Genomic DNA, 57,671 nt, shown 5'->3' with positions numbered 1-57,671 from the left:
GCGGCCGGACCGTTCGAAGGCGACGGCGGTGTTCTCGAACGTCGCCGGTGCCGGATTGGCCGCGATCGCCTCGATTTCCGCCAGTTGCTCGCGGAACCCGGCCTCGAACGCTTCCGGATAGTGTTCAAGGCGGATCGCGGCGAAATCGGGCAGCTCATAGGGGAGGACACTGGGTTCCAGGAAGGGGTTGGCCATGCCACCACTTTGCCATGGGTACCCGGCGTCCCCGCCGTACCTGCCGGGGGCACGCCGCCGCGCCGCCGTGGTGCACGGCACAGCCGGACTTACACTTGCGGCATGAACAGGCAGCCGCCCGAGGGACCGGCCGGTTCCCCGGTGCGGGAACCGGGCCGATGCATTCACCGGGCAGCGGTGTCGCGGACTCCCGCACCGGCGGCGGCGTTGGCCATCGCGGCCCTGCTGCTGGCCGGCTGCGGCCCGGGGCGGGAGGCCGCCGGACCGCCCGGCACAGGGCCGGCCGACACCAAGCCGGTGGCGGTGCCCTCCGGATCCGGCCCACCGGGGAGCGGCGGCGCGGGGGAGACACCGCCGTCGACCTCCGCACCGGAGCCCGCCCCGGAGCCGGCGGCGACGGCCGGCGCGGGCCCGGCGTGCCCGGGAATCCGCTGCGCCACCGTGGCCCTCACCGGCGACCTGCTGCTGCACGAGCCGCTCTGGGAGCAGGCGGCCGCCGACGCCCGGCGGACCGGGAAAGGAACCTTGGACTTCGAGCCGATGTTGGCGGCCCAGGAGCAATACCTGGACACCGCCGACCTCGCCGTCTGCCAGCTGGAAACCCCGTTGGCCGGTGACGACGGACCGTACTCCGGCTACCCGGCGTTTAACGCGCCGCCGCAGATCCTCGACGCCGCCGCCGCCCTGGGCTACGACGCCTGCACCACCGCCAGCAACCACGCGTTCGACCACGGCACCGCCGGCCTGGAACGGACCCTGCAGGCGCTGGACGCGCGCGGCCTGGAACACACGGGCACCTACGCCAGCGCGGCCGAGGCCGAGGAGGTACTGGTCCTGGACACCCCGGCCGCGCGGATCGCGGTCATCACCGGCACCTTCTCGCTGAACGGGCTGGAGCCGGACCGGCCCTGGCAGGTGGACGTGCTGGATCCCCGGGCGATGATCGCCAAGGCCAGGAAGGCCCGGGCGCAGGGCGCGGACATCGTCTTGGGAGCGGTGCATGCCGGGGACGAATACACCGCCTACGCCAGCCCGCAACAGCAGGAGGTTGCCCACGCGTTGGCCGACAGCGGCGAGTTCTCCTTGGTGTACGGGCACCACAGCCACTCCGTCCAGCCGATTGAGCGCTACGACGGCACCTGGATCGTCTACGGGCTGGGCAACACCCTCGCCGCGCATGCAACCCCGAACATCCTCAACACCGAGGGGTTGATGGTTCGGGCCAGGTTCAGCCAGGCCGGCGACGACGGCGCCTGGGAGGTGGCGGGGCTGGACTGGCTGCCGGCCACGTTCGACGGACCCGGGCACCGCTGGTGCCCGGTGGCAGCGGATGCGCTGGCGGCAGCCGCGAAGTCCGGGGACTGGTGCGTGTCCGAACAGGCGGACGCGGCCAGCCGGCTACGGACCAAGGCGACCGTCGAGTCCATGGGAGCCCCGACGGACGTCGCCCGCGAGTGGCTGCTCAGCGGCGATTGACGCCGCGGGCCGTCGCCCGGACTGGCTTAGCGACGGCCTGGCGTCAGTGGCTGCCAAGCGTCAGCGTCCGCCGGCGTCAGCGCGGACGGGCGGCCGCGTCGGCGCGGGCTTCGGCCTCATGCGGAATGTCCAGCGGCACGTCGTTGAAGCTGCCGTAGCGCCGCTCGACGGCGTGGCGGATCAGGTAGTCGGCCACGGCCGGGTTCTTGGGCAGCAGGGAACCGTGCAGGTAGGTGGCAATGACGTTCCGGTAGCGGGCTCCCTCGGTGCCGTCGGTGCCGTTGTTGCCCTGGCCCTTGGTGACCCGTCCCAACGGCCGGACATCGCTGCCGAGGGTGGTCAGTCCGCTGTGGTTCTCGTACCCGATAACCGTGCCGAACTCGCCGCTTTCGAGCACGGTGTTGCCGATCAACCGGGTGGGCCCGCCCACGGTTTCGGCATCGAGCAGCCCGATGCCGGTGATGACCTCGCCGGTGTGGGTGGTGAACCGGTGGCCGAACAGCTGGTAGAGGCCGCAGACCGCCAGCATCGGCAGGCCGTCCTCGGCCAGCTCCCGCAGCCGGCCGCCCTGGGCCAGCAGGTCGGCCTGGATCTTGTTCTGGCCGGAGTCCTGGCCGCCGCCGCCCACGATCAGGTCCACCTGCTCGGGGAACGCGTCGCCGGGGTTGTACTCGTGCAGCCGGACGTCGTATCCGCGCAGCTCCAGGCGCTTGCGCAGCACCAGGACATTCCCCCAGTCGCCGTAGATGTTCATGTCCCGCGGGTAGAGCTGGAGCAGGTCGATAACAGGAGCGTCCATCAGGAGACCACTTCCACTTCGGTCAGTTTGCCGAGCTCGCGGCGCAGCGCCAGCATGGCGGTGTAGGTGCAGTAGATGCGCTTCGGCGTCTCCGGACCGCCCGCAATGAACCGCTGCAGCGAGGCATTGAGGTCGGTGTCCACCCGGTCCACCGGAACGTCCTCGTAGAAGAGGCGCAGCCCCATGTCGCGTGCCCGGACCCCGGAGACCTCGGCCACGCCGGTGTCCCGCAGCGAATCGAAGTCGACGTCCCACAGCCAGGACATGTCCCGCCCGTCCGCGTAGTTGTCGTTAATGGCGATCATGGTCCGGTAGCCGGCGGCGGGGAAGGACTTCAGTGCCAGCCGGAAGCCGGCTGGGTTCTTCACCAGCACCAGGTCCAGCGGCTGGCCGTTGACGGTCAGCGATTCGCCGCGGCCGAAGGCCGGCGTCACGTTCTCCAGCGACGCCAGCAGTTCCGGCTCGTCCACCGCGGGGCCCAACACGGTCCGCGCCAGCACCAACGCCGCGGCGGCGTTGAACACGTTGTAGACGCCGGTCAGCTTCAGCTCGACCTCGAGCTCGCGGCCGTCCAGCTGGAAGGTTGCGGCGGCCCCTTCGCAGGCCGAGAGCACGACGTCGGCGCTCGGCCGGCCGGCGTCGGCGGCGGTGGCGCCGGATGGGCCGGCGGAGGCGGCGGACCGCATTTCGTCGTCGTGCGGAAACATGTGGCGCAGCTGCGGCGCCAGGCCGAAGTATTCGACCCGCGGCGCGGCCACGGCGCCCGCCAGCGCCGCGATGCGCGGGTCTTCCCGGTTCAGTACCACTGCCTCGGTCGTCGCCGCGGCGATCTGCCGGAGGAAACCCGCGGTCGTTTCGATTTCGCCAAAGCGGTCCAGCTGGTCGCGCATGACGTTGAGCAGCAGGCTGTAGCGCGGGGCCACCAGTTTGACGAAGTGAACCGCGTGAGCCTCGTCCAGCTCCAACACGGCAATGTCCGCGTCAAGCCGGCCCCGGGCGTCGGAGTCGCCCAGCACGGCAGCGACCACGCCGCGGGTGAAGTTGCTGCCCGTCCGGTTCGTGAACACCTTCAGGCCCTGCCCCTGCAACAGCTCCACCACCATCTTGGTGGTAGTGGTTTTGCCGTTCGTCCCGCTGATCACCACGACGCCGCGCGGCAGCTCGCCGAGCGTGCGCGGCAGGAACTGCGGATCGATTTTTTCGGCCACCAGGCCGGGCAGTGCGGAACCGCCGCCGCGGAGCCTGGCTACCGCCTTTACGGCCTTTCCGGCAACGGTCGCAAGGAGGTGTCGCATGAGTAGAGACTATACAAGCCGCCGTGCCCCGGCGCCGTCGGCCCGGGCCGAACAGTGACGGTCACCACAGGGGAGGGGGCACCGTTTAACACCGCTGGACCGGTTGGCACTACTGTTTTTCCGTACGGCCGCCACTGAGGCGGCCCCGATGCGAACTCCGAGGAACCGTCACCGTGGTCACGATTGGTGTGCTTGCCCTGCAGGGCGATGTCCGCGAACATCTATCCGTCCTGGAGCACAGCGGCGCCGCGGCGGTGCCGGTGCGCCGGCCTGCGGAACTGGCGGCCGTGGACGGCCTGGTCATCCCCGGCGGTGAATCCACGACGATCGACAAGCTCACCCGCATCTTTGAGCTGGCCGACCCGCTGAAGGGGCGGATCGAGGCGGGCATGCCGGTCTACGGTTCGTGCGCGGGCATGATCATGCTGGCCCGGGAGATTGCAGACCCGGCCACCGACCTGAAGGGCGAACCGCAGCAGACGCTGGGCGGCTTGGACATTACGGTGCGTCGGAACGCCTTCGGCCGGCAGCGCGAATCGTTCGAGTCCGATCTGGACTTCCGGGGCCTGGAGTTCAGCGCGGCGTCTCCCGGCCAGGACCCGGCGCCGGTCCACGCCGTGTTCATCCGTGCGCCCTGGGTGGAACGCGTGGGCAAGGGCGTGGAGGTCCTGGCTGCCGTCCAGCCGGAGGAGGCCTCCCACACCGACACTTTGCACGGGACAGCTAGAATAGTGGCAGTGCGTTCGCGGCATCTGCTGGCGACATCCTTCCACCCGGAGATTACGGGGGAGCGCCGCATCCACGAACTTTTCATCCGCATCGTCAGAGGAGAGGCGTAAGCATGGCCGGACACTCCAAGTGGGCAACCACCAAGCACAAGAAGGCCGTGATCGACGCCAGGCGTGCCAAGTCGTTCGCGAAGCTGATCAAGAACATTGAGGTAGCGGCGCGCAACGGGGGAGCGGACATGTCCGGCAACCCCGCGCTGGAACTGGCCGTCCAAAAGGCCAAGAAGACCTCGGTTCCCAACGACAACATCGACCGCGCGGTCAAGCGCGGTGCCGGCCTGACCGGCGAAACGGTGGACTACAGCGAAATCATCTACGAGGCCCGCGGGCCGCAGGGCTCCGCTGTGCTAATCGAGTGCCTCACCGACAACAAGAACCGGGCCGCCTCGGAGGTTCGCCTGGCCATCACCCGCAACGGCGGCACCATTGCCGACCCGGGGTCGGTGTCCTACATGTTCTCCCGCAAGGGCGTGGTGGCCCTGCCCAGGAACGAACTCACGGAAGACGACCTTCTGATGGCGGTGCTCGAAGCCGGCGCGGAGGAAGTCAAGGAGCAGGGCGACAACTTCGAGGTCCACGCCGATCCCACGGACCTGCGCGCCGTCGTGGCCGCACTGGAAGAAGCCGGCATCGAATACGAAACCGACGAGATCGAGTTCGTGTCCTCGATGGCCGTGGAGCTCGACGCGGACGCGGCCCGGAAGTTCATGAAGCTGGTGGATGCCCTCGAGGACCTGGACGACGTCCAGAACGTCTACTCCAACGCCGACATCAGCGCGGACGTCCTCGCCGAAATCGAGAACGACTGACACCGGTCCGGCCGTCGGCGCCCGTCATGCGCGTGCTGGGAGTGGACCCGGGCCTGACCCGCTGCGGCCTGGGCGTGGTCGATGTTGAACCGAACCGGCGCTCCTCCCTTGTGGACGTCGGTGTGGTGGGGACCACCCCGGACATGGCGCTGGAGCTGCGCCTGCTGAAGATTGCCGACGCGATCGACGAATGGCTCGACGCGCACACCCCGGACGTGCTCGCCGTCGAACGCGTCTTCAGCCAGACCAATGTCAGTACCGTGATGGGCACCGCGCAGGCATCCGGGGTGGTCATCGCGGCGGCAGCACGCCGCGGGATCGCCGTCGCGCTGCACACGCCCACCGAGGTGAAAGCGGCGGTCACCGGCAACGGGCAGGCGGACAAAGCCGCCGTGACCAAGATGGTGACCCGGATCCTTCGGCTGGACACCCCGCCGCGCCCGGCCGATGCCGCGGACGCCCTGGCGCTGGCCATCACCCATGCCTGGCGCGGCGGAGCTGCGAGACCGGCTGCAGGCGGCGGGATGACGACGGCGCAGCGGCTCTGGGCGGAGGCCGAAGCGAAGGCCAAGCGCACCCGCCGCTGACGTGGGGCCGGCGGCGGCCGCCGGAACCGGTGCCACGGTGTGGCGGTGGCCGGCAATGTCCGTGCTGCCCCGTAAGCTATTCGTAGATATGTTCGGACAATCCGCCGCCGTGCTGCCCGCGGGGCGGACTCCGGGCCGCAGTGCCGGAATTGGGAGTTGAGTTCATGATTAGCTCGTTGCGCGGCGTCGTCGCCCACGTGGGATTGCAATCGGCCGTGATCGACGTCAACGGATTCGGCATGCTCGTCCAGGCGACGCCGCAGACCTTGGGCACGCTGTTCGTGGGGCGGGAGGCCGAACTGGCCACCACCATGATTGTGCGCGAAGACTCCATGACGCTGTTCGGCTTCGAGGACGCAGCGCAACGGGAAGTTTTTGAAACCCTCATCTCGGTCAGCGGGGTCGGCCCGAGGCTGGGCCTGGCGGCGCTGTCGGTGCACTCGCCCGAGGCGCTGAGGGTTGCCGCCGCGGAGGGGGACAGCAAGGCGTTCACCAAGGTTCCGGGCATCGGGCCGAAGCTCGCCGGCCGGATCGTGCTCGAGCTGGCCGGGAAGCTGATCCCCACCGGCGAGCAGGCCCCCCAGCAGAAGGGCGGCTGGAAGGGACAGGTGCAGGAGGCCCTGGCCGGCCTGGGCTGGTCCGAGAAGGACGCCGCCGCGGCGGTGGACACCACCGCCGAGGAAAATCCGGAGGCGGCAGCGGCAGGCAACGTGGGCGACTTGCTGCGGCTGACCCTGCGCAGGCTCGGCCAGGACGGCGCCCGGACCGGCGCGTCCCGGCGGACCGCGGGAGTGAACTAGCGTGGCGGAGGATTCCGAGAACAACCGGCTGGTCGCCAACACGTCGGAAACCGAAGAACGGGCGATCGAATCGGCGCTGCGCCCCAAGAACCTGGACGATTTCGTGGGCCAGACCCGGGTCCGCCAGCAGCTGTCGCTGGTGCTGGAGGCGTCCCGGATCCGCGAACGGACAGCCGACCATGTCCTGCTGTCCGGCCCGCCCGGACTGGGCAAGACCACGCTGGCCATGATCATCGCCGCGGAAATGAACGCGCCGCTGCGCATCAGCTCCGGACCGGCGATCCAGCACGCGGGCGACCTGGCGGCGATCCTGTCGTCGCTGACCGAAGGGGAGATCTTCTTCCTGGATGAGATCCACCGGATGTCGCGGCCGGCAGAGGAAATGCTCTACATGGCGATGGAGGACTTCCGGGTGGACATCGTGGTGGGCAAGGGAGCCGGCGCCACCGCCATCCCGCTCGACCTGCCGCCGTTCACCCTCGTCGGGGCCACGACGAGGGCCGGGCTGCTGCCGGGGCCGCTGCGCGATCGGTTCGGCTTCACCGGGCACTTGGGGTTCTACGCCGTCGCGGAGCTTGAGCTGGTGCTCCGCCGCTCGGCCATGCTGCTGGACCTCAAGGTCAGTTCGGCTGGTTTCGCCGAGATCGCCGGGCGCTCCCGCGGCACGCCCCGCATCGCCAACCGTCTGCTGCGCCGGGTGCGGGACTGGGCCCTTGTGCACAAGATCGAGGAGATCGATGCGCGTGCGGCAGCGGCGGCGCTCGATATGTACGAAGTCGACGAACGGGGACTGGACCGGCTGGACCGGGCGGTGCTGACCGCCCTGATCACCAAGTTCGGCGGCGGGCCCGTCGGTTTGTCCACCCTGGCCATAGCCGTCGGCGAGGAAACCGAGACGGTGGAGACGGTGGCCGAGCCCTACTTGGTCCGCGAAGGGCTGCTCGGCCGGACGCCGCGCGGACGGATCGCCACCGCCGCGGCCTGGCAACACCTGGGGCTGGCGGTGCCGGATCACCTGGCCGCGGGACAGACCGAAGACCTGCTCTCGGAACTGCTGGAGCCGGACACGGATTTCGCCGAAAACTGAAGCTTGACCGCGTCAGGGCGGTCACCGCGTAGAATGGTAGGAACGTGCGGAGTGCGCCGTCCCCCACGGGACGCGGCAGGCTGCGTACACGGTCCGGATTTTCCTACCGGTCCGCTCCAGACTTCTAGGACGGAACTTCCCTGTGTTCGTAAATCTCTTCACCGGCACCACTCCCCAGCAGCAGTCGGGCGGCATCGACGTGATGACCATCGCCCTGTTCGCCGTTTTCGCGCTGATGATCTTCTTCATGTTCCGCAAGCAGAAGAAGGTCCAGGCGCAGATGCGCGAAAAGGCCGAGCGCATCAAGGAGCAGATGGTGCCGGGCACGGAGGTGATGACTCAGTTCGGCCTCTTCGGCACCGTCGTTTCCCTCGACCCCGACAACAACAAGGTGGTCCTTGAACTGTCGCCGGGCAACACCGCCACCGTGCACACCCAGGCGGTGAACGAAGTCGTGACGCCGGAGGCCCCCGAGGTTCCCGACGACGCCTCGTCCCTCACCGCGGAAAGCGCTACGCGCCCGGAGGAATCCGCCGAGGACACCCTTAAGCGGCTCAACGAAGAGCAGAACAAAGACACCAAGTAGGCCAGCGACGGCTTAGCCGTATAGGCGTGCAGTGGCGGGGCATGCCCCGCCACTTCGCCATGTACCGGCCGGTTCCTCCGGCCGACTGAGCCGATGAGAGAAAGATCTTCCATGGCACGATCCGGTTCCACCAGCATTGCGCGGCGGACACTTATCTGGCTTGGTGTGCTCCTGGCCGCCGGCACCGTCATCCTGGGCAGCGGTGTATTCACCGGCCAGGCAAGCTGGGCGCCCAAGCTGGCGCTCGACCTTGAGGGCGGCACCCAGATGATCCTGGCTCCGCAGGTCCAGGGCGGCGGAGGCGAGATCACCGCCGAGCAGCTCAACCAGGCCGTGGAGATCATCCGCCAGCGCGTCGACGGATCCGGCGTGGCCGAGGCCGAGATCACCACGCAGTCCGGCCGCAACGTGGTGGTCAGCCTGCCCGGTGTCCCGGACCAGCGGACCCGCGAACTGATCCAGGCTTCGGCCGCCATGGAATTCCGCCCGGTGCTCACCGTTGCACCGGGTTCCGCCGTTCCGGAGGAGGAGCGGACGCCCGAAGCGGACCTTCCGAAACCGGCGGCCGAACCGAAGAACGCCAGCGACCTGAACTGGATCACCCCGGAGCTCTACCAGGAGTTCGAGGCGTTGGAGTGCCTTGACCCGGCCGCGGCCGCAGAGGAGACCGAGCCGGCCGACCCGGCCAAGCCGACGGTCGCCTGTGAACCGGATACCGGCATGAAGTACATCCTGGGCCCGGTGGAGGTGCCCGGCACCGACATCGCCGACTCCAGCTTTGGCCAGGTGCGCGGCACCCAGGGACAGACGCTGAACCAGTGGGCGGTGAACATCGAGTTCAACAGCGAGGGAACCGCAACCTTCAAGGAAGTGACCGAACGGTTGTTCGGGCTCTCCGGCGCCCAGAACCAGTTCGCCATCGTGCTGGACGGCGAGGTGATTTCCGCTCCCACGACCAACGCGGTCATCCCGGACGGCAAGCCGCAGATCACCGGCAACTTCACGGAAGAATCGGCCCGTGTCCTCTCCGAGCAGCTGAAGTACGGCGCACTGCCGATCAGCTTCGAGATCCAGAGCGAGCAGCAGATTTCCGCCACGCTGGGCGCCGACCAGTTGCGGATGGGCCTGATCGCCGGGCTTATCGGCCTGGTGCTGGTCGCCGCCTACTCGATCTTCCAGTACCGCATGCTCGGCCTGGTGACCATCGCGTCGCTGGTGGTGGCCGGCATTTTGACCTATCTGGCGATTGCCATCCTGGGCTGGACCGAAAACTACCGGCTGTCGTTGGCCGGGGTCGCCGGCCTGATCGTGGCGATCGGCCAGACCGCCGACTCCTTCATCGTCTACTTCGAACGCATCCGCGACGAACTGCGCGAGGGCCGGGGCCTGGTCTCGGCCGTGGACAACGGCTGGAAGCGCGCACGGCAAACCGTGCTGGCTTCCAAGGCGGTCAACCTGCTGGCCGCCGTCGTGCTCTACTTCGTGGCGGTGGGCAACGTGCGCGGTTTTGCGTTCACGCTGGGCCTGACCGCGGTGGCCGACCTCCTGGTGGTCTTCATGTTCACGCACCCGACCATGCAGCTGCTGGCACGCACCAAGTTCTTCGGCGAGGGCCACCGCTTCTCCGGCCTGGATCCGCGCCTGCTGGACGCGGTGCCGCTGTACCGCGGGGCGGGCCGGATCCGCCAGCCCGGCGAACGCAAGGTGCCGGTGCGGGCCAAGAACGCCGCGGCGGCTGCCGAAGCCGACCGCCGCCAGACCATCGCCGAACGCCGGGCGGCCGAGAAGCAGCGCGCCACCAGCGGCGCGGGCCGCGGGTCCGACAAGGAGAGCAACTAAATGGCCAACTTTGCTAAGTGGGGCAACGATCTCTACACCGGCAAGCGCTCCTACGACTTTGTCTCCAAGTACAGGCTCTGGTTCGGCATTGCCGCCGCCGCGATCCTCCTGTCCATCGTGGTGCCGTTCGTCAAGGGCGGGTTCAACCTGGGCATCGACTTCCGCGGCGGCTCCGAGTTCACCGTGTCCAACGTGGAAAACACCGACGTCGGTCCCGGCGAGGCGGCCGTGGCCCAAGTCGCGGCGGATGCCGATCCCCGCGTGACGAACATCGCCCCGGGGACCATGCGGATCCAGACCGAGCGCCTGGACGACGACCAGACCCTGGAACTGCGCGACGCCCTCGTCGAAGCCTACGACGTCGAGTCAGACGAGGTGACGTCCTCGTACGTCGGTCCCACCTGGGGTGCCGACGTGACCCGGCAGGCGATCTGGGGCCTGGTGGTGTTCGTTGTCCTGGCGGCGATCATGATGGCGCTGTACTTCCGGACCTGGAAGATGTCCGTCGCCGCGCTCAGCGGCCTGGTGGTGGTGCTCATCGTGACCGCCGGCATCTATTCGCTGAGCGACTTCGAGGTGACGCCCTCGGCGATCATCGGCTTCCTGACCATTTTGGGGTACTCGCTGTACGACACCGTGGTGGTCTTCGACAAGATCCGCGAGAACACGGAAGACCTGGACAAGTCCACCAGGAGGACCTTCGCGGAGGAGGTCAACCTCGCCGTGAACCAGACCCTGGTCCGGTCCATCAACACCTCCGTGGTCGCCGTCCTGCCGGTCGCCGCCATCTTGTTCATCGGCGCGTTCCTGCTCGGCGCCGGCACGTTGAAGGACGTGTCCCTGGCACTGTTCATCGGCATCATCATCGGCACCGCCACCACAATCTTCATTGCGGCGCCGATGTATGCGCGGCTCCGGGCCAAGGAACCGGCGCTGCTCAAGCAGGCCAAGAAGGTGGAAGAACGGCGCCGCACCGAGGCCGCCCCCGTCCGGTGACGCCGCACCGGAACGCCCGGGCCGCCGGACGAGCATAGAATGGTTTGCGGAACAGTGCTGGGCTGTGCGCCGCTGCCCTGCGGGCTGTAGCGTCGGTTCCAGGACTCATCGGGAAGGCGGGACGGATTGGCCGAACACCTCAGGTCGACAGACCAGGCCAGTGACGCCGGTGTGACACCGGATCCTGGTCCTTCTGTGGTGCCCGCGGCCGCCGAAGTCCCGGGCAACGCACCGGTGCGCCATGCCTTCCCGGGGCGCCGGGAACGGACGATGTCCCGGCTTGCCCGGCTGGCCGGCCGGGGCGGGACCAGCTACTCGCCCATCCTGGAGCCGCTGCTGCGCACCGTCCGGGCCAACAACCCACGCGAGGACTTCGACCTGATCCACCGCGCCTTCGTGGTGGCCGAGCGCAGCCACCGCGGGCAGAAACGCAAGAGCGGCGACCCGTATATCACCCACCCGGTGGCTGTGGCCACGATCCTCGCGGAACTGGGCATGACGGGCACGACGCTGGCCGCCGCCCTGCTGCACGACACCGTCGAAGACACCGAGTACACGCTCGCCGACCTGAAGGCGGAGTTCGGTCCGGAGATTGCGATGCTGGTTGACGGCGTCACCAAGCTGGACAAGGTGCAGTTCGGTGACGCGGCCCAGTCCGAGACCGTGCGCAAGATGGTCGTGGCGATGGCCAAGGACATCCGCGTCCTGGTGATCAAGCTGGCCGACCGGTTGCACAACGCCCGGACCTGGCGCTTTGTCTCGCCGGAGTCGTCGGCGAAGAAGGCGCGCGAAACCCTGGAGATCTTCGCCCCGTTGGCGCACCGGCTGGGCATGAACACCATCAAGTGGGAGCTTGAAGATCTCTCCTTTGCGGCCCTGCACCCGAAGGTCTACGAAGAGATCGTGCGGATGGTGGGGGAGCGCACCCCCGAGCGGGAGAAGTACCTGACGACGCTGCGCACCAAGATCGGCGACGACCTGCGCGCCGTGAAGATCAAGGCCACGATTACCGGCCGGCCCAAGCACTACTACTCCATCTACCAGAAGATGATCGTGCGGGGTAAGGACTTCGACGACATCCACGACCTGATGGGCATCCGGGTACTGGTGGATACGGTCCGCGACTGCTATGCGGCACTCGGTGCCCTGCATGCGCGCTGGAACCCGCTGCCCGGCCGGTTCAAAGACTACATCGCCATGCCCAAGTTCAACATGTACCAGTCGCTGCACACCACGGTGATCGGCCCGGGCGGCAAGCCGGTGGAAATCCAGATCCGCACCCACGAGATGCACCGCCGCGCCGAGTACGGCGTCGCGGCCCACTGGAAGTACAAGGACATCGCCCGCGGCGGGACGGCCGACGGCGGTGACATGGGCTGGCTGCGCAGCCTGGTCGACTGGCAGCAGGAGACCAGCGACCCCGCCGAGTTCCTGGACTCCCTCCGGTTCGAAATCAACGCCAAGGAAGTCTTCGTCTTCACGCCCAAGGGCGAAGTCATGGCGCTGCCGGCAGGATCAACGCCGGTGGACTTCGCCTATGCCGTGCACACCGAGGTCGGCCACCGCACGATCGGTGCGCGGGTCAACGGCAAGCTGGTCCCGCTGAACAGCGAACTTAGCCACGGCGACTGGGTGGAGATCTTCACCTCCAAGGCGGAGGGCGCCGGTCCCAGCCAGGATTGGCAGGGCTTCGTCAAGAGCCCGCGGGCACGGAACAAGATCCGCCAATGGTTCACCAAGGAGCGCCGCGAAGAGGCGATCGAAAAGGGCAAGGACCAGCTCACCCGCGCCATGCGGAAGCAGAACCTGCCGCTGCAGAAGATGATGACGCACGACGCGTTGATGTCGGTGGCGCAGGAACTTCACCATGCAGACGTGTCGGCGCTGTACGCTGCCGTGGGCGACGGCCATACGTCCGCCCAGAACGTGATCGAGCATTTGGTCGGCCTGCTCGGCGGACGCGAGGCGGTCGAGGAGGCCGAGCCGTCGCTCCCGACGACGGTCAGGCGGCCGAAGCATCCGGACTCCGGCGTCACCGTCGTAGGGGTCGGCGACGTCTGGGTCAAGCTGGCCCGGTGCTGTACCCCGGTCCCGCCGGATCCCATCATCGGGTTCGTCACCCGGGGCTCGGGGGTGTCGGTGCACCGGTCCGACTGCCGCAACGTGGCAGAGCTGCGCGAAAGCCCCGACCGGATCGTCGATGTCGCCTGGGCGCCCACCCAGTCCAGCGTGTTCCTGGTGGAGATCCAGGTCGAGGCCCTGGACCGCAAGAGCCTGCTCTCCGATGTCACCCGGGTGCTCGCCGAGAACCACGTCAATATCCTCTCCGCCACGGTGCATACCTCGAGCGACCGGCTCGCGATCTCGCGGTTCTCCTTCGAGATGGGCGACCCGAAGTACCTCAGCCATGTGCTCAGCGCGGTCCGGCGTATCGACGGCGTCTACGACGTGTACCGCACCTCGGGGTCCCAGCGCCGCTGATCCGCCCGCCCGCGGTGGGACGCCACTCCGCGGCCGGCGCGCAGGAGCATTCCCGCCGTCAGGCCGTACCCGTCGCCGAGTCCAGGCGCTGCAGGGCCCGGGCCTTGCCCGGCAGCCTCGGCCTCGCCTCCACCGCCTGCCGGACGGCGTCCAGCGGGCAGTCGAGCCCGCTGGCCCCGGCCAGCGCCCGCAACACGGGGATGGCCTCTTGGTCCGGAACGTGCAGGGCCACGTCCAGTGCGGTCCTCAGCGGCGTGCTCACCGGGACCCCGCCGATGGTCACGGTATCCAGGGGGCCAAGTGTCACTTCGTGGATCAGGGCAAGGCGATACCTGCCCTGCGACGTGGTCCTGTGCCGGTGGTCCAGCAGCACCGAGAGTTTCTGCGGGGCCGGCGCGCAGCCGTAGACCCATGCCGCCGTCATCCTCCCCAGCACCACTTTCCGGCGGACATGCCCGGGCAGGCTGAAGTACGCGGCTGCCGCACGGTGTCGGGGCGTGATCGGCTCCCATGGCAAGGCAAACGCCGGACCGTAGACGTTGACCAAGAGGCCCTCCAGACGCATGCACTCAAGTTCGCTGCGGCTGAACGGATGCCCCGGCCGCAGTACCGCCGGCACGGCCTGGGCGGTACGTTCAGCCGCCATGGCGGCGGGATGTAGACGGGCCATGCAGACAGCATGCCAAACGGGCCGGGACAGCCGAAGGGCCCCCGAACGCCTTGTGGAAAGCCGTTCGGGGGCCCTCGGGTTGTGTAGGGCTTAGTCCTCTAGGAGAAGTCCTCCGCTGAGCGCTGCAGCGTGTCGAGCCACTGGCGGCGCGCCTCCAAGGCCTCCCGGGCCTTGGCGATCCGCCGCTGGTCGCCGGCCTTTTCGGCCTGAGCCAGGTCATCCTCGAGCCCGGCGATGGCCGACTCGAGCTGGGACAGGGCACTGTTGGTGCGGGCCTTGGTCTCCGGATTCGTCCGGCGCCAGTGATCGTCCTCCGCGGCCTTGACCGCATCCTCGACCTTGCGCAGGCCGGCATCGATCCGCTGCATGTCGCCGCGCGGAACCTTGCCGGCTTCCTCCCAACGATCACGGATGGACTGCAGGGCCTTCTTGGCTGCGGACAGGTCGGTCACTGGCAGCAGCGCCTGCGCCTCGGCGACCAGCGCTTCCTTGACCACCAGGTTGGCGGCGAACTCCTGGTCGATTGCCTCGTTGGCGGCCTGGCGTGCCGCGAAGAACCTGTCCTGCGCCGCCCGGAACCTGGCCCAGAGCGCGTCGTCGTCCTTGCGGCTGGCGCGCTTGGATGCCTTCCAATCGTCCATCAGCTTCCGGTACTCGGCCGCGGTGTGGCCCCAGTCCGTGGAGGTGGAAAGCTCTTCGGCCCGGGCGATCAGGGCTTCCTTGGCGGCCTTTGCCGCGGCGTTGTCGCTGTCCAGTTGGCTGAAGAACGCGCGGCGGTGCCGATCAAAGACCGTCCGTGCCGAGCGGAAGCGTTTCCACAGTGCGTCCTCGGTGCTGCGGCCCAGCCGGATGCCGTTCTTCTGGGCGGCCTTCCACGCATCGAAGAGTTCGTTCATGCGGGCGCTGCTGGTTTTCCACTGCACCGACGACGGGTCCTTGCCGGCGATCTCCTCGGCTTCGGCGACGATGGCTTCGCGGGCCGCCAGTTCTGCGGCTCGCTGGGCTTCCTGGTTTGCCTTCTCGGCCTTCTGCAGTTCGCTGATGGCTGAGCCAAGTTTCGCCAGCCGGGACTCGAGCGCGGGCACGTCGCCCACCATGTGCCGCTCGGCCACCTGGGCCTTCAGATGCTCAAGGGTCTTGTGCATGTCGTTGGAGGGAGCCTTGGCTTCGACCCGCTGTTCCAGCAGGGCAGCCTGGGCCGCCACGTCGTCATACTTGCGCACGAAGTAGGCCAGCGCCTCGTCCTTGCTGGCGTCCGGGTACTGTCCGACCGGATGTTCCTGCCCGTCGACAAGCAGGAAGACGTGGCCGTCGTCGGTGACGCGGGCCCACTTGGACGCCTCGGACAGCGGTGTGGAGGCGACCGCCGGAACAGGGATGACGTGCTGTGCGGGGGCAGCGGCAGCAATCTTTCCCGGCATGGCCGCCGGCGTGGGCTTGCGGCCCGGGGCGGGCTTCGGGGCCGGTTTGCCTGCCGGCTTCGGGGCACTGGGGGAGGGCGCGGCCGGGGCCTCGTCCTCGGTGGCCTGCGGCGCCGCCTCTGCGGCCCGGTCCAGTGCCGGAGCGATTGCTGCCTCTGGGGCCGGGGCCTGCTCGGTTGCCGGCTCAGCGGGTGCCGCCTCTGCGGCAGGCGGCTGGCCGGCTGCCGAGCCGTTTGCCGTTTGGTCGGTCGGAACCTGTTCCGCTGCCAAACCGTTTGCGGCTTGTTCGGTCTGGGCGGTCTGGGCTGCTTCGTCGGATTGCTGACTGGGTGTCACCGCTAGAACTCTTTCGCTTGTGCCTGGGGCCGCGTATTCAGCGGCACCATCGTGGTGGGGTGCTCACTGGAGGGTGAACGACTCTATTGTTACCGGTATCTTAGGCGGGCCGTCCTGGCTGTCGGCATCCTCGACGCCTCCGGCCGCGATCTGCTCGATGACGTCCAGCCCTTCGGTTACCTTACCCATAATCGTGTAGCCGCCGGTATCTTGCGGGATGGTGGAATCTTTCCACGCAATGAAGAACTGCGTCCCGTTGCTGTAGGTATCGGCACCGCGGGCGACGGCGATTGTGCCGGCCGGATACACGCCGTCTTCGGGGGTGTTCTCCACCGGGCCCCACTGGTATGCGGGATCGCCGCCGCCGGCCCCGTCCACGGAACCGCACTGCAGCACGCCCATGCTGGCGGCGGTGGTGAGCCGGTGGCAGGTCTTGCCCTCGAAGAAACCGTCCCGGGCCAAGGTGCTGAAGACCGCTGCCGCCTGCGGCGCCACGTTGCCGTCCAGTTCCACACCGATATCGCCCTCGTTCGTGGCGATGGTGCCGTTGAAGACCTTTCCCTCGGCGATCTCCGGCGACGGGATGCCGGCCGCGTTCGCGGAGGGCGAGGCGACGCCTTGCGGGTCTTCGAGGCCCCGGCGGACCTGTTCCACCTCGGACGGAGTGGGGTTCGAGGCGAACACGGTCATCTGCACGATCACGCCGCCGACTACCAGTGCCGCCAAGGCTGCGCCGCCGATGATGTTGTCGCGCTTGCGCCGCGCCGCCTGCTGCCGGCGCAGGTCGCGTTTGGCCTCCATCCGGGCAATGCGGCGCCGGGTTTCGCGGTCATGACGGCTCCGGGCCAAAGCTCCTCCTGGTCGTTGCGCTAATAGACTCCGCCCGGCGCCGGGGCGGCGCCCGGCAGCGCGTTTGGTTCCGCTGCCGTGGCAGGCCTTAAACTGGTCCAGCAGCCAGTCTAGCGATCCAGTGCCGCAGCACTGCCGCCGGCTTCAATGCACCCGCCTCATCCTTACCCCTCATCTACTAGGAGATACGTCCGTATGGCACGCAAGGCCTCCCTGTCAGGCTTCCCGGAATGGCTTCCGCAGGAGAGGCTTGTGGAGCTGCATGTTCTGGATTCCCTGCGCCGGACGTTTGAGCTGCACGGTTTCTCCTCCATCGAGACCCGCGCCGTCGAAACCGTGGCCCAGCTGCTGCGCAAGGGCGAGATCGACAAAGAGGTTTACGGCCTGCACCGCCTGCAGGCCGACGAATCCGAGGGCAAGTCCGAGGACAAGCTGGCCCTGCATTTCGACCTTACGGTCCCGTTCGCCCGCTACGTCGTGGAGAACGCCGGCCACTTGGCCTTCCCGTTCCGCCGGTACCAGATCCAGAAGGTCTGGCGGGGCGAGCGTCCGCAGGAGGGCCGGGCCCGCGAGTTCACCCAGGCGGACATCGACGTGGTGGGCGACGGCGAGCTGCCCTTCCGCTACGACGTGGAGCTGGCGCTGGTCATCGTCGAGGCCCTCAGCGCGCTGCCCATCCCCGAGTTCAAGCTGCGCGTAAACAACCGGAAGCTGGCCGAGGGCTTCTACCGCGGGATCGGGCTGACCGACACCGCCGGGGTACTGCGCAGCATCGACAAGCTGGAGAAGATCGGTCCCGAGAAGGTTGCCGCGCTGCTGCAGGAAGAACTGGGCGCCACCGACGAACAGGCGCAGGCCGCGCTGAAGCTGGCATCCATCCGCACCGAGGACACCTCCTTCGTGGACCAGGTGCGGGCGCTCGGAGTCCGGCACGAGCTGCTGGACACCGGCCTGGCCGAGTTGGAGGAAGTCATCGGCGAGGCGCACCGGCGCGCCCCGGGCAAGGTGCTGGCCGACCTGAGCATCGCCCGCGGCCTGGACTATTACACCGGCACGGTCTACGAAACCGTCCTTGTGGGCCATGAGCAGCTGGGATCCATCTGCTCCGGAGGCCGTTACGACGCGCTGGCGGCCAAGGGCAACCGGACCTTTCCCGGCGTCGGCCTCTCCATCGGCGTGACCCGGCTGGTCATGCGGATCCTGGGACAGGAGTTCGCCGTGGCGTCCCGGCAGGTGCCGACGACCGTGCTGGTCGCCCTGGCCAACGAGGACAGCTGGTCGCAGGCCCAGGACGTGGCGGGGGAGCTGCGTTCACGCGGCATCAGCGTGGAGGTGGCCGCGAAGGCAGACAAGTTCGGCAAGCAGATCAAGTACGCGGACCGCCGCGGCATCCCCTACGTCTGGTTCACCTCCGTGGCCGACGACGGCAGCCTCAGCCACGAGGTCAAGGACATTCGCTCCGGCGACCAGGCCGCGGCGGATCCGGCGGTCTGGACCCCTCCGGCGGAGGATCTGGCCCCGCAGATCACCGCGGCCGCCCACTAAGGGCGGCCGCGGTCGGGCGGCCCTGCTCAGCAGCCGCGGTTGGCGGCGACCCCGCTCAGCCGCCGCGGTTGGCGGCGACCCCGCTCAGCCGCCCGGACGGCGGCGGACCGGCGCCAGCGCCGCGCGGCCGACCACGCCCGCGCCGAGCACGGCCAGCATCATCACCACGGACGTGACCGGCAGGGTGAAGGCCAGCAGCAGGCAGCCGAGGAGCCCTGCGACATTCAGCAGTTTCGGCGCGTGCCAGGGCCGCTCGTCGAGGGTGAGGGCGGCCGCATTCGTGACGCTGTAGTAAATCAGCACGCCGAAGCTGGAGAGCCCCACCACGGCGAGCACATCCTGGGTGAGCAGCAGGAAAATGACGACGGCGGCCACCACCAGGTCCGCCGCCCACGGAACCTTGAACCGGGTGCCCACCGTGGCGAAGACGCGCGGCAGGTCGCCTTCCCGGGCCATGGCGAACGTGGTCCGGCCGACACCGGCGATCAGCGCCAGCAGGGCGCCCAGGCTGGCGAGGGCGACTGCGATGCCCATGGCCGTGGTGCCCACGCCGCCGCCGACCTCCTCCATGACGGCGCGCAGCGGGGCATCGCTCTCCGCCAGCAGCTCGGGTCCCAGGTAGCGCAGCAGTCCCAGGCCGATCAGCACGTAGAGCACGAAGGTAATCAGCAGCGCGGAGAAAATAGCGAGCGGAATCAGCTTCTTCGGTTCCCGGATCTCTTCGCCCATGGTGGCGATTCTGGCGTAGCCGGCGAAGGCGAAGAAGAACAGCCCTGCGGCCTGCAGCACACCATACGGGGACGTGGCGATCTGCCCGCCCGGGACCCCGACCGGATCGGCGTCGAAGGCCACAACGACCGCGAACACCAGCACGGCGGCCACGAACGACACGATCCACCGGGTCACCCAAGCGGTCCGGGTGATGCCCAGCAGGTTGATCGAGGTCAGCACGACGACCGCGGCCACGGCAGCGGCCGTGGCATACTCCGGGAAAACGTAGAGGCCGAAGGTCAGGGCCATGGCCGCGCAGGAGGCAATCTTGCCGGTCACGAAGCTCCAGCCGGCCAGGAAGCCGGGCCATTCGCCCAGCCGCTTCCGTCCGTAAATGTACGTGCCGCCGCTGGTGGGGTAGAGGGCGGCCAGCTGTGCGGTCGCCGCCGCGTTGCAATAGGCCACGAACGCCGCGATGCCCAGCGCCAGCGGCAGCCACGAACCGGCCGCGGCGGCCGCGGGACCAAACACCACGAAGACGCCGGCACCAATCATGGATCCGACGCCCACGGTGGTCGCGTCGACCCCGCCGAGGCGGCGTTCCAGCGACGATTCACTACTCACAGTTGCTCCAGCTCCTTGCCCGCTGCGCCCCGGCGCCGGCCGGCCGGTCCGGGCCATTTCCCCTCGCGCGGCGGCAGCCGAGGTCCGGGGCGCAGCTTGATCAACGGTAAACTCGTCTACATCTCCACTCACCATAGCCGTACCCCGCCGCCGCACCAGGTAAACAGCGGGCGGCGAACAGATGAGCGAATCGTTCTACCGGAAGGACTGTTGTGCTGCGCACACACGACCTCGGCACCCTCAGGGCCGAGCACATCGGACAAACCGTTACCCTCGCCGGCTGGGTGGCCCGCCGCCGCGACCACGGTGGTGTGGCGTTCCTGGACCTGCGCGACGCCTCCGGTGTGGCGCAGGTAGTAGTCCGCGAGGAGGACGTGTTCCATTCGCTCCGCAATGAATACGTGCTGCAGATCAAGGGCACCGTGGAGAAGCGCCCGGAGGGCAATGAGAACCCGGCCCTCGCCACCGGTGAGGTGGAGGTCATGGCGGAGGACGTCGTCGTCCTCAACACCGCCGACCCGCTGCCGTTCCAGGTGGACGAGCACGTGGAGGTGGGCGAGGAGGCCCGCCTCAAGCACCGCTACCTGGACCTGCGCCGGCCGGGCCCCTCGAAGGCGCTGCGGCTGCGCTCGGAAGCCAACCGCGTGGCGCGCGAGCTCCTGCACGGCGACGGATTCGTGGAGATCGAGACCCCGACGCTGACCCGCTCGACGCCCGAAGGCGCCCGCGACTTCCTGGTCCCGGCGCGCCTGGCCCCGGGGGCCTGGTACGCGCTGCCGCAGTCCCCGCAGCTGTTCAAGCAGTTGCTGCAGGTGGGCGGCTTCGAGAAGTACTACCAGATTGCCCGCTGCTACCGCGACGAGGACTTCCGCGCCGACCGCCAGCCGGAGTTCACCCAGCTGGACATCGAGGCCAGCTTCGTGGACCAGGACGACATCATCGCCCTGGGCGAGCGGATCGTGCAGGCCCTGTGGCGGCTGATCGGCGTCGAAATCAGCACCCCGATCCCGCGGATGACCTACGCCGAGGCGATGGACAAGTACGGTTCGGACAAGCCGGACCTGCGGTTTGGCCAGGAACTGACCGAGCTGACCGAATTCTTCAAGGACACCACGTTCCGAGTCTTCCAGGCACCCTACGTGGGTGCCGTGGTGATGCCCGGCGGGGCCTCGCAGGCCCGCCGCACCCTGGACGCCTGGCAGGAGTGGGCCAAGCAGCGCGGCGCCAAGGGCCTTGCCTACGTGCTGGTCCAGGAGGACGGGGAGCTGACCGGCCCGGTGGCCAAGAACCTCACCGACTTCGAGCGCGAGAACCTCGCGGGCACTGTGGGCGCCAACCCCGGCGACTGCATTTTCTTCGCGGCCGGCGACCGTGCCGCCTCGCGAGCGCTGCTGGGTGCGGCTCGCGTGGAAATCGGCCACCGCACCGGGCTGATCAACGAGGGCGACTGGGCGTTCGTCTGGGTGGTCGACGCGCCCATGTTCGAGCCTGCCGAGGCGGCCGTCGCCTCCGGCGACGTGGCCGTGGGCGGCGGTAAGTGGACGGCCGTGCATCACGCCTTCACCTCGCCGAAGCCGGAGTTCATGGACACCTTCGACACCGACCCGGAGTCGGCGCTGTCCTACGCCTACGACATCGTTTGCAACGGCAACGAAATCGGCGGCGGCTCCATCCGTATCCACCAGCGGGACATGCAGGAACGCGTGTTCAAGGTGATGGGGCTGGACAAGGAGTCCGCGCAGACTAAGTTCGGCTTCCTGTTGGAGGGCTTCAAGTACGGCGCCCCGCCGCACGGCGGCATTGCCTTCGGCTGGGACCGCGTGGTCGCCCTGATGGCCGGCGAGGAGTCCATCCGCGAGGTCATCGCCTTCCCGAAGACCGGCGGCGGCTATGACCCGCTGACCGCAGCGCCGGCACCGATCACGCCGCAGCAGCGCAAGGAAGCCGGCGTCGACGCCAAGCCGCAGCCCAAGGACGCGGTTAAGGAGGCCGGGGCCAAGGCGGAGTAGCCGGGCACTGATCCGTCCCTGACGTACGACGGCGGGCGCGCACCCCTTGCGGTGCGTGCCCGCCGTGCTGTCTGCTGGGAGCATGCGGACAGCTACTCCCGGCGCCGGCGTCGCCGTCGTCCCGGCAAACCAAGCCTCCTGGGAGGACCTGCAGGCAGTCTTCGGCACCCGCGGCGAAGCGGCGCGTTGCCAATGCCAGTGGTTCCAGACCCCGGCGGCCCGGTGGCGGGAGGAGCTGGTCGAGGAACGGGCTTTCCGGCTCCGGGCCGAAACCCGGTGCGGTGACCCAGAGGCCGGTTCCACCAGCGGCCTGGTGGCCTACCTGGACGGCGAACCGGCCGGCTGGTGCGCCGTGGAACCCCGGACGGCTTACCGGCGCCTGAGCACCAGCAGGGTGGTGTGGGCCGGACGCGACGAAGACCCCGACGACGGGACGGTGTGGGCGGCGGTGTGCTTCACCACCAGGACCGGCTTCCGGCGCCGCGGGATCAGCCGGGCCCTGGCTTCCGCGGCCGCCGCTTGGGCGAAGGAGAACGGCGCCCGCGCCATCGAGGGCTACCCGCTCATTCCCAAGCCCGGGCAGCGGCTGACGTGGGGCGAACTGTACGTGGGCAGCCACAGCATCTTCAGCGCGGCGGGTTTCCGCGAGGTCACCCGCCCCACGCCCCGCCGCGCCGTGATGCGCATCGACTTTTAGGAATGGCGCGGCCGGTCCCCGGGCGTCAGGGGGCAACGATAGCCTTGACGTGTGAGTGACTTGTTCAGTGCCGCCGCGGGCGACGATGAAGACTACGACGGCGACGGCCGGGGACCGGATTCCAACGGCGAGGCCGACGCCGGATCCGGGCGTCCGCGCAGCCCGCTGGCGGTCCGGATGCGGCCGCGCACGCTGGACGACGTGGTCGGCCAGCAGCACCTGCTCCAGTCGGGATCGCCGCTGCGGCTGCTGGCCGCCGGCGGTGCGGCCACCGGACCGGCGGGGCCGTCCTCGGTGATCCTGTGGGGCCCGCCGGGCACCGGCAAGACCACCCTGGCGCACGTGATCGCCCGCGGTCCCGGCCGCAAGTTCGTGGAGCTCTCCGCCATCACCGCAGGCGTCAAGGACGTGCGCCGGGTGATGGACGAGGCCCTGACCGCCCGCGACCTGCACCGGATCACCACCGTGCTGTTCCTGGACGAGATCCACCGCTTCAACAAGGCGCAGCAGGACGCGCTGCTGCCCGGCGTCGAGAACCGCTGGGTGGTGCTAGTCGCCGCGACCACCGAGAACCCGTCGTTTTCCGTGGTCTCGCCGCTGTTGTCCCGCTCGCTGCTGCTGACGCTGCAGCCGCTGACCGCCGACGACATCGAGGCCCTGCTGGTGCGCGCCGTCGCGGACGAGCGCGGGCTGGCCGGGCGCGTGGCCCTCAGCGACGAGGCACTTGAACACCTCGTGCGGCTGGCCGCCGGCGACGCGCGCCGCGGCCTGACCGCGCTGGAAGCCGCCGCCGGAGTGGCCTGGGGCGAGTCCGGCGGAACCGGCGAGGGCGGCTCCCCGGTCCTCGTCGAGCTCGCCCATGCCGAGCGTGCCATGGACCGTGCCGCGTTGCGCTACGACCGGGCCGGCGACCAGCACTACGACATCACCAGCGCCTTCATCAAGTCGATGCGCGGCTCCGACGTGGACGCGGCGCTGCACTACATGGCCCGGATGCTGGAGGCGGGGGAGGACCCGCGGTTCGTGGCCCGCCGGATCGTCATCCATGCGTCCGAAGACGTCGGCATGGCCGACCCCACCGCGCTGCAGACGGCCGTCGCCGCCGCCCAGGCCGTGCAGCTGATCGGCATGCCCGAGGCCCGGCTGGTGCTGGCCCAGGCCGTGGTCCACATCGCCACCGCACCGAAGTCGCCGGCCTGCTACCTGGCGATCAACGCGGCAGTGGCGGACGTGCGCGCCGGACGCGGCCAGGGAGTTCCCGTGCACCTGCGCGACTCCCACTACGCCGGCGCCAAGGGGATGGGCCACGGGAAGGGCTACGTGTACTCGCACGATGCCCCGCACGGGATCGCCACCCAGCAGTACGCACCCGACGACCTGGTGGGCCGGAACTACTACGAACCGACCACCAACGGCGCCGAGCGGGAGATCTCCGCCCGGGTGGACCGGCTGCGGAAGATCATCCGCGGCGGATAACGACGGCGGTGCCCGGGCTCCAACGACGGCGGTGCCCGGCCGTGCAAAACCTAATCGCGGCGCGGCTTGCCGAAGTCCTCCGTGTCCAGGCTGATGGTAAACGGGCCCGAATTCACCAGCTCCAGCTCCATCATGGCGCCGAACACTCCGGTTTCGACTTGCGCGCCGAGCACCCGCAGCGCCGCCACGAAGTCCTCCACCAAGGGTTCGCCGACCGCCGCCGGGGCGGCCGCCGACCAGGACGGCCGCCGGCCGCGGCGGGTATCGGCGTACAGGGTGAACTGGCTGACCACCAGCAGCGGGGCGCCGGCCGTGGCACACGACTGCTCGCCGTCGAGGATCCGCAGCTGCCAGGTCTTCTGCGCCAGCGCCACGGCGTCGTCAGGGGTGTCGGTGTGGGTGGCGCCGACCAGCACCACCAGTCCGGGACCTGGCAGGGCGCCCACCACGGCGCCGTCGACACTGACGCTGGCGCGGCTGGCGCGCTGCAAAATGGCTCGCATGGACCCAGCCTAGGCAAAAGCCGCCCCTCCGCACGAATGGCGGCGGCCGGAAGCCGGCGAGGGGAGCGGAACAAACTCAACAAGAGCGCCGCCTACGACGTTGCGAAGGTGACGGCCTGACGGGCAGCCCCCTATGTACACACAAGGGTCAATACACACAGGATGTTGCATATGACGAAGCCGCGCCGAGCGTACCCTCGAGGCACCTGGGGGACTCGAAGGGGCAGGGTTCTCCGTGCTTTCCTCAACTGACGGAGGAGCCATCAGAACGTTCCGTTTCAACAAGCGCCTAGTTTTCGAGATGCCCCAGCCGGCAAAGGCCCTCTTGCTGTGTGTGCTTGGGTTCTTCTTCCTCTCCTTTGTCGTTGGTTTACTCAAGGGTCCGGGATGGTTGGTGCTGCTGGTTTTCGCAGCCGTCGGACTCTCGTTCTTTCTCTTTGGTCTCTGCATCTTCAGGGATGTCAATGGTGTGGCCAGTGCTTGGTCCCGTATATACAAGGAGAGCAAAGGAATACCGCAGGAGGGCTTCACCTTCTTCGATGTTCCGACGGTAAGGTTCATGGGCTTCTGCTACATGTGCGTGGGAGTCGTGGCCTTTGTAGGCATAGCACTCGAGACTTTCAGATAGCCATACGTGCCCGGCACGCCGGTGAGGTCGGCACCGCCCGCGGAGGCGACCGCTCGGTGGCGACACCGCCCGAGGACCGCGCCAACCCCACGCGTGCGGCAGCTACCCGAGCTGCTGCTAGAATGGTTGGCTGACTGGCAAGCCGTTCTTCACGCGCCGTCAAACCCCGGATCACATCAGAGGTGGGGCCAGACGCGTGCCGCGAACGGACTGTAGCTGAAGGTAGCGGTTGACCAACGCTCTCCGATACATGGAGGCCAGCAAACCATTGCACCGCACATAACTGGAAGGACATCGTGGCTAACAACACACGAGCCCGCCGCAAGGTCCGCATTTCGCGTGCCCTTGGCATTGCCCTGACGCCCAAGGCTGAGAAGTACATGGAGCGTCGCCCGTACGGCCCCGGCCAGCACGGACGCGCCCGCCGCAAGCAGGACAGTGACTACGCCGTACGTCTGCGCGAGAAGCAGCGTCTGCGTGCCCAGTACGGCATCCGCGAAGCACAGATGACCCGTGTCTTCGAGGAAGCCCGCAACACCGCCGGCCTGACCGGTGAAAACCTGATCGAGCTGCTGGAAATGCGTCTTGACGCCCTGGTGCTGCGTGCCGGCTTTGCCCGCACGATTGCCCAGGCCCGCCAGCTGGTGGTGCACCGCCACATCATGGTTGACGGCAAGCGCGTGGACCGCCCGTCCTTCCGCGTTTCCGAAGGCCAGCTGATCCACGTCCACGAGCGCTCCGAGAAGATGCCCCCGTTCCAGGTGGCAGCTGCCGGCGCTCACCGCGACGTGCTCCCCAACGTTCCGGCGTACCTGGATGTCGCTTTGGAGAAGCTGCAGGCCCGCCTGGTCCGCCGCCCCAAGCGCTCCGAGGTCCCCGTGACCTGCGAAGAGCAGCTGGTGGTCGAATACTACGCTCGCTAGGCCCGTTGTCCCGGGCGTGAAACCCCGGGACAGCACCTGCGAGATGCCGTCCCCGTGCGCGGGGTCGGCGCAGAACAGCCCGCGGCATCGCCGCGGGCTGTTCAGTAGGTAAGGTGTTGTCAGTGGCGGTACGGTGCCTGCGTCCAGGTGCGCCCCGCCGTCGTTAGCCGGAACCCGCAGCCGATGGCCCGCCCATGCCGCGCGCGGAACCGGAGTACGCCAAGAACCAACAAATAGGAGCGTTTGAGCCCATGTCAGGTGGAGATATCGCCGGTCTGATCGCCGCGGGCGTGTTCGCGGTGCTGGTGGCCCTGCTGGCCATACCGGTCTGGAAGCTCGGCAAGGTGTTTGACGAGCTGCGCCAGGCAATCCGGGACATCAGCGACGGCACCACGCCGCTGATCGGCGAAGTGACCACCACTGTGAGCACCACCAACGAACAGCTCAGGAAGGTCGACGGGATCTCCAACCACGTCTCGGACGCCTCCGCCAACCTGTCGGCCCTGACCTCGCTGGTCTCCGCGACCCTGGGCTCGCCTTTGATCAAGGTGGCCGCCTTCTCCTACGGTGTGCGCAGCGCCTTCAATTCCGCCGGCAAGGGCGCGCCCGAGGGCAAGCGCCGCCGCGGCCGCTGACCGGAAAGAGGAACCCACATGAAGCGAATAATCTGGATGGCCGCCGGCGTGGCGATCGGCGTGCTCGCGGTACGCAAGGTGTCCCAAACGCGTGAGGCGTTGGGCCCGGCGGGCCTGAACCGCGCCCTGGCACAGGTGGCCGACTCCGTGGCCAACTTCGCCGACGCGGTCCGCGACGGCATGCAGGAACGTGAAACCGACCTGCGCCTGGCCCTGGGCATCGATTCCGCCGACGACGTCCGCAAGCGATAAGTTTTTTACGGTCACCGAAGCCGCAGCCCGGCGCCCACAACCGTATTGCACCCCGGAAGGTAAGACACAGGCACCATGAAATCCCATGAGATTGTCCGCCGCTGGCTCGACTTCTTCGAGAAGAAGGGCCATTCCGTGGTCCCCTCCGCGTCCCTCGTGTCGCCGGATCCCTCGCTGCTGTTCACCGTGGCCGGCATGGTGCCGTTCATCCCGTACCTGACCGCCCGCGAGACGCCACCGTACCCGCGCGCCACCAGCGTGCAGAAATGCATCCGCACCGCGGACATCGAAGAGGTCGGCAAGACCGTCCGGCACGGCACGTTCTTCCAGATGTGCGGCAACTTCTCCTTCGGCGACTACTTCAAGGAACAGGCCATCGCGATGGCCTGGGAACTGCTGACCAGCCCGGTGGAGCAGGGCGGCTACGGCCTGCCGCCGGAGAAGCTCTGGATCACCGTGTACGAAGAGGACGAGGAAGCACTGGCCATCTGGCGCGACCAGGTGGGCGTTCCGGCCGAGCGGATCCAGAAGTCCGGCAAGAAGGACAACTACTGGTCCACCGGCCAGCCCGGCCCGGCCGGCCCCTGCTCGGAAATCTTCTACGACCGCGGCCCGGAGTACGGGATCGAGGGCGGCCCGATCGCCGACGAGACCCGCTACATCGAAATCTGGAACCTGGTCTTCATGCAGTACCAGCGCGGCGCCGGCATCGGCAAGGAAGACTTCGAGATCCTGGGCGAATTGCCGCAGAAGAACATCGACACCGGCCTGGGCATGGAACGCCTCGCGATGATTCTGCAGGGCGTGGAGAACATGTACGAGACGGACCAGGTCCGCCCCGTGCTGGACAAGGCCGCGGAGATCTCCGGCAAGGAGTACACCAGCGCCGAGTCCGACGACGACCCGCACCACGGCGACGATGTGCGAATGCGCGTGGTGGCCGACCACATCCGCTCCTCCCTGATGCTGATCTCCGACGGCGTGACCCCCTCCAACGAGGGCCGCGGCTACGTGCTGCGCCGGCTGATCCGCCGCGCGGTGCGCGCCATGCGCCTGCTCGGCGTGGAACGCGCCTGCCTGCCGGACCTGCTGCCGGTCTCCCGGGATGCGATGAAGGGCACCTACCCGGAAGTGGCCGAGGACTTCGAGCGCATCAGCCGGATTGCCTACGCCGAGGAGAAGGCGTTCCTGCGCACCATTGCCTCCGGCACCGCGCGGCTCGAGGAGGCCGTGAAGGAATCCAAGGCCGCCGCCAAGCCGATCTCCGGCGAGGACGCCTTCACCCTGCACGACACCTACGGCTTCCCGATCGACCTGACCCTCGAGATGGCCGAGGAAGCCGGCCTGCAGGTGGACGAGGCCGGATTCCGCACGCTGATGGCCGAACAGCGCGAGCGCGCCCAGGCCGACGCCCGCGGCAAGAAGCTGGGCCACGCCGACGTGACCGTCTTCCGCGAGATGCTCGCCGACGGCGAGACCGTCTTCACCGGCTACGACGAACTCACCACCGAATCTACGGTGCGAGGCATCGTCCGCGGCGGCGAAGTGCGCGGCTTCGCCGGCCAGGGCGAGGAAATCGAACTGGTGCTCGACGCCACCCCGTTCTACGCCGAGGCCGGCGGGCAGGCCGCGGACGTCGGGCTGATCACCGGCGACGGGTTCGTGGTCGAAGTGCTCGACGTGCAGAAGCCCGTCAAGGGCCTGAGCGTGCACAAGGCCGTGGTGCGCGAGGGCGAACTGCCCTCCGGCGCCACGGTGCAGGCCGCCGTCGACGCCCAGCGACGCCAGGCCGGCGAGCAGGCGCACACCGGCACGCACATCATCCATGCGGCCCTGCACCAGATCCTGGGCCCGGAGGCGCTGCAGCGCGGTTCCTTCAACAAGGCCGGCTACCTGCGCTTCGATTTCTCCTGGGGCGAGGGCCTCTCCGACGCCGCCAAGTCGGAGGTCGAAGAGGTCTCGAACCTGGCCATCCGCAACAACTTCGAGGTCCAGACCCGCGTCATGCCCCTGGCCCAGGCCCGCGAGCTGGGCGCCATGGCGCTGTTCGGCGAGGCCTACGGGGACACCGTGCGCGTGGTGGAGATCGACGGCGCGTGGTCCCGCGAACTTTGCGGCGGCACCCATGTGGAGGCCACCTCGCAGATCGGTTCGCTGACCCTGCTGGGCGAGGCATCGGTGGGTTCGGGCAACCGGCGCGTGGAGGCGTTCGTGGGCATGGAGGCCTTCCGCCACATGGCCGCCGAGCGCGCGCTGGTGAACGAACTCTCCGAAATGCTGAAGGTGCCGGGGGCACAGCTGCCCGAGCGGATTTCCGCCACCCTGGCCAAGCTCAAGTCCGTGGAGAAGGAGCTGGACAAGCTCCGCAAGGAACAGCTCGCCGCCTCGGCCGCCTCGCTGGTGGCCCAGGCCCAGGATGTGGCTGGGGTCCGGCTGCTGGCGCACCATGCCGGCGAACTCAGCGGCGCGGACGACCTGCGCAGCCTGGCCCTGGACCTGCGGACGCGGCTGGGCTCCGACCCGGTCACCGTGGCGATGACGGGGGTGGCCAACGGCCGGCCCCTGATCCTGGTGGCCACCAACGAAGCCGCCCGTGCCGCGGGTGTCAAGGCCGGCGCCTTGGTCAAGACCGCCGCCGGAGTACTGGGCGGCGGAGGCGGCGGCAAGGACGACGTCGCGCAGGGCGGCGGGTCCGATGCCACCAAGATCGACGAGGCACTGGCCGCCGTGACGGCCGCGGTCGCCAACCGCTAGGGCATCCGGTGTCTGTTCCCGATTATCCGCACGGCACCAAGCTTGGTGTCGACGTCGGCGCGGTGCGCGTGGGCGTGGCCAGCTGCGATCCGGACGGGATCCTGGCCACCCCGGTGCGCACCCTGAAGCGCGACGCCAAGAAAGACAGCGACGTCAGGGTCCTGGTGCGGGAGGCCGCCGAGCGGGACGCCGTGCAGGTGTTCGTTGGGCTGCCGCGCACCCTCTCCGGCGGCGACTCGGCCTCCACCGAAATGGCCCGCGACTACGCCCGGAAGCTGGCCGCAGCGCTGGCCGGGGCGGGGTCAGCCGCCCGGGTCAACCTGATCGACGAGCGCCTGACGACCGTGGCGGCGCACCGCGGACTGCGGGAGGCTGGTATGGATACACGTCAACATCGTAAAGTAGTTGATCAGGTAGCCGCAGTGGGTATACTGCAGCAGGCTATTGACATGCAACGGGCCCAAGGGCAGGACGTGGGGACACCTGTCGCACCGCCCGCCGGCAGCCATGTGCCGGCTGCCAGCCATGAGGAGCCGACGATTTCGCACGGACATGACCGAAGCGGGGACCCCGGGACATGAGCAAGCACCCCGACGACTGGAACAACCTGCCGTCCCGGCGCGCCGCACGCGGCCGCCAGGCCGCCGACCCGCGCTTCGACGACACCGTCCCGCCGTATTGGGACGACGACGCCGTACCCGAATGGGAGGAAGCGCCCGCGGACGAGGCATGGCCTTCTCCGCCCGCCCACCCCGCCACGCCCGCGGCCCCCGTCGCCCCCGCTCGGGACGAGCCGGAGGCCGGCGTGGGGGACGCACCGGTTGCGGCCGGCTGGGACGAGCCGGAACCCATCATCGAGGACGAACGGTCCGCCGCCTGGCATGAACCGGAGCCGGCCACCGTGGTCCAGCAGCAGGTTCCCGCCGAGGACGGCGACGCGGAGCAAAACTGGGACGTCGCCGACGACGGCGTCGTGTACCAGGACGACGGACAGGTCTACCACGACGGCCGGCTGGACTTTTTCGAGGACGAACCGGCGCCCGGCCGCAAGGGCCCGGCCCGCAGCAAGCAGCGCGCCCGCCGCCGGCGCAACACGATCATGCTGGTGGTGTTCGCCGTCTTCGCCGCCGGTCTGGTCGGCGTCGTGCTGTTCCTGCAGAACCTGCTCGGCATGGGCGGCGGCCCCGAAGACTACGCGGGCCCCGGGGAGGGGCAGGTAACCTTCACCGTGGAACAAGGCGCCGGCCCGCTGGCCATCGCCAGTTCCCTCGTGGAGCAGGACATCGTCTCCAACAGCGAAATATTCCTCGGCGAGCTGGCCAGCCAGGCCAACGGCCGCGAGGTCCAGCCCGGCGACTACGAGATGCAGTACAAGCTGCCCGCCGCCGACGCGGCCGCCATCCTGCTCGCGGACGTGGGGGAGAAGGTTTCCTACGTTGCCATCAACCGCACCTGGCGGCAGAACGAGGTGTTCGACGCCCTGAGCAAGGGCACGAAGATCCCGGCCTCCGAGTTCGCGGAGCTGGCCAAGAATCCGCAGCAGTTCGATTTGCCCAAGGACGCACGGAACCTGGAAGGGTACCTGTTCCCCGGAGAATACCGCTGGCCGCTGGACGCCACCGCGGAGGACATCATCTCCGAACTGGTCGCCAACACCAAGGAGCGGCTGACCGCGGACGGCATCACCGATCCGCAGGAACAGTTCCGGGTGCTGACCATCGCGAGCATCATCGAAGCCGAGGCGGGCGAGGCCGACTACGCCAAGGTCGCCGGGGCCATCCAGAACCGGCTCAAGCCCGACAACACCGAAACGAACGGCCTGATCCAGTCCGACGCCACGGTCACCTACGGGCTGGGCCGGAAGGGCTACGACATCACGCCCGAGGAGAAGGCCGACAAGTCCAATCCGTACAACACGTACGCGCACACCGGGCTGCCGGCCGGGCCGATCAACTCACCCGGCGGGCCTGCCATCGACGCGGCCGCCAATCCGGCCGACGTCCCCTACTACTACTGGGTGACGGTCAACCTGGACACCGGCGAGACCAAGTTCGCCGAGACACTGGCGGAGCACAACGCGTACACCAAGGAATACCTGCAGTGGTGCAGCGAGCAGGAAGAGGGCCGGTGCAGTTGACGGCCCGTCCCGCGGACGGCGCGCCGGCCGGCACGCGGCCCGCTTCCCGGCAGTACCAGGCGGCGGTGCTCGGCCATCCGATCGACCACTCCCGGTCGCCGGCCCTGCACCGCGCGGCCTATGAGCTGATCGGCTTCGACTGCAGCTACCGGGCCATCGATCTCACGGAGGACCGCGTGCCGCAGTTCGTCCGGAACCTGCGCGCGGAGCGGGACTGGGCCGGGCTGTCGGTGACCATGCCGCTGAAGGCCGCCATGGTCGGCCAGATGGACCGGGTCAGCGAACTGGTGGACGTGCTGGGGGTGCTCAACACCGTGGTTCCCGAGTACGACGGCGGGGGCCGGGTGACGCTCTCCGGCCACAACACCGACGTGGCCGGCATCGTCGGCGCGCTGCGCCACGGCGGTGTCGCAGAGGGCGGGGCGGCGGTGATCCTCGGTGGCGGCGGTACCGCGGCCGCGGCCGCGGCTGCGCTGGCGGACCTCAAACCGTCCGAGGTGACCCTGTGCCTGCGGAATCCGGCCGGCGCCGGGGGCGTGCAACGCATCGCCCGGCACGTTGGCCTGCCGCTGCGGGTGGCCGGATGGGACCAGGCGGCCGACGCGCTGCGGCAGGCCGGGACGGTAATCTGCACACTGCCGCCGCGCGCAGCCGATTCACTGGCCGCGGAGCTGGCGGCGCAGGCCGGAACGGACCGGAGCGGACGCGTGCTGCTCGACGTCGCCTACGATCCCTGGCCCAGCGACCTGGCAGCCGTCTGGCAGCGCCACGGCGGATCGGTAGTCCATGGTTTGGAAATGCTCATCTACCAGGCCGTGGAACAGGTGCGCTTGTTCGCCGGCGATCGCTTCACCGACGCCGCCGAAGTCACAAATGTGATGTGTGACGCGGTAGGTGCACCGCGGCGCTAAACAGCCCGCCGATGCATGGCAGTATTGAAACCATGTTGCGTTGGTTAACCGCCGGTGAATCCCATGGTCCGGCCCTGGTGGGCATTATTGAAGGCGTCCCTGCCGGCGTCGAACTGACCGCGGCCGAGGTCCAGGATGCCCTGGCCCGGCGGCGTCTCGGCTACGGCCGCGGCGCCCGGATGAAGTTCGAAAAGGACCAGGTCACCCTGGTGGGCGGCGTCCGCCACGGCCTGACCCAGGGCGGCCCGGTGGCCATCGAGGTTGCCAACACCGAATGGCCCAAGTGGGAAACCGTCATGTCCGCCGATCCGGTGGATCCGGCGGCCCTGGCGGACCTGGCCCGCAACGCCCCGCTCACCCGGCCCCGGCCGGGCCATGCCGACTTCACGGGCATGCAGAAGTACGGCTTCGACGAAGCCCGCCCCGTGCTGGAACGGGCCAGCGCCCGGGAGACCGCGGCCCGCGTGGCCCTGGGTACCGTGGCCGCGAAGTTCCTCGCCGCGCTGGGCATCCGGCTGGTCAGCCACACCACCGCGGTGGGCCGGGTCTCCGTGCCCGAAGGCTGCCCGCTTCCAGGGCCGGGCGATGTCCTGGCACTGGACGAAGATCCGCTGCGCTGCTTCGACGCCGAGACGTCCGAGGCCATGGTGCTGGAAGTGGACCAGGCGCACAAGGACGGCGAAACCCTGGGCGGCGTGGTCGAGGTGCTGGCCTACGGCCTGCCGCCGGGACTGGGCAGCTACGTGCACTGGGACCGCCGGCTGGACGCCCGCCTGGCCGCCGCCTTGATGGGAATCCAGGCCATCAAGGGCGTGGAGGTCGGCGACGGCTTTCTCACCGCCGCCCGCCGCGGATCGGAAGCCCATGACGAGATCGTCCGCGACGAAGACGGCACCATCGTGCGGGCCAGCAACCGGGCCGGCGGTATCGAGGGCGGCATGAGCATCGGGGAGACCCTGCGCGTCCGGGCGGCCATGAAACCGATCGCCACGGTGCCGCGCGCGCTGTCCACCATCGACGTCACCACCGGGGAGCCCGCCAAGGCCCACCACCAGCGTTCGGACGTCTGCGCGGTGCCGGCGTCCGGCGTTGTCGCCGAAGCGATGGTGGCCCTGGTACTCGCCGAGGCCGTGACCGAGAAGTTCGGCGGCGACTCCGTGAGCGAGACGGCACGCAACCTCCGGTCCTATCTGGCGGCGATCCCGGAGTCGCTGGATTCGATCGGCCGCTAATGGCAGCCGGGCAGCCGCTCAAGCTGCGGCGCCACCTGGTCCTGATCGGCCCGATGGCGTCCGGCAAGTCGACGCTGGGCAGCCAGTTCGCCAGCCGGCACGGCCTCGCCTTCGCCGACAGCGACAAGCGGCTCGTCGAACGCCACGGTCCGATCACCGCGATCTTCGCCTCGATGGGCGAGCACGCCTTCCGCGAGCTCGAGGCCCGCGAAGTGGCCGCACTGCTCGCCGCCGGCCGGCCGCCCGCCGTGGTCTCGCTGGGCGGCGGCGCCATCCTGGACACCGGCACCCAGCAACTGCTGGCCGACTGCACCGTGGTTTTCCTGGACATCGACGTGGATACCGTGCGGCCGCGCATCATAAAGGACACCGGCCGGCCGCTGCTGGCCGGCGACCCCGTGGGCCGCTGGATCGAGACCTTCGGGCAACGCCGGCCGGTCTACGAGCGGCTGGCGGACCTGGTGCTGGACACCCGCGGCAAATCACAGCAGCAACTGCTGGCCGAACTGAGACAACTGCTTGATGAAAGGCACGAACAGTGAGCAACACCGCCGAGGCAACCACCATCCCGGTCACCGGGACCACGCCCCAGGAGGCGTACGACGTCGTCGTCGGCCACGCGCTGCTGGGCCGCCTGCCGCAGGTGCTGGGGGAGCGGGTCCGCAAGGTCCTGGTGATCCACCCGCGCGCGCTGCGTGCCACCGGCGACGCGGTGCGCGAGGACCTGGCCGCCAACGGGCTGGAGGCGCTGACCGCCGAAATTCCGGACGCCGAGGAGGGCAAGCACATCCAGGTGGCCTCGTTCTGCTGGCAGGTGCTGGGACAGAACGACTTCACCCGCTCGGACGCCATCGTGGCCGTGGGCGGCGGGGCGGTCACCGACGTGGCCGGCTTCGTGGCCGCCACCTGGCTGCGCGGCGTCAAGGTGGTGCACATCCCCACCAGCCTGCTGGGCATGGTCGACGCCGCGGTGGGCGGCAAGACCGGCATCAACACCGCCGAGGGCAAGAACCTGGTCGGCGCGTTCCACCCGCCGGCCGCGGTGCTGGCGGACTTGGACGCGCTGCAGACACTGCCGCCCAACGAACTGGTCACCGGCCTGGCCGAGGCCGTCAAGTGCGGCTTCATCGCCGACCCGGCCATCCTGGAGGTGATCGAGGCCGACCCCAAGGCCGCCAGCACCGCCGGCACGCCGCAGCTGCGCGAGATCATCGAGCGGTCCATCCGGGTCAAGGCCGGGATCGTCTCCTCCGACCTGCGCGAGTCCGGCCGCCGGGAGTTCCTGAATTACGGACACACCCTCGGCCACGCGATCGAGCTGGCCGAGCGCTACCAGATGCGCCACGGCGCGGCCGTCTCGATCGGCCTGGCCTTTGCCGCCGAGCTGTCCCGGATGGTGGGCCGGCTGGACGACGCCACCGCCGACCGGCACCAGGCGATCCTGACGTCGCTCGGGCTGCCCGTGACGTACCGCCGCGACCGCTGGGCCGCGCTGCTGGACGGGATGAAGCGGGACAAGAAGGCCCGCGGCGACCTGCTGCGGTTCGTGGTGCTCGACGGCCTGGCCAAGCCCGGGATCCTGGACGTGCCGGACACCTCGCTGCTGTTCGCCGCCTACCAGGAGATCGCCGAGTAGCCCCGGACGCCGGCGCCGGAGGTGGCGCAGGGGTCCCGCGCGCCGTGGATCCGCTCCCACGTTTGGCAGGCGGGCGCGGACATCGCCGCACGTCAGGGCCCTTTACGCTGCCAAGACGTGGGCAGTTAGGGCCAAACGTGGGACGCAACCGCGCACCCTGTCCGCGGCAGCGGCTGGCGTTGCCGGCCGCCAGGGCCGCTCGGGGCCAAGGCGCGGCCAGCCCGTCCGCAGGCCCCGTCTTCGGGCGGCAACCCGCCAGCAGGTAGAATGTCTGCTGGACTTCGCTCCGGGCCGGGCGGACTTTCCGCCCGCGGCCCGCCATCATCGACGAAAGTGAAACTGTGGCCACGACCAACGACATCAAGAACGGCACCGTGCTGAAGCTGGACGGCCAGCTGTGGAACGTCATTGAGTTCCAGCACGTGAAGCCGGGCAAGGGCGGCGCGTTCGTGCGCACCAAGATCAAGAATGTCGTCAGCGGCAAGATCCAGGACAAGACGTTCAACGCCGGCCTGAAGATCGAGACCGCCACGGTTGACCGCCGCGATTACACCTACCTGTACAAGGACGGCGACGACTTCGTCTTCATGGACGTGCAGGACTACGACCAGGTCACCGTTCCCGGCCCGGTAGTCGGCGACGACGAGAACTTCCTGCTGGAAAACATCAAGGTCAACATCGCCATGCACGACGGCATCCCGCTCTACATCGAGCTGCCCGCCTCCGTGGTCATGGAGATCACCTACACCGAGCCCGGCCTGCAGGGCGACCGTTCCACCGGCGGCACCAAGCCCGCCACCGTGGAAACCGGCTACCAGATCCAGGTTCCGCTGTTCCTGGAGACCGGCACCAAGGTCAAGGTCGACACCCGCACCGGCGACTACCTGGGACGAGTCAACGACTAGTGAGTGCTCCCACTTCTGCCCGCGGCAAAGCCCGCCGCAGGGCCGTCGACGTCCTCTTTGAAGCCGAACAGCGCGGCGTGTCCCCGGCCGATGCGCTGGCCGGCCGCGGCAACACCGACCAGGTGATCAACCCCTATACCGCCCAGATCGTGGAGGGGGTCGCCGCCCTGCAGCCCACCATCGACGAGTTCCTGGCCACCTACGCCCAGGGCTGGACGCTGGAACGGATGCCCGCGGTGGACCGGATCATCCTGCGGGTCGGCTCCTGGGAACTGCTCTACAACGACGACGTCCCCGACGGCGTCGCGGTCAGCGAGGCCGTCGAGCTGGCCAAAACGCTCTCGACCGACGAGTCGCCGTCCTTCGTCAACGGACTGCTGGGCCGGCTGCAGCAGCTCAAGCCCACGCTCCTGGCCTGACCCGGCCCGCAGCCACCATCCCCACGCGCGACGGCGGGTGCCCGCATTCCGGGCACCCGCCGTCGCCGCGTTCACCCCCGCAGCGCGCAGGTGAGCTTGCGCACATCGTCGGCGCATCGCCGTCGCACAGCCGTCACGAACGGCAGGAGCGGAGGCGGGCATGGTAATTTTGAGGGCGCAAGCAACCTTTAAATTCCGTCCAGTGAGGCGGGGAAGGAGGCGGCAACAGATGAACACGGACCACCCGGCGCAGCCGGCATCGTCGCGCGTTGTACTTGCCGAAGCGGACATCAACCGCGCATTGACCCGTATTGCCCACGAGATCCTCGAGGCGAACAAAGGCTCCCAGGACCTGGTCCTGCTGGGCATCCCGCGCCGCGGTTACCCGTTGGCCCGGCGGCTGGCCGCCAAGATCGCCGCCGCCGACCCCTCGGTCGCCGCCGACAAGATCATCGGCCAGCTCGACGTGACCATGTTCCGCGACGACCTGCGCCGGCATCCCACGCGTTCGCCGCTGCCCACCCAGCTGCCGACCGACGGCATCGACGACAAGGTCGTGGTGCTGGTCGACGACGTGCTCTATTCCGGGCGCACCATCCGCGCCGCGCTGGACGCCCTGGTGGATCTGGGCCGGCCACGGATCGTGCGGCTGGCCGTGCTGGTGGACCGCGGGCACCGCGAGCTGCCGATCCGCGCCGACCACGTCGGCAAAAACCTTCCCACCTCCTCCAAGGAGAAGGTCCGGGTCCGGCTGGCCGAGACCGACACCAACAACGGCGCACCGGCGGCCGACGAAGTAGTGATCGAGGACGTCAGCGCATGAAACACCTGCTCTCCACCGCGGACCTGGCCAAGCAGGACGCGGTGCAGATCCTCGACACTGCCGAGGAGATGTCCGCGGTCTCCCAGCGCGAGGTCAAGAAACTGCCCGTGCTGCGCGGCCGCACCGTGGTCAACCTCTTCTTCGAGGACTCCACCCGCACCCGCATTTCCTTCGAGGCCGCCGCCAAGCGGCTCTCGGCCGACGTCATCAACTTCGCGGCCAAGGGATCCTCGGTCTCCAAGGGCGAATCGCTCAAGGACACCGCCCAGACGCTGGAGGCGATGGGCGCGGACGCCGTCGTCATCCGGCATTGGGCCTCCGGGGCGCCGGCCCGGCTGGCCGGCTCGGGCTGGATCGACGCCGCCGTGGTGAACGCCGGCGACGGCACCCACGAACACCCCACCCAGGCGCTGCTGGACGCGTTCACGCTGCGGCGCACCTGGGCCAGGCTCACGGGCACCGCCTCGGCCGGGAGCGACCTGGCCGGCATGAAGGTGGCCATCGTCGGGGACATCCTGCACTCCCGGGTGGCACGCTCCAACCTGTGGCTGCTGCGCACCCTCGGCGCCGAGGTCACCATGGTCGCCCCGCCGACGCTGCTGCCGGTGGGCAGCCGCCAGTGGCCGTGCACGATCAGCTACGACCTGGACGCCACGCTGGCCGAGGGCACCGACGCGGTCATGATGCTGCGCGTGCAGGGGGAGCGGATGAACGCCGCCTACTTCCCGTCCACCCAGGAGTATTCGCGCCGCTGGGGATTCGACGACCGCCGCCTAGCAGCGCTGGACGCCTCCGGCCGCGCCGGCACCATCATCATGCACCCCGGCCCGATGAACCGCGGGCTGGAAATTTCCTCGGCGGCCGCCGACTCGCCGCGGTCCACCGTGCTGGACCAGGTACGCAACGGTGTTGCCGTGCGGATGGCCACGCTCTACCTGTTGCTCTCCGGCGGCACCGAATCCGCCGCCCCCGCTCCCACCGCCACCCAGGAGGCCAAGTGACCGAGTCCAGCGAAACCACCTACCTGATCCGCGGGGCTTCGCTGACCGGCGGCGAGCGTGCCGACCTGCTGCTCCGCGGCGGGAGAATCGCGGAGGCGGGCACCGGCCTGAGCGCGGCCGGCGCCGTCGACATCGATGCCGACGGGCTGATCGCGCTGCCGGGCATGGTGGACCTGCACACACACCTGCGCGAGCCGGGCCGCGAGGACGCGGAGACGGTGGAGACCGGCACCCGGGCCGCGGCCCTGGGCGGCTTCACGGCCGTGCACGCGATGGCCAATTCGACGCCGGTGGCCGACACCGCCGGCGTGGTCGAGCAGGTATACACGCTGGGCCGGACCGCCGGCTGGGCCGATGTCCGCCCGGTGGGCGCCGTGACCGTGGGCCTGGCCGGCGAACGGCTCGCCGAGCTCGGCGCGATGGCCGACTCCCGGGCCCGTGTCCGGGTCTTTTCCGACGACGGGATCTGCGTGTCCGACCCGGTGCTGATGCGCCGCGCGCTGGAGTACGTCAAGGCGTTCGACGGCGTGATCGCGCAGCACGCCCAGGAGCCGCGGCTGACCGACGGGGCGCAGATGAACGAGGGAACCGTCTCGGCGGTGCTGGGCATGACCGGTTGGCCGGCGGTCGCGGAAGAGAGCATCATCGCCCGCGACGTGCTGCTGGCCCAGCACGTGGACTCCCGCCTGCACGTCTGCCACGTCTCCACGGCCGGATCGGTGGAGCTCATCCGCTGGGCCAAGGCCCGCGGGATCAAGGTCACCGCCGAGGTCACGCCGCACCACCTGTGGCTGACCGACGAACTGGTCCGCAGCTACGACCCGGTCTACAAGGTCAACCCGCCGCTGCGCACCGACGAGGACGTGCAGGCGCTGCGCGCCGGCCTGGCCGACGGCACCATCGACGTCATCGGCACCGACCACGCGCCGCACCCCTCGGAGGCGAAGGAGTGCGAGTGGGCGCAGGCGGCCATGGGCATGACCGGGCTGGAAACCGCGCTGTCCGTCGTGCAGCACACCATGGTCGAATCCGGCCTGATCGGCTGGGCCGACTTCGCCCGGATTACCTCCGCCATGCCGGCCCGGATCGGCCGGCTGTCCGGCCAGGGCCAGCCGCTGGCCGCCGGATCGGCCGCCAACATCACCCTGGTGGACCCGGCGGCCCGCTGGACGGTGGACCCCTCGGTCATGGCCACCAAGGGCAGGAACTCGCCGTTCGCCGGCCGGGAGCTGCCCGGCCGCGTGGTCGCCACCTTCCTCAACGGACACCCGACGGTGCTGGACGGCGCCCTGAACACGCCGGCACGCCCGGCAGGGGAGGCCTGAGATGAACCAGATGCAAGCGGGCCTGGTGATGCTCGCCGTCGCCGTCGTGCTCATGGTGCTGCTGGCCGTCGGCTGGCGGAACCGGCTCAAACGGCAGCGGGACATCGCACCGTTGCCGCAGGTCCCGGCGGACACCGCCAACCCGACCGGCTACTACGAGGGCATGTACGTGGTCACGACGACGGCGGGGGACTGGCTGGACCGGGTCGCCGTCCACGGCCTCGGCATCCGGACCAAGGCGGCGCTGCGGACCTATCCGCACGGCGTGCTGATCGAGCGGCCCGGCTCCACGGACCTCTACATTCCGGCCGGAAGCATCTCCGACGTCCGCACCGAGAGCGGCATGGTGGGCAAGTTCGTGGAGTCCGAGGGCCTGGCCGTGATCACGTGGAAGCTGGGGGAGCGCGAGGTCGACACGGCCTTCCGCACCCGGCAGGCCGCCGACAAACACCCGCTGCTGGCGCAGCTGCAGACATACCTACCCGCCGTACAGGAAGACTAGGACCTATCGTGAGCGCAGAAACAACTTACCTCTCCGCACCGGCGCTGCTGGTGCTCGAAGACGGCCGGACCTTCCGCGGCCGCAGCTACGGCGCGCAGGGCACCGCGCTGGGCGAGGCGGTCTTTTCCACCGGCATGACCGGCTACCAGGAGACCATCACCGATCCGTCCTACGCCCGCCAGCTGGTGGTGCAGACCGCACCCCACATCGGCAACACCGGCGTGAACGACGACGACGCGGAATCCCGCAAGATCTGGGTGGCCGGCTACGTGGTCCGCGACCCGGCCCGCCGTCCCTCCAACTGGCGCTCCGAGCGCAGCTTGGACGACGAACTGGTCAACCAGGGCATCGTGGGCATCCAGGGAGTGGACACCCGCGCCCTGACCCGCCACCTGCGCGAACGCGGCGCCATGAAGGCCGGCATTTTCTCCGGCGACGCGGCCGCCCGCCCCGCCGCTGAGCTGCTGGCCGAGGTCACCGCGCAGCCGGCGATGGAAGGCGCCCGGCTCGCCGAAGAGGTCAGCGTCACCGAGGCCTACACCGTAGACCCGGCCGACCACGGCTGGGACGGGGAGCCGCGGTTCACCGTCACCGCCCTCGACCTGGGCATCAAGGCCATGACCCCCGTCCGGTTCGCCGAGCGCGGGATCCGGGTGCACGTGCTGCCCGCCACCGCCAGCTTCGACGACATCCAGGCCCTCGCGCCCGACGGCATGTTCATGTCCAACGGGCCCGGCGACCCCGCCACGGCCGACCGCCAGGTGCTGCTGCTGCGCAAGGTGCTCGACGCCGGCCTGCCGTTCTTCGGCATCTGCTTCGGCAACCAGATCCTGGGCCGCGCCCTGGGCTTCGGCACGTACAAGCTGCGCTACGGCCACCGCGGCATCAACGTGCCGGTCATGGACCGGAGCACCGGAAAGGTCGAAATCACCTCGCAGAACCACGGCTTCGCCGTCGACGCTCCGCTGGACGGGCCCACCCTGGCCCCGGAGGAGCGCTTCGGCCGGGTCGAAGTCAGCCACGTCTGCCTCAACGACGACGTCGTCGAGGGCCTGAACTGCCTGGACATCCCCGCCTTCTCCGTCCAGTACCACCCGGAGGCGGCCGCCGGACCGCACGATGCGGCGCCCCTGTTCGACCGCTTCACCGACCTGATGAACTCCCGCCGTAACCAGACCGGGACCGCTTCCGAGACCATGAAGGAAAGCAAGTAATGCCCAAGAGAGAAGATCTGAAGTCCGTCCTGGTCATCGGTTCCGGTCCCATCGTGATCGGACAGGCGGCCGAGTTCGACTATTCCGGCACGCAGGCGCTGCGGGTGCTGAAGGAGGAGGGCCTGCGGGTCATCCTGGTCAACTCCAATCCCGCCACGATCATGACGGACCCCGAGTTCGCCGACGCCACCTACGTGGAGCCGATCACCCCGGAGGTGGTCGAAAAGATCATCGCCAAGGAGCGCCCGGACGCCGTGCTGCCCACGCTGGGCGGCCAGACCGCCCTGAACACCGCGATCGCGCTGGACAAGAACGGCGTGCTGGACAAGTACAACGTGGAGCTGATCGGCGCCAACATCGCCGCCATCGAACTCGGCGAAGACCGGGAGAAGTTCAAGGGTGTGGTGGAGCGCTGCGGCGCCGAGTCCGCCAAGTCCGTGATCGTGCACTCGATGGACGAGGCCTTCGCCGCGGCCGAGGAACTGGGCTACCCGATGGTGGTGCGCCCGTCCTTCACCATGGGCGGCCTCGGCTCCGGGATGGCCTACAACGCGGACGACCTGCGCCGGATCGCCGGGGCCGGCATCCAGTACAGCCCCACCAGCGAGGTGCTGCTCGAAGAGAGCATCCTGGGCTGGAAGGAATACGAGCTCGAGATGATGCGCGACAAGAACGACAACGTCGTCGTCGTGTGCTCGATCGAGAACTTCGATCCGGTGGGCGTGCACACCGGCGACTCCATCACGGTCGCCCCCGCCATGACGCTGACCGACCGCGAGTTCCAGAAGCTGCGCGACATCTCCATCGCGGTGATCCGCGAAGTCGGCGTCGACACCGGCGGCTGCAACATCCAGTTCGCCATCGAACCGGACACTGGCCGCGTCGTGGTGATCGAGATGAACCCGCGCGTCTCCCGGTCCTCCGCGCTGGCCTCCAAGGCCACCGGTTTCGCGATCGCCAAGATCGCCACCAAGCTGTCGCTCGGGTACACGCTGGACGAGATCCCCAACGACATCACCCAGCAGACCCCGGCCGCCTTCGAACCGACGCTGGACTACGTCGTCGTCAAGGTTCCGCGTTTCGCGTTCGAGAAGTTCCCGGCGGCCGACCCGACGCTGACCACCACCATGAAGTCCGTCGGCGAGGCGATGGCCATCGGCCGCAACTTCACTGAGGCGCTGCAGAAGGCGCTGCGGTCGCTGGAGCAGAAGGGGTCGCAGCTCGAGTTCGACCCGGTCAACGACTATGACGTGCCCGAACTGCTGGCCAAGTCCAGGGTCGGGTCCACCGAGCGGCTCTCGATGGTGCAGCGGGCGCTGCTCGGCGGTGCCACCGTCGAGCAGGTCTTCGAAGCCACGTCGATCGACCCGTGGTTCCTGGACCAGCTGCAGCTGATCAACGAAGTAGCCACCGAAATCCGCCGGGCGCCGGCACTGACCGAGGACATCCTGCGGCTGGCCAAGCGGCACGGCTTCTCGGATGAACAGATCGGCAAGCTCAGCCACACCAGCGAGGCAGTGGTCCGCGGGGTCCGTCACGCGCTGGGCATCCGTCCGGTGTTCAAGACGGTGGACACCTGCGCCGCCGAATTCGCCGCCTACACCCCGTACCACTACTCGTCCTACGACGAGGAGGACGAGGTCGAGCTGCACGCGAAGCCGTCGGTGATCATCCTCGGTTCCGGCCCCAACCGGATCGGCCAGGGCATCGAGTTCGACTACTCCTGCGTCCATGCCACCATGGCGCTGCGCAAGGCCGGGCACGAGACGGTCATGATCAACTGCAACCCGGAGACCGTCTCCACCGACTACGACATCTCCAACCGCCTGTACTTCGAGCCGCTCACGCTCGAGGACGTGCTGGAGGTCATCGCGGCGGAGGAGCGCACCGGCGGCGTGCTCGGCGTGTTCGTGCAGCTGGGCGGCCAGACCCCGCTGAAGCTGGCGCAGGCACTGGCGGACGCCGGCATCCCGATCCTGGGCACCTCGCCGGAGGCCATCGACCTGGCCGAGCACCGCGGCGCCTTCCAGCGGGTGCTGGATTCGGCCGGGCTGGTAGCCCCGAAGAACGGCACGGCGGTTTCCTTCGAGGAAGCGAAGAAGATCGCCGACGAGATCGGCTACCCCGTGCTGGTCCGCCCGTCGTACGTGCTGGGCGGGCGCGGCATGGAGATCGTCTACGACGAGGCCAACCTGTCGCGCTACATCGCCAACGCCACCGAGATCACGCCGGACCATCCGGTGCTGGTGGACCGCTTCCTGGAAGACGCCATCGAGATCGACGTCGACGCCCTCTACGACGGCAAGGACCTCTACGTCGGCGGCATCATGGAACACATCGAGGAGGCCGGGATCCACTCCGGCGACTCCGCCTGCGTGCTGCCGCCGATCACCCTGGGCGCCGACGTGCTGGACCGGGTGCGCAAGGCCACCGCCGCCATCGCCGAGGGCGTGGGGGTGCGCGGCCTGATCAACATCCAGTTCGCGCTGGCCGCCGACGTGCTCTACGTGATCGAGGCCAACCCGCGCGCTTCCCGCACCGTCCCGTTCGTGTCCAAGGCCACCGGCGTGCAGCTGGCCAAGGCCGCGGCGCTGATCGGTACCGGCGTGGACATCGACATGCTGCGCAGCGTCTACAAGGTGCTGCCCGAGACCGGCGACGGTTCCCGGCTGCCGCTGGAGGCACCGGTGGCGGTGAAGGAAGCGGTGCTCCCGTTCAGCCGCTTCCGCACGCCGGAGGGCACCGTGGTCGACTCGCTGCTGGGGCCGGAAATGCGCTCCACCGGCGAGGTCATGGGCATCGACAAGTACTTCGACACGGCGTTCGCCAAGAGCCAGGCCGCGGCCGGCAGCGCCCTGCCCACGTCCGGCAAGGTGTTCGTCTCGGTGGCCAACCGCGACAAGCGCTCCATCATCATGCCGGTCAAGCTGCTGGTGGACCTGGGCTTCGAGATCCTCTCCACCGGCGGCACGGCCGAGGTGCTGCGCCGCAACGGCATCCAGTCCACCACGGTGCGGAAGGTCGCCGAGGGCCGGTCCGACGACGGCGAGGGCACCATCGTCGACCTGATCACCGAAGGCCAGATCGGACTCGTGCTCAACACCCCCTCCGGCGGCCAGGCCCGCGGCGACGGCTACGAGATCCGCGCGGCGGCGACATCGGTGGGCACGCCGATCATCACCACGGTGTCCGAGTTCGGCGCCGCCATCCAGGCGATCGAAGCGATGCGCCAGTACGAGTGGGACGTCACCAGCCTGCAGGAGCACGCGGAGAACCTGAAGGCCGCCTTCCATGCCTGAGCCGCACGCCCGGTCGCAGCGCGCCGCCTTCGGGCAGCGGCTGCGGGCGGCGATGGAGGCCCGCGGGCCGCTGTGCGTGGGGATCGACCCGCACCCGTCGCTGCTCTCCGCCTGGGGACTGAACGACGACGCCGGAGGGCTGGAACGCTTCTCCCTCACCGTGTTGGACGCGGTGGGGGAGCAGGCTGCCGCCCTCAAGCCCCAGGTGGCCCTGTATGAACGGCATGGTTCGGCCGGCCTGGCGGTGCTGGAGAAGCTGCTGGCGGCCGCGGCCCAGGCCGGTGCCCTGACCATCGCCGACGCGAAGCGCGGCGACATCGGCTCCACCATGGCCGCCTACGCGGACGCGTGGCTGCGGGACGGCTCGGCGCTGGCGGCCGACGCCGTGACGCTCAGCCCCTACCTTGGGTACGAATCGCTGCGGCCGGCGCTGGACCTGGCGTCGGCAACCGGCCGCGGGGTGTTCGTGCTCGCGCTGACCTCCAACCCGGAGGGCGCCAGCGTGCAGCACGTCGGCGGCGCCGAGTCCGTGGCCGCCCGGATCGCGGACGCGGCCGCGGCGGACAACGCCGAGGCCGGGCGCGTCGGCGAGCTGGGCTCCGTGGGCCTGGTGGTTGGCGCCACGGTCCGTGCCGAGGTGATGGAACGGCTCGGGCTGGACCTCGCCGCGGTCAACGGGCCGCTGCTGGCCCCGGGGCTGGGCGCCCAGGGTGCCACCGGGGCGGACATCGCGGCGGCCTTCGGCTCCGCCGTCGGGAACGTCCTGGCCACCTCCAGCCGGGACATCCTCCAGGCGGGCCCGGACACCGCCGGCTTGCGCGCCGCCGCGGACCGCACCTTGGCCGGCCTGGCGGGCCTCTCGGGTTGAGCAGCCGGCCGGGCAGCCGGCCCTCGTGCGGGCCGGCACGAGGCTGCCCGGTCCACACCTCCTGCGCCGGGCAGCGGCCTCAGCCGCGGTGGTGCCGTTCTGGTAAGTTCAATTCATGCCCAATATGCCCGCCCGGCATCTTGTCCGACGGGCCGGATTGTCTGGAGGAGCTGTGGGTCTTCGACCGCTGACGGAGAGCGAACGCACCACCGCCCGGCTGAAAGCGACGGCCGCCCGGGTCGAGCGCGCGGAAATCAAGGCCAAAGTGAAATCCGGCGCCATGACCGTCGCCGAGGTAATCGAGGCGGCCGGGTCGATGGAATCGGTCGGCCGGCTGCGCGTGGCCGACCTGCTCGAATCGTTGCCGGGCATCGGACCGGTCCGCGCCGCCGCCATTATGGAGGCGGTCCGCATCGCGCCCAGCCGCCGGCTGCGCGGGCTCGGCATCCACCAGCGGCGAGCCCTGATAGACCACTTGGAATCCCAGTAACAGATGGAAGATATGTCCGACAAACCCCGCCTGACCGTTCTCGCCGGCCCCACCGCCGTCGGCAAGGGCACCGTTTCCACCTATATCCGCGACAACTACCCCGACGTCTGGCTTTCCGTATCCGCCACCACCCGGGAACCGCGGCCCGGCGAGCAGGACGGCGTCCACTACTTTTTCGTCGGCCCCGAAGAGTTCGACCGCCTGGTGGCGGCGGGCGACATGCTGGAATGGGCCCTGGTGCACGGCCGGAACCGCTACGGAACGCTGCGGCGCACCGTGGAAGAGGCCATGGCAGACGGAAAGTCCGTGCTCTTGGAGATCGACCTGCAGGGCGCCCGGCAGGTCAAGCAGTCCATGCCCGATGCCACGTTCGTGTTTCTGGCCCCGCCCAGCTGGGAGGAAATGGTTCGCCGGCTGGTGGGGCGCGGCACGGAAACACCCGAGGAACAGCAGCGCCGGCTGGAAACCGCTAAACTGGAACTTGCTGCCGAGCCCGAGTTCGATTTCACCGTCGTGAATGACGATGTCAAGCGGGCGGCAGACGAGCTCGTTTCATTGATGGGACTTGTTCCGCACCCGCGCTGAGCGGGCCCCGAAGAACACGTCCCGGAACCCATTGGAGATTTTGTGTCGACCAACCTCGAAGGCATCATCAACCCGCCGATCGACTCCCTGCTGGAAGCAACGGATTCGAAGTACGCGCTGGTGATTTACGGTGCCAAGCGTGCCCGCCAGATTAACGCCTACTACTCGCAGCTGCACGAAGGCCTGTTCGAGTATGTCGGCCCGCTGGTGGATACGAAGCTGAACGAGAAGCCGCTGTCCATCGCACTGCGCGAAATCAACGAGGGCCTGCTGGTCAGCAAGCCCGTCGAAAAGGTTGCAGAGTAACCAGCGTCTAACACCGGGGCAGGCATGCGGATCATTTTGGGCGTAGGCGGCGGGATCGCCGCCTACAAGTCGGCATCCCTGCTTCGGTTGTTTAAGGAAGCCGGCCACGAGGTGACGGTGATCCCGACCGACGCTGCCGAGAAGTTCGTTGGCCGCGCCACCTGGGAGGCCCTCTCCGGCAACCCGGTGAGCAACAGCGTGTTCGATGCCGTCGAGTCGGTCAACCACGTCCGCCTCGGCCAGGAAGCCGACCTCGTGGTGGTATGCCCGGCCACAGCGGACCTGTTGGCGCGCGCCGCCGCCGGCCTGGCCGGCGACCTGCTCACCAACACCCTGCTGGTGGCCACCGCGCCGGTGGTCTTTGTGCCGGCCATGCACACCGAAATGTGGCAGCACCCGGCCACCGCGGCGAACGTGGCTGTGCTGCGGGCCCGCGGCACCACGGTGATGGAACCGGCGGTCGGCCGCCTGACTGGCAAGGACACCGGCCCCGGCCGGCTGCCCGAACCGGCGGACATCTACGACTTCATCACCGCCGCCCTCGCAGACGGGACTTTGCAACCGCGGACGACGGCGGAGGCCGGCTGGCCGGCGGATGCGTCAGCCCCCGCCCTCGCGGCTCCGGAACCCGGTCCGCTGGCCGGCAAGCGGGTCCTGGTTACCGCCGGCGGTACCCGCGAACCGCTGGACCCGGTGCGCTTCCTGGGCAACCGGTCCTCCGGCAAGCAGGGCGTGGCACTGGCCCGCGCCGCTGCGGCCGCTGGAGCGGAGGTTGAACTGATCGCCGCCCACCTTGAGGTGGATATCCCGGACGGGATCAAGTCCAGCTCGGTGGAAACGGCCCTGGACCTGCGTGAGGCGACGCTCGAAGCGGCGGCGCGCTCCGACGTCGTCATCATGGCAGCCGCCGTGGCGGATTTTCGTCCGGCTGAAGTGACCGACACCAAGATCAAGAAGCGCGACGACGCCGACGACCCCGTGATCACGCTGGTGCGGAATCCGGACATCCTGGTGGAGGTCGTGCAGCAGCGCGGCTCCGGCGAGGTGCCGCTGATTATCGGTTTCGCCGCGGAGACCGGCGACGACCGCGGCGACGTGCTCGACTACGCGCGCAGCAAGCTCGAGCGAAAGGGCTGCGACCTGCTGGTGCTCAACCGCGTGGGCCGGGACCTGGTGTTCGGGCAGGATGATACCGAGATCACGGTGCTGGCGCGCAGCGGCGTCGAACCGCAGACGCACCGCGGCAGCAAAGACAGCGCGGCCGCGGTGGTCGTCGAGCGCATCACCGCCGAACTCTCCCGCTGACACTGCGCGCTGACACTGCGCGCGGGCGCTTCCGGCCGGCCGCGGGAACCGGCCCGCCCGTGACCCCCTGTGTACTACCGTTTCGCTCCATGACCCGGCCTTTCGAGGCCGCCTCAACCGTTCCGTGGCGGTCCTCGCCAGCAAGTAAGGTATGTCTGTGACTTCTTCTGACAGCAATCTGCGGCTCTTCACGTCCGAGTCCGTGACCGAAGGCCATCCGGACAAGATCTGTGACCAGATTTCCGACGCCATTCTCGACGCGCTGCTGCGCGAGGATCCCGAGTCGCGGGTAGCCGTAGAGACGCTGACGACGACCGGCCTGGTACACGTGGCCGGTGAGGTCACCACGAAGGGCTATGTGGAGATCCCGCAGATTGTCCGCGACACCATCCTGGAGATCGGGTACAACTCCTCGGATAAGGGGTTTGACGGCGAGCGTTGCGGCGTGTCGGTTTCGATCGGGCAGCAGTCGCCGGAGATTGCCTCCGGGGTCTTTAACTCGTTCGAAACCCGCGAGGGGACCGGCATCGATGCGCGCGATGCCCAGGGTGCCGGTGACCAGGGCATCATGTTCGGCTATGCCAGCGACGAGACCGACGTCTTGATGCCCGCACCGATCTGGCTCGCGCACCGGCTGTCCGAGCGTCTGACCGAGGTGCGGAAGGACGGGACGCTTCCGTATCTGCGGCCCGACGGCAAGACGCAGGTGACCATCGGTTATGACGGCGACAAGCCGGTGTCGGTTAACTCGGTCGTGATTTCCAGCCAGCATGAAGGCGGCGTGGACCTCGAACACCTGCGTGCTGACCTCGCCTCGCGCGTGATCGAGCCGGTGCTTGCGGCCAGCTCCCTGGATGCCACCAACGTGCGCTACATCCTCAATCCGGGCGGCGACTTCGTGATCGGCGGGCCGGTGGGCGACGCCGGGTTGACCGGACGCAAAATCATCGTGGATACCTACGGCGGCATGGCCCGTCACGGCGGCGGCGCATTTTCCGGCAAGGATCCGTCCAAGGTTGACCGTTCCGCTGCCTATGCCATGCGCTGGGTGGCCAAGAACGTGGTCGCCGCGGGACTGGCCCGGCGCGCCGAGATCCAGATCGCGTACGCCATCGGGATGGCGCGGCCGGTCGGCATCTACGTCGAAACCTTCGGAACCGAGACCGTTGACCCGGCGCGCATCGCCCAGGCGATCGAGGAAGTCTTCGACCTGCGTCCGCTGGGCATCATCGACGACCTGCAGCTCAAGCGGCCCATCTACAAGCAGACCGCGGCGCACGGCCATTTCGGCCGCGAACATCCCGACTTCACGTGGGAGCGAACCGACCGGGCCGACGCGCTGCGCAGCTACTTCAACGCCTGAGCCTGATGGGCTCTGATCCGCACCAGCTGAGCCTGCTGCAGGGCTTCGGTGCCCCCAAGCAGGCGCCGGGTACCTCGCCGGCGGCGGCGAACGACCCGGTGGCGCAGGTGCTGATCGAAACGTCGCTGCCACATCTGGACCGGATCTTCGACTATCTCGTGCCGGAGAATTTGGACGACGACGCTGTTCCCGGCGCGCGGGTCAAGGCTCGTTTCGGCGGCCAGGAAATGAGCGGGTACATCACCCGCCGCACGTCGGAGGTGCCGGAAGGGGTCAAGCTGGCGCCCTTGGCCAAGGTGGTTTCCGCGCAGCCGGTGCTGACCGAGGAGCTGCTCCGGCTGGCCACGTCCGTGGCCGAGCGCTACGCAGGGAATGTCAGCGACGTACTGCGCGCCGCCATCCCGCCGCGCGTCGCCAAGGTGGATAAGGAATTCGCCGCCCGGGAGGCGGGCCAGTCGGCTGACCCGGCACCTCCGGCTAGCACCGGGCCTTCGGCCGGCCCGGCACTTTCGGCTGACCCGGCACCTCCTACTACCGCCGCGCCTCCGGCTACCGTGCCGGTCGCGGATGGCGCAGAGCGAGCCTTCGCCGGTTATGACGGCGCCGGCGAGTTTCTGGCCCGGCTGGCGTCGGGTGCGGCCCCGCGTGCCGTGTTGGCCAGCCACAAGTCCTACGGCCCTGCTTCGTGGACGGCCCAGGTAGCCCACGCCGTGGCGAGCGTACGGCAGAGCGGCCGCGGCGCCGTCGTCGTCGTCCCGGACGCCAAGGACCTGGCACGGCTGGAAGCCGAACTGGAGCGCGTCCTCGGCGCGGACCAGTATGTCCGCCTGACTGCCGAGGATGGGCCGACGCCCCGCTACCGGAACTACCTGCGGTTGCTGCATGGTGAGGTCTCGGTGGCCGTGGGGACGCGCTCGGCCGCCTTCGCTCCGGTGCAGGATCTGGGACTGGTAGCCATGTGGGACGACGGCGACGACCTGTTGCTGGAGCAGCGTTCCCCGTACCAGCATGCGCGCGAGGTGTTGTTGCTGCGCACGGCACAGGCCGGTTGCGCGGCCCTTTTCGCCGGTGTCTCGCGCAGCGGCGAAACACAGCGCCTGGTTGAGAGCGGCTGGGCGTCGGCGCTCACACCTGCCCGGCCGTTCGTGCGCCAGGCGACCCCGCGGATCCTCAACACGGCGGATTCGTTCCAACAGGAACGCGATCCCATGCTGCGCCATGCCCGCCTGCCGCATGCCGCGTGGCTCGCCGCCAAGGAAGGCCTGGAGCGCGGCCCGGTGCTGGTCCAGGTGGCGCGGACCGGCTTTTCACCTGCCCTTGCCTGCCAGGACTGCCGCACGCCTGCCAGATGCACCGACTGTAATGGGCCTCTAGCGCAGCCGGGCCGGTCCGCGGCGCCGGCGTGCCGGTGGTGCGGCCGATTGGCCACGAACTACTCCTGCCCCGAATGCGGGTCCCACAGGCTCCGGGCCTCTGCGGTCGGCGCCCTGCGCACGGCGGAAGAACTGGGACGTGCGTTCCCAGGGGCGACGGTCGTGTCTTCCTCGGGGGAACACATCAAGTCCGTGGTCGAGTCAAGTAAAGCCCTGGTGGTCGCAACACCGGGAGCCGAGCCGGTGGCGCCCGATGGGTACGCCGCGGCGTTGCTGCTGGATGGCAACGCCATGCTCAGCCGCGAGTCTCTGCGCACCCCCGAAGACGTGCTGCGCCGGTGGTTCCGCGCCGCGTCGTTGGTGCAGCCGTCGTCCGAAGGGGGGCTGGTGGTAGTCACCGCCGACCAAGACGCGGTTGTGGCGCCGTTGGTTCGGTGGGACCCAGCCGGCGCCGCAGCCCGGGAAATTCAGTTGAGGCGTGAGCTTCAGCTTCCCCCAGCCGTCAGGATCGCCGCGCTGACCGGGAAACCCTCAGGCATTGAAGCCTTCATGGCGGACTTTGAGCTCAGCGGCAGCCTTCGAAGCGTAGGGCCCGTTGAGCTTCCGGCCCGATCGGGGGAGAGCAGTGACCACCGCCTGCTGCTGTTCTTCAGCTATCAGGACGGACCCCGCGTGACTGCCGCGCTTCGTCACCGCAAGGCCGCGCTGTCCGCCAAGCGGGTCCCCGACCCGGTGCAGGTGCGCTGCGACGGGACCGACCTGCTGTAACCTTCCGCACGCACGGTCCGGCGCCGGGCGCGGGAGCAGGGGCTGCTTTTGTTTCCGCCGGCGGGGTGCCTGGTAGTGGTGGCGGGGTGGAGGTGTAGGTGTGGCCGGTGGGTGTGGTGGTTTCCACCGTGTGGTGCGGTCCGTCAAGGGTGCGGCTGGACCAGCCTTCGGCTTCCTTTGACAGGTTGCATTGTTCGCACAGCCCCTGGCCGTTGGCCATCGTCGTTTCGCCGCCTTGCGTCCAAGGCACGATGTGGTCGATGTGCCGGATCGGGGCGTCGCACCAGGGCCTGGCGCAGACCGCGTCGCGGGCGTGAATCATCCGGCGCATCCCGTCCGGGAATCTCCGTGCGGCCGAGTCCATCCCCAACAGCTGCCCGGTCCCCGGCGCGGTGTAAAGGCGGCGGACCCAGACGTCCTCCACGCTGGCCTGTTTCAATACCTTGGTGCGTTGGGCCTGCTCGCGGGCGGTCTTCCAGCCCGGTTCGGTCCCGGCCGGCGGCGCCTTCTGCCCGGCCCCGCCCCGCGGGCTGCCGCCGGTTGCTGCCAGTGCTGGCGCCGGTGCCGGCGGTTGCGGCGGGCGGGTGAGGTTGCGGGCGTAACCGGCCGGGACGATGCCGTGCCCGGTCAGCCAAACCGGCTCGGCCTCACCCCGCAGCAGGGCGCGGTCGGTCATCACCAACTGGATTTCCAGCCGGGCCGGGTCGGCGGTGCTGCGGCCGGTGACGCGTTCGAACACGGTATCGGCCATCATCTGGCCCCGCGACCGGGGGTCTCCCGTGCTGCGCAGCCGGTCCGCTTCCTTGTGCAGGGCGGCCATCACCGCCACCCCCTGGACGACCGGCAGCAGGGTCCGGACCGAGACCATCGTGTCGGGCTCGGGCCGGGAGGACACGTGCCGGTCCGCTTCGGCCTTCGCCGCCCGCTCCACCACCGAGCGGGGATCGAGCCGGTAGGCGAGGCGTTTGGCTTCGGCCCGCAGCGCCCGGTTCCCGAGCCCGTGCAGCCGGTCCCGGTTCCCGGCCAGTTCCCGGTCCACCCGGGCCCGGTGCTCCGGGGACAGGCAGCCGGTCTCCTGGGCCAGGATCTCGGCCCGGTATTCGTTCAGGTCCCCCGCGGCGAGGGCGGCCAGGGTGTGCGGCATCTGTGTGACCAGGGTCCGGGAGAGGTTCAGCAGGACCGCGGCCCGGTGCGGGGACTCGCGCCGGGCCAACCCGATCTGGGCGGCCACCCCGGCGCCCTGCCGGTCTTTCGGGATCCCGGCGGCGGCACGGCGGGCACGCACCGATTCCTCCAGCGCGACCTGCACCCTGGCCTGCGCGGCCGCGGCGGCAGCCTTCAAACCCTCCAGCGCCGTCAGCTCTTCCACCAGTTCCCGCTCCGACGCACCCACGTCGATGCCCTCGAGGGCAGCGGCAGCAGCGCGAACAGCGGCAGAATCCAGCGGTGCCGAGGCCGGGCAGGCGTCCAGCAACAAACCGCCGCCTGCAGACGATACTGCGGCGAGCGGGGCTGTGACAGGCGAGGCTGCGGCGGGCGATGCGGTGAGGGGTGATGCTGCGGCAGGCGAGGCTGGGGCGGGCGAGGCTGCGGCGCGCGGTGCGGTGAGGGGTGATGCTGCGGCGCCTGGCGCTGCGACAGACGATCTTGGGGCAAGCGCTGCTGCGGCGGGAGGTTCGGGTACGGCCGGGTCAAACATCTGAGCGTCTCAATCTTCAGCATGCTTACTGCATGGCCTCGACTACGAGCGGTCACGAACCCTGAACGGATCCGCAGACGCCACCGGCAAACACACTGCCCGGCGGCCAACGATGGTGCTGAACTGCTACTGAAAACAGACTATGCGCCGCCACTGACAGTTTCGGAGGACACGCAGCCTCCGCCTCAGTCTCCGCTGCGGTTGCGCCGCCACTGACAGTTGCGGAGCACGCGCCCTCGCTGCCGCTGCCGCTGCCGCTGCCGCTGCCGCTGCCGCTGCCGGTGACGGCGACGCTGCCGGCAGCACGCCAATTAGTGGAGTGGCCCTGACCGTCAGCGCCACATTGAGGCAGAAGTCCGCCGCCAGCAGCTCAACCCGCTTGCGAGGTGTGGGAAGGAGAGATCAGTCGAGGTATCGATCAGGCGCTTCCGGAACGACATCCACCGGCTTCTCCTCGGCTTGCGGCCACCAACTACCGGGACCGGCCCGCCGTTGTTCCAGCACTTCGTCGGCTGCCGGCCACCAAACTACCGGGACCGGCCCCGCCGTCGTTCCAGCACTTCCTCGGCGGCGGCGACCAGCTGCTTGGCCGACTCGTTCCAGTTGTAGGCCGCCGCTCGGCGGATGCTGGCCTCCGACGCCGCGCGGAAGGCACCGGGCTGGTCGAGCGCCGCTACCGCCGCTGCGAAGTCGGCGGGATCGTCCGGGTCCACGAGCGTGACGGCGCCGCCACCGACCTCGCGGAAGATAGGAATATCGCTGGCGATCACCGGTGTGCCGGCTGCCATGGCCTCGATCAGCGGCAGGCCGAAGCCTTCGTCACGGGAGAGGGTGACCAGCGCGGTGGCCCGTTGCAGCAGCTGCTGATACCCGTCGTCGGAAATCCCGTTGTGGAAGACCAGCCGGCGAGGGTCGACGGCCCGCGACTCCAGTTCGGCCTGCCGATCAGGACGCACCGGGCTGAGCAGATGGAGCCGGTAGTCCGGCAGCAGCGCCATGGCGTCAACGATGGTTTCAACGTTCTTGTACGGCATGAAAGAGCCCATGTAGAGCAGCGTCTTGTCGCGGCCGCCGGCGGGATCACGCGGCGCTCCCTGCGGCTGGGCGGCGTTGGAAACAATCCGGATCGGCCTGCGGGTGAGCCGGTGCCGTTCCATCAGCGCCTGCGTCGTGTGGCTGATGGTGGCCACCGTGTCCGCGCGGTTCAGCAGGAGGCGCTGCGGCCAGTAGGCCTTGTGGTAGAGCCGCCAGAGCCACTGCACCGGCTTGGGCAGGAAGCCCGGCGGTTTGGGGTGGGAGTAGTAGATCAGGTCGTGCAGCGTCAGGATCAGCCCGTATCTGCGGCCGAAGCTGCCCATGGTCTGCATCGGGCAGACGACGACGTCGGCGCCCAGCTTGTTCACGCGGCGCGCCACGAAGAGTTCGGCGGGGGAGAGGGGGCTGTTGATCTTGACCCAGGGCACGTCGGGCAGGAACTGCAGCTGCCGCTCGTCGTTGATCAGCATGCTCACGTCCGCCAGCCTGGACGCGGCCTCGATGAGGCTGGCGCCGTAGCGGCTGATGCCGTCCAGCTGGTCGGTTCGGGTGAACCGGGCGTCAATCAGGAGTTTCATGCACTCATTCCGTCGATGAAGTCCCGGATGAAGGCGGCCGCCGCTGCCGGGGTTTCGTAATGGATCAAATGCCCGACGGCGGGGATCACTTCCAGCCGGGAGTCCGGGATCATCGCCGCGAGCCTGCGCTGGCTGGCCACGGAACCGATGTCGTCCCGTTCGCCGGCGATCAGGAGGACCGGAAGCTCCAGCAGGCCGGCGACCTGCGCGACGTCGGCGGAGATGGACGCCCGGAAGGCCTCCAGCACCACGCGGCGGTTCGCGAACGCGCTGAAGTAGGCGTCGTGCTGCCCGTGGATGTAGGAACGCAGCTGCGGGTCGCGGGTCTTCGCCATCATGATGCTCATGCCCCGGACGATCAGCCGGTGGCGCAGCAGCCAGAGACCCGGCCGCTCGGGCAGCTTGGCCCCGGCGAAGTAGTAGAACCCGGCGAGCCGGGAGGGGATCGCCTTGGGTCCCTGCAGCGCGGGTTCGCTGATCGGGTTGACCAGGACGGCGGCCCGGAAGCTGCCCGGATGCGCCGCCAGGTAGTGACTCACCACGATGGACCCGAAGGAGTGTCCCAAGACGTAGGTGTCCGGGCCCAGCTTGAGTTCGCCGGCCAGGGCGTGCAGGAACCGGGTGTAACCCTCGATCCCGTGGCTGCCGGCAGTAAGCGGCTCCGATTCGCCGAAGCCGGGAAGGTCGGGGGCGATCACCCGGTAACCGGGCAGCCGGCTCACCACCAGTTCCAACCCGTGGTGATCACCGCGGAAGCCGTGGATGACCAGGAGGGTGGGCGCGCCGTCGTCGTCCGCGGGATATTCCCAGTAGCGCACCCGGGCGCCGTCGAGCAGAAGTTCGCGGCGCACCGCACGGTCGGCAACGGCGGTCACGCCAGGGTCCTTCCTGATTTCATGCCTTCGACTCTACCGACCTGCGGGCGCCTTGCCGCGCAGCGCGGCCGATGTTGCCCAGGGCCGACGACGGCGACCGCCGCGGGAGCGGCACAGGTAAGGACACAGCCGGGGGCCGGCATGGGACAGGCGCGGGGAGCAGATACGGAGGCAGGCGCCGGCTGGCACACGCCGCAAGCGGGCAGCACGCCGAACGACGGCGAGGGCTCGCTTGATTGACGCTGCCGTGCGCCGCCGGTTAGGTTCAACAGCAGCCGGGCACCGAGCCCCGGATTGGAGCGTGGAGGACACAGATGGCGGAGTTCGTGCTGGCGATCGACCAGGGGACCACCTCCACGCGCGCAATTATTTTCGACCACTCCGGGACGCCGGTCTCCACCGGCCAGCGCGAGCACCGTCAGATTTTCCCGCAGCCGGGCTGGGTCGAACACGACCCGCTGGAAATCTGGGACAACACCCGCGAGGTAGTGGGCACGGCGCTGTCCCGGGCCAGCCTGACCCGGCACGACATCGCCGCCGTCGGCATCACCAACCAACGCGAAACCACGGTGGTGTGGGAGAAGAGCACCGGCCGGCCGGTCTACAACGCGATCGTCTGGCAGGACGTGCGCACGCAGCAGATCTGCGACGAACTGGCCGCCGAGGGCGGCGTGGACCGCTTCCGGGAGCAGACCGGACTGCCGCTCGCGCCCTACTTCGCCGGCACCAAGCTGGCCTGGATCCTGCGCAACGTGGACGGGGCGCGGGAACGGGGCGAGGCCGGCGAGCTGCTGTTCGGCACCACCGACAGCTGGGTGCTGTGGAACCTGACCGGCGGGCCGGACGGCGGCACGCACGCCACCGACGTGACCAACGCCTCCCGCACCCTGTTCATGGACCTGCGCACGCTCCAGTGGGACCGGGGGATCCTGGACGCCTTCGGGGTGCCGGCCGCCATGCTGCCGGAGATCCGCTCCTCGTCCGAGCCCTATGCGACCGTGCACGGCTCGCAGCTGCTGCGGCACGTTCCGGTCGCGGGCATCCTCGGCGACCAGCAGGCGGCCACGTTCGGGCAGGCGGCCTTCAATCCCGGCGAGGCCAAGAATACGTACGGCACCGGGTGCTTCGTGCTGGTCAACACGGGCGAGGAGATCGTCAGGTCATCGCACGGCCTGCTGACGTCCGTGGGGTACCAGTTGGGCAAGGCGGCGCCGCACTATGTGCTGGAGGGGTCGATCGCCGTCGCAGGGT

General features: G+C 69.1%; 52 protein-coding genes (2 of these 52 cut by a window edge). 41 read left to right on the top strand and 11 right to left on the bottom strand.

The window, feature by feature from the left end; translation table 11 throughout:
• Positions 1–195: the start of a M3 family metallopeptidase gene (locus tag AC5RVG_RS12510; protein ID WP_494014073.1), read on the bottom strand. The gene continues 1,854 nt to the left of window position 1, outside the view; 195 of the gene's 2,049 nt are visible here — the first part of the coding sequence; it begins with the start codon at positions 193–195; the stop codon falls past the left edge of the window.
• 102 nt (positions 196–297) lie between these two features.
• Here AC5RVG_RS12510 and AC5RVG_RS12505 point away from each other — a divergent pair, with 102 nt between their 5' ends.
• Entirely contained in the window at positions 298–1,671 is a 1,374-nt protein-coding gene (locus AC5RVG_RS12505; protein ID WP_494014072.1) for a CapA family protein, read from the top strand.
• Positions 1,672–1,747: 76 nt separating this feature from the next.
• Here AC5RVG_RS12505 and AC5RVG_RS12500 read toward each other — a convergent pair whose 3' ends face one another.
• Together AC5RVG_RS12500 and AC5RVG_RS12495 are read right to left on the bottom strand one after the other, a co-directional pair.
• Complete coding sequence (locus AC5RVG_RS12500; RefSeq protein ID WP_493999831.1) at positions 1,748–2,470, bottom strand: type 1 glutamine amidotransferase; 723 nt, start codon at positions 2,468–2,470, stop codon at positions 1,748–1,750.
• Entirely contained in the window at positions 2,470–3,765 is a 1,296-nt protein-coding gene (locus AC5RVG_RS12495; protein ID WP_494014071.1) for a MurT ligase domain-containing protein, read from the bottom strand. Before AC5RVG_RS12495 ends, AC5RVG_RS12500 begins: the two co-directional genes overlap by 1 nt.
• 173 nt (positions 3,766–3,938) lie before the next feature.
• Between AC5RVG_RS12495 and pdxT the strand changes: the two genes are divergently transcribed.
• The 9 genes from pdxT (at position 3,939) to AC5RVG_RS12450 (ending at position 13,738) form a co-directional block, all read left to right on the top strand.
• Positions 3,939–4,604, top strand: a complete 666-nt coding sequence (pdxT, locus tag AC5RVG_RS12490; protein WP_494014070.1) for a pyridoxal 5'-phosphate synthase glutaminase subunit PdxT — start codon at positions 3,939–3,941, stop codon at positions 4,602–4,604.
• 2 nt (positions 4,605–4,606) lie between these two features.
• Positions 4,607–5,362, top strand: coding sequence for a YebC/PmpR family DNA-binding transcriptional regulator (locus AC5RVG_RS12485; protein WP_494014069.1), 756 nt, complete (start codon positions 4,607–4,609; stop codon positions 5,360–5,362).
• Between the two features lie 26 nt (positions 5,363–5,388).
• Complete coding sequence (gene ruvC, locus AC5RVG_RS12480) at positions 5,389–5,949, top strand: crossover junction endodeoxyribonuclease RuvC (protein WP_493999827.1); 561 nt, start codon at positions 5,389–5,391, stop codon at positions 5,947–5,949.
• 164 nt (positions 5,950–6,113) lie between these two features.
• The gene (gene ruvA / locus AC5RVG_RS12475) at positions 6,114–6,749 is read left to right on the top strand and encodes a Holliday junction branch migration protein RuvA (protein WP_494014068.1); all 636 of its coding nucleotides are present in this window, start codon (positions 6,114–6,116) and stop codon (positions 6,747–6,749) included.
• A gap of 1 nt (position 6,750) precedes the next feature.
• Positions 6,751–7,836: a Holliday junction branch migration DNA helicase RuvB gene (gene ruvB / locus AC5RVG_RS12470; RefSeq protein WP_494014067.1), complete on the top strand. Its 1,086-nt coding sequence runs from the start codon at positions 6,751–6,753 to the stop codon at positions 7,834–7,836.
• A gap of 142 nt (positions 7,837–7,978) precedes the next feature.
• Entirely contained in the window at positions 7,979–8,422 is a 444-nt protein-coding gene (gene yajC, locus AC5RVG_RS12465; protein ID WP_493999825.1) for a preprotein translocase subunit YajC, read from the top strand.
• 111 nt (positions 8,423–8,533) lie between these two features.
• Complete coding sequence (gene secD, locus AC5RVG_RS12460; protein ID WP_494014066.1) at positions 8,534–10,261, top strand: protein translocase subunit SecD; 1,728 nt, start codon at positions 8,534–8,536, stop codon at positions 10,259–10,261.
• Positions 10,262–11,257, top strand: coding sequence for a protein translocase subunit SecF (secF, locus tag AC5RVG_RS12455; protein ID WP_494014065.1), 996 nt, complete (start codon positions 10,262–10,264; stop codon positions 11,255–11,257).
• Between the two features lie 270 nt (positions 11,258–11,527).
• On the top strand, positions 11,528–13,738 hold the full coding sequence (locus tag AC5RVG_RS12450) for a RelA/SpoT family protein (RefSeq protein ID WP_494014064.1): 2,211 nt from the start codon (positions 11,528–11,530) through the stop codon (positions 13,736–13,738).
• Between the two features lie 58 nt (positions 13,739–13,796).
• On the opposite strand, the gene AC5RVG_RS12445 is transcribed toward AC5RVG_RS12450, so the two are convergent.
• The 3 genes from AC5RVG_RS12445 to AC5RVG_RS12435 form a co-directional block, all read right to left on the bottom strand.
• Entirely contained in the window at positions 13,797–14,408 is a 612-nt protein-coding gene (locus AC5RVG_RS12445) for a type IV toxin-antitoxin system AbiEi family antitoxin (RefSeq protein WP_494014063.1), read from the bottom strand.
• A gap of 98 nt (positions 14,409–14,506) precedes the next feature.
• Positions 14,507–16,165 carry a DUF349 domain-containing protein gene (locus tag AC5RVG_RS12440; RefSeq protein ID WP_494014062.1) on the bottom strand — a complete coding sequence of 553 codons (1,659 nt, stop codon included), beginning with the start codon at positions 16,163–16,165 and terminating at the stop codon, positions 14,507–14,509.
• Between the two features lie 63 nt (positions 16,166–16,228).
• Positions 16,229–17,014, bottom strand: coding sequence for a peptidylprolyl isomerase (locus AC5RVG_RS12435; RefSeq protein ID WP_494014061.1), 786 nt, complete (start codon positions 17,012–17,014; stop codon positions 16,229–16,231).
• A gap of 195 nt (positions 17,015–17,209) precedes the next feature.
• On the opposite strand from AC5RVG_RS12435, the gene hisS reads away from it, so the two are divergent.
• Entirely contained in the window at positions 17,210–18,559 is a 1,350-nt protein-coding gene (gene hisS, locus AC5RVG_RS12430) for a histidine--tRNA ligase (RefSeq protein WP_494014060.1), read from the top strand.
• 84 nt (positions 18,560–18,643) lie between these two features.
• Here the strand turns inward: hisS and AC5RVG_RS12425 are convergent, their stop codons facing one another.
• The gene (locus AC5RVG_RS12425) at positions 18,644–19,894 is read right to left on the bottom strand and encodes an APC family permease (RefSeq protein ID WP_493999817.1); all 1,251 of its coding nucleotides are present in this window, start codon (positions 19,892–19,894) and stop codon (positions 18,644–18,646) included.
• 212 nt (positions 19,895–20,106) lie between these two features.
• On the opposite strand from AC5RVG_RS12425, the gene aspS reads away from it, so the two are divergent.
• The 3 genes from aspS (at position 20,107) to AC5RVG_RS12410 (ending at position 24,076) form a co-directional block, all read left to right on the top strand.
• Complete coding sequence (gene aspS / locus AC5RVG_RS12420; protein WP_494014059.1) at positions 20,107–21,903, top strand: aspartate--tRNA ligase; 1,797 nt, start codon at positions 20,107–20,109, stop codon at positions 21,901–21,903.
• A gap of 82 nt (positions 21,904–21,985) precedes the next feature.
• A complete protein-coding gene (locus tag AC5RVG_RS12415; RefSeq protein ID WP_494014058.1) occupies positions 21,986–22,600 on the top strand; it encodes a GNAT family N-acetyltransferase in 615 nt (204 codons plus the stop codon).
• 51 nt (positions 22,601–22,651) lie between these two features.
• Positions 22,652–24,076 (top strand): replication-associated recombination protein A, encoded by a 1,425-nt coding sequence (locus tag AC5RVG_RS12410; RefSeq protein ID WP_494014057.1) that lies wholly within the window; start codon positions 22,652–22,654, stop codon positions 24,074–24,076.
• 50 nt (positions 24,077–24,126) lie between these two features.
• Here AC5RVG_RS12410 and dtd read toward each other — a convergent pair whose 3' ends face one another.
• Complete coding sequence (dtd, locus tag AC5RVG_RS12405; RefSeq protein ID WP_494014056.1) at positions 24,127–24,579, bottom strand: D-aminoacyl-tRNA deacylase; 453 nt, start codon at positions 24,577–24,579, stop codon at positions 24,127–24,129.
• A gap of 235 nt (positions 24,580–24,814) precedes the next feature.
• Between dtd and AC5RVG_RS12400 the strand changes: the two genes are divergently transcribed.
• From AC5RVG_RS12400 to AC5RVG_RS12275, 26 genes are all read left to right on the top strand, one after another.
• A complete protein-coding gene (locus tag AC5RVG_RS12400; RefSeq protein WP_494014055.1) occupies positions 24,815–25,207 on the top strand; it encodes a hypothetical protein in 393 nt (130 codons plus the stop codon).
• 296 nt (positions 25,208–25,503) lie between these two features.
• Positions 25,504–26,130 (top strand): 30S ribosomal protein S4, encoded by a 627-nt coding sequence (gene rpsD / locus AC5RVG_RS12395; protein WP_493967703.1) that lies wholly within the window; start codon positions 25,504–25,506, stop codon positions 26,128–26,130.
• Between the two features lie 251 nt (positions 26,131–26,381).
• Positions 26,382–26,765 carry a DUF948 domain-containing protein gene (locus AC5RVG_RS12390; RefSeq protein ID WP_493999812.1) on the top strand — a complete coding sequence of 128 codons (384 nt, stop codon included), beginning with the start codon at positions 26,382–26,384 and terminating at the stop codon, positions 26,763–26,765.
• A gap of 18 nt (positions 26,766–26,783) precedes the next feature.
• Positions 26,784–27,017 carry a DUF6167 family protein gene (locus AC5RVG_RS12385; protein ID WP_494014054.1) on the top strand — a complete coding sequence of 78 codons (234 nt, stop codon included), beginning with the start codon at positions 26,784–26,786 and terminating at the stop codon, positions 27,015–27,017.
• 75 nt (positions 27,018–27,092) lie between these two features.
• Complete coding sequence (gene alaS, locus AC5RVG_RS12380; protein WP_494014053.1) at positions 27,093–29,771, top strand: alanine--tRNA ligase; 2,679 nt, start codon at positions 27,093–27,095, stop codon at positions 29,769–29,771.
• Positions 29,772–29,779: 8 nt separating this feature from the next.
• Positions 29,780–30,352: a Holliday junction resolvase RuvX gene (gene ruvX, locus AC5RVG_RS12375; protein ID WP_494014052.1), complete on the top strand. Its 573-nt coding sequence runs from the start codon at positions 29,780–29,782 to the stop codon at positions 30,350–30,352.
• Positions 30,349–31,908 (top strand): endolytic transglycosylase MltG, encoded by a 1,560-nt coding sequence (gene mltG, locus AC5RVG_RS12370; protein ID WP_494014051.1) that lies wholly within the window; start codon positions 30,349–30,351, stop codon positions 31,906–31,908. Before ruvX ends, mltG begins: the two co-directional genes overlap by 4 nt.
• On the top strand, positions 31,905–32,819 hold the full coding sequence (locus tag AC5RVG_RS12365) for a shikimate dehydrogenase (RefSeq protein WP_494014135.1): 915 nt from the start codon (positions 31,905–31,907) through the stop codon (positions 32,817–32,819). Before mltG ends, AC5RVG_RS12365 begins: the two co-directional genes overlap by 4 nt.
• Before the next feature lie 32 nt (positions 32,820–32,851).
• Positions 32,852–34,051 carry a chorismate synthase gene (gene aroC, locus AC5RVG_RS12360; RefSeq protein ID WP_493999807.1) on the top strand — a complete coding sequence of 400 codons (1,200 nt, stop codon included), beginning with the start codon at positions 32,852–32,854 and terminating at the stop codon, positions 34,049–34,051.
• Positions 34,051–34,593, top strand: a complete 543-nt coding sequence (locus AC5RVG_RS12355; RefSeq protein WP_493999806.1) for a shikimate kinase — start codon at positions 34,051–34,053, stop codon at positions 34,591–34,593. Before aroC ends, AC5RVG_RS12355 begins: the two co-directional genes overlap by 1 nt.
• A complete protein-coding gene (gene aroB, locus AC5RVG_RS12350; RefSeq protein ID WP_494014050.1) occupies positions 34,590–35,687 on the top strand; it encodes a 3-dehydroquinate synthase in 1,098 nt (365 codons plus the stop codon). Before AC5RVG_RS12355 ends, aroB begins: the two co-directional genes overlap by 4 nt.
• Before the next feature lie 341 nt (positions 35,688–36,028).
• On the top strand, positions 36,029–36,592 hold the full coding sequence (efp, locus tag AC5RVG_RS12345) for an elongation factor P (RefSeq protein ID WP_493977527.1): 564 nt from the start codon (positions 36,029–36,031) through the stop codon (positions 36,590–36,592).
• Complete coding sequence (gene nusB, locus AC5RVG_RS12340) at positions 36,592–37,011, top strand: transcription antitermination factor NusB (RefSeq protein ID WP_493999804.1); 420 nt, start codon at positions 36,592–36,594, stop codon at positions 37,009–37,011. The genes efp and nusB overlap by 1 nt, the downstream gene beginning before the upstream one ends.
• A 229-nt stretch (positions 37,012–37,240) precedes the next feature.
• Positions 37,241–37,834 carry a bifunctional pyr operon transcriptional regulator/uracil phosphoribosyltransferase PyrR gene (gene pyrR / locus AC5RVG_RS12335; RefSeq protein WP_494014049.1) on the top strand — a complete coding sequence of 198 codons (594 nt, stop codon included), beginning with the start codon at positions 37,241–37,243 and terminating at the stop codon, positions 37,832–37,834.
• Positions 37,831–38,835, top strand: coding sequence for an aspartate carbamoyltransferase catalytic subunit (locus tag AC5RVG_RS12330; protein WP_494014048.1), 1,005 nt, complete (start codon positions 37,831–37,833; stop codon positions 38,833–38,835). The genes pyrR and AC5RVG_RS12330 overlap by 4 nt, the downstream gene beginning before the upstream one ends.
• On the top strand, positions 38,832–40,160 hold the full coding sequence (locus tag AC5RVG_RS12325; RefSeq protein ID WP_494014047.1) for a dihydroorotase: 1,329 nt from the start codon (positions 38,832–38,834) through the stop codon (positions 40,158–40,160). The genes AC5RVG_RS12330 and AC5RVG_RS12325 overlap by 4 nt, the downstream gene beginning before the upstream one ends.
• Before the next feature lies 1 nt (position 40,161).
• Positions 40,162–40,662: a PH-like domain-containing protein gene (locus tag AC5RVG_RS12320; RefSeq protein WP_494014046.1), complete on the top strand. Its 501-nt coding sequence runs from the start codon at positions 40,162–40,164 to the stop codon at positions 40,660–40,662.
• A gap of 8 nt (positions 40,663–40,670) precedes the next feature.
• Entirely contained in the window at positions 40,671–41,876 is a 1,206-nt protein-coding gene (gene carA / locus AC5RVG_RS12315) for a glutamine-hydrolyzing carbamoyl-phosphate synthase small subunit (RefSeq protein ID WP_494014045.1), read from the top strand.
• On the top strand, positions 41,876–45,175 hold the full coding sequence (gene carB, locus AC5RVG_RS12310; RefSeq protein ID WP_494014044.1) for a carbamoyl-phosphate synthase large subunit: 3,300 nt from the start codon (positions 41,876–41,878) through the stop codon (positions 45,173–45,175). Before carA ends, carB begins: the two co-directional genes overlap by 1 nt.
• On the top strand, positions 45,168–46,043 hold the full coding sequence (gene pyrF, locus AC5RVG_RS12305) for an orotidine-5'-phosphate decarboxylase (protein WP_494014043.1): 876 nt from the start codon (positions 45,168–45,170) through the stop codon (positions 46,041–46,043). Before carB ends, pyrF begins: the two co-directional genes overlap by 8 nt.
• Before the next feature lie 172 nt (positions 46,044–46,215).
• A complete protein-coding gene (gene mihF, locus AC5RVG_RS12300; RefSeq protein ID WP_493999796.1) occupies positions 46,216–46,533 on the top strand; it encodes an integration host factor, actinobacterial type in 318 nt (105 codons plus the stop codon).
• A gap of 12 nt (positions 46,534–46,545) precedes the next feature.
• Positions 46,546–47,118, top strand: a complete 573-nt coding sequence (gmk, locus tag AC5RVG_RS12295) for a guanylate kinase (RefSeq protein ID WP_493999795.1) — start codon at positions 46,546–46,548, stop codon at positions 47,116–47,118.
• A gap of 42 nt (positions 47,119–47,160) precedes the next feature.
• Positions 47,161–47,424 carry a DNA-directed RNA polymerase subunit omega gene (gene rpoZ, locus AC5RVG_RS12290; RefSeq protein WP_493999794.1) on the top strand — a complete coding sequence of 88 codons (264 nt, stop codon included), beginning with the start codon at positions 47,161–47,163 and terminating at the stop codon, positions 47,422–47,424.
• A 24-nt stretch (positions 47,425–47,448) separates the two neighbouring features.
• Positions 47,449–48,729 (top strand): bifunctional phosphopantothenoylcysteine decarboxylase/phosphopantothenate synthase, encoded by a 1,281-nt coding sequence (locus tag AC5RVG_RS12285; RefSeq protein ID WP_494014042.1) that lies wholly within the window; start codon positions 47,449–47,451, stop codon positions 48,727–48,729.
• Between the two features lie 157 nt (positions 48,730–48,886).
• A complete protein-coding gene (metK, locus tag AC5RVG_RS12280) occupies positions 48,887–50,092 on the top strand; it encodes a methionine adenosyltransferase (protein ID WP_493999792.1) in 1,206 nt (401 codons plus the stop codon).
• 5 nt (positions 50,093–50,097) lie between these two features.
• A complete protein-coding gene (locus tag AC5RVG_RS12275) occupies positions 50,098–52,233 on the top strand; it encodes a primosomal protein N' (protein WP_494014041.1) in 2,136 nt (711 codons plus the stop codon).
• Here the strand turns inward: AC5RVG_RS12275 and AC5RVG_RS12270 are convergent.
• The 3 genes from AC5RVG_RS12270 to AC5RVG_RS12260 form a co-directional block, all read right to left on the bottom strand.
• The gene (locus AC5RVG_RS12270) at positions 52,115–53,710 is read right to left on the bottom strand and encodes an HNH endonuclease (protein WP_494014040.1); all 1,596 of its coding nucleotides are present in this window, start codon (positions 53,708–53,710) and stop codon (positions 52,115–52,117) included. The genes AC5RVG_RS12275 and AC5RVG_RS12270 overlap by 119 nt on opposite strands.
• Before the next feature lie 749 nt (positions 53,711–54,459).
• Positions 54,460–55,545, bottom strand: coding sequence for a glycosyltransferase family 4 protein (locus tag AC5RVG_RS12265; RefSeq protein WP_494014039.1), 1,086 nt, complete (start codon positions 55,543–55,545; stop codon positions 54,460–54,462).
• Positions 55,542–56,420, bottom strand: a complete 879-nt coding sequence (locus AC5RVG_RS12260; RefSeq protein ID WP_494014038.1) for an alpha/beta fold hydrolase — start codon at positions 56,418–56,420, stop codon at positions 55,542–55,544. Before AC5RVG_RS12260 ends, AC5RVG_RS12265 begins: the two co-directional genes overlap by 4 nt.
• 314 nt (positions 56,421–56,734) lie before the next feature.
• Here AC5RVG_RS12260 and glpK point away from each other — a divergent pair, with 314 nt between their 5' ends.
• On the top strand, positions 56,735–57,671 hold the 5' portion of the coding sequence (gene glpK / locus AC5RVG_RS12255) for a glycerol kinase GlpK (protein WP_494014037.1). Its footprint extends 578 nt past the window's final position; the window shows 937 of its 1,515 coding nt (coding positions 1–937); it begins with the start codon at positions 56,735–56,737; the stop codon falls past the right edge of the window.

The organism is Arthrobacter senegalensis (assembly GCF_059091765.1).
This window is presented reverse-complemented; position numbering and strand designations above follow the sequence as displayed.

Excerpts from the sequence above, each read along its gene's own strand:
- AC5RVG_RS12505 (WP_494014072.1), top strand. The coding sequence starts at position 298 with ATGAACAGGCAGCCGCCCGAGGGACCGGCCGGTTCCCCGGTGCGGGAA.
- AC5RVG_RS12500 (WP_493999831.1), bottom strand. The coding sequence starts at position 2,470 with ATGGACGCTCCTGTTATCGACCTGCTCCAGCTCTACCCGCGGGACATG.
- AC5RVG_RS12495 (WP_494014071.1), bottom strand. The coding sequence starts at position 3,765 with ATGCGACACCTCCTTGCGACCGTTGCCGGAAAGGCCGTAAAGGCGGTA.
- AC5RVG_RS12485 (WP_494014069.1), top strand. The coding sequence starts at position 4,607 with ATGGCCGGACACTCCAAGTGGGCAACCACCAAGCACAAGAAGGCCGTG.
- ruvC (WP_493999827.1), top strand. The coding sequence starts at position 5,389 with ATGCGCGTGCTGGGAGTGGACCCGGGCCTGACCCGCTGCGGCCTGGGC.
- ruvA (WP_494014068.1), top strand. The coding sequence starts at position 6,114 with ATGATTAGCTCGTTGCGCGGCGTCGTCGCCCACGTGGGATTGCAATCG.
- secD (WP_494014066.1), top strand. The coding sequence starts at position 8,534 with ATGGCACGATCCGGTTCCACCAGCATTGCGCGGCGGACACTTATCTGG.
- secF (WP_494014065.1), top strand. The coding sequence starts at position 10,262 with ATGGCCAACTTTGCTAAGTGGGGCAACGATCTCTACACCGGCAAGCGC.
- AC5RVG_RS12450 (WP_494014064.1), top strand. The coding sequence starts at position 11,528 with ATGTCCCGGCTTGCCCGGCTGGCCGGCCGGGGCGGGACCAGCTACTCG.
- AC5RVG_RS12445 (WP_494014063.1), bottom strand. The coding sequence starts at position 14,408 with ATGGCCCGTCTACATCCCGCCGCCATGGCGGCTGAACGTACCGCCCAG.
- hisS (WP_494014060.1), top strand. The coding sequence starts at position 17,210 with ATGGCACGCAAGGCCTCCCTGTCAGGCTTCCCGGAATGGCTTCCGCAG.
- AC5RVG_RS12415 (WP_494014058.1), top strand. The coding sequence starts at position 21,986 with ATGCGGACAGCTACTCCCGGCGCCGGCGTCGCCGTCGTCCCGGCAAAC.
- dtd (WP_494014056.1), bottom strand. The coding sequence starts at position 24,579 with ATGCGAGCCATTTTGCAGCGCGCCAGCCGCGCCAGCGTCAGTGTCGAC.
- AC5RVG_RS12390 (WP_493999812.1), top strand. The coding sequence starts at position 26,382 with ATGTCAGGTGGAGATATCGCCGGTCTGATCGCCGCGGGCGTGTTCGCG.
- AC5RVG_RS12385 (WP_494014054.1), top strand. The coding sequence starts at position 26,784 with ATGAAGCGAATAATCTGGATGGCCGCCGGCGTGGCGATCGGCGTGCTC.
- alaS (WP_494014053.1), top strand. The coding sequence starts at position 27,093 with ATGAAATCCCATGAGATTGTCCGCCGCTGGCTCGACTTCTTCGAGAAG.
- mltG (WP_494014051.1), top strand. The coding sequence starts at position 30,349 with ATGAGCAAGCACCCCGACGACTGGAACAACCTGCCGTCCCGGCGCGCC.
- aroC (WP_493999807.1), top strand. The coding sequence starts at position 32,852 with ATGTTGCGTTGGTTAACCGCCGGTGAATCCCATGGTCCGGCCCTGGTG.
- AC5RVG_RS12355 (WP_493999806.1), top strand. The coding sequence starts at position 34,051 with ATGGCAGCCGGGCAGCCGCTCAAGCTGCGGCGCCACCTGGTCCTGATC.
- pyrR (WP_494014049.1), top strand. The coding sequence starts at position 37,241 with ATGAACACGGACCACCCGGCGCAGCCGGCATCGTCGCGCGTTGTACTT.
- AC5RVG_RS12330 (WP_494014048.1), top strand. The coding sequence starts at position 37,831 with ATGAAACACCTGCTCTCCACCGCGGACCTGGCCAAGCAGGACGCGGTG.
- AC5RVG_RS12320 (WP_494014046.1), top strand. The coding sequence starts at position 40,162 with ATGAACCAGATGCAAGCGGGCCTGGTGATGCTCGCCGTCGCCGTCGTG.
- carB (WP_494014044.1), top strand. The coding sequence starts at position 41,876 with ATGCCCAAGAGAGAAGATCTGAAGTCCGTCCTGGTCATCGGTTCCGGT.
- pyrF (WP_494014043.1), top strand. The coding sequence starts at position 45,168 with ATGCCTGAGCCGCACGCCCGGTCGCAGCGCGCCGCCTTCGGGCAGCGG.
- gmk (WP_493999795.1), top strand. The coding sequence starts at position 46,546 with ATGTCCGACAAACCCCGCCTGACCGTTCTCGCCGGCCCCACCGCCGTC.
- AC5RVG_RS12285 (WP_494014042.1), top strand. The coding sequence starts at position 47,449 with ATGCGGATCATTTTGGGCGTAGGCGGCGGGATCGCCGCCTACAAGTCG.
- AC5RVG_RS12275 (WP_494014041.1), top strand. The coding sequence starts at position 50,098 with ATGGGCTCTGATCCGCACCAGCTGAGCCTGCTGCAGGGCTTCGGTGCC.
- AC5RVG_RS12265 (WP_494014039.1), bottom strand. The coding sequence starts at position 55,545 with ATGAAACTCCTGATTGACGCCCGGTTCACCCGAACCGACCAGCTGGAC.